51 protein-coding genes (2 of these 51 cut by a window edge) are annotated in these 57,671 nt (G+C 65.7%); 17 read left to right on the top strand and 34 right to left on the bottom strand.

Going from position 1 to position 57,671, the window contains the following annotated elements; all coding sequences use genetic code 11:
• From trpB to leuC, 10 genes are all read right to left on the bottom strand, one after another.
• Nucleotides 1–1,129, bottom strand: partial view of a tryptophan synthase subunit beta gene (gene trpB, locus THPRO_RS15805; RefSeq protein ID WP_038091476.1) — the 5' portion only. The gene continues 86 nt to the left of window position 1, outside the view; 1,129 of the gene's 1,215 nt are visible here — the first part of the coding sequence; its start codon is at nt 1,127–1,129; its stop codon lies off the left edge, out of view.
• A gap of 1 nt (nt 1,130) precedes the next feature.
• A complete protein-coding gene (locus THPRO_RS15800) occupies nt 1,131–1,757 on the bottom strand; it encodes a phosphoribosylanthranilate isomerase (protein WP_038091474.1) in 627 nt (208 codons plus the stop codon).
• Between the two features lie 56 nt (nt 1,758–1,813).
• On the bottom strand, nt 1,814–2,590 hold the full coding sequence (gene truA / locus THPRO_RS15795; RefSeq protein ID WP_038091584.1) for a tRNA pseudouridine(38-40) synthase TruA: 777 nt from the start codon (nt 2,588–2,590) through the stop codon (nt 1,814–1,816).
• A 97-nt stretch (nt 2,591–2,687) separates the two neighbouring features.
• Nucleotides 2,688–5,660: a FimV/HubP family polar landmark protein gene (locus THPRO_RS15790; protein ID WP_456236356.1), complete on the bottom strand. Its 2,973-nt coding sequence runs from the start codon at nt 5,658–5,660 to the stop codon at nt 2,688–2,690.
• Nucleotides 5,661–5,796: 136 nt separating this feature from the next.
• A complete protein-coding gene (locus THPRO_RS15785; RefSeq protein WP_038091582.1) occupies nt 5,797–6,819 on the bottom strand; it encodes an aspartate-semialdehyde dehydrogenase in 1,023 nt (340 codons plus the stop codon).
• A gap of 19 nt (nt 6,820–6,838) precedes the next feature.
• The gene (gene asd, locus THPRO_RS15780; RefSeq protein ID WP_038091469.1) at nt 6,839–7,957 is read right to left on the bottom strand and encodes an aspartate-semialdehyde dehydrogenase; all 1,119 of its coding nucleotides are present in this window, start codon (nt 7,955–7,957) and stop codon (nt 6,839–6,841) included.
• Nucleotides 7,958–7,975: 18 nt separating this feature from the next.
• Entirely contained in the window at nt 7,976–9,049 is a 1,074-nt protein-coding gene (gene leuB, locus THPRO_RS15775; protein ID WP_038091468.1) for a 3-isopropylmalate dehydrogenase, read from the bottom strand.
• Between the two features lie 41 nt (nt 9,050–9,090).
• A complete protein-coding gene (locus THPRO_RS15770; RefSeq protein WP_038091466.1) occupies nt 9,091–10,014 on the bottom strand; it encodes an EamA family transporter in 924 nt (307 codons plus the stop codon).
• Between the two features lie 29 nt (nt 10,015–10,043).
• On the bottom strand, nt 10,044–10,688 hold the full coding sequence (gene leuD / locus THPRO_RS15765) for a 3-isopropylmalate dehydratase small subunit (protein WP_038091462.1): 645 nt from the start codon (nt 10,686–10,688) through the stop codon (nt 10,044–10,046).
• Nucleotides 10,689–10,704: 16 nt separating this feature from the next.
• Nucleotides 10,705–12,108 carry a 3-isopropylmalate dehydratase large subunit gene (leuC, locus tag THPRO_RS15760; protein WP_038091458.1) on the bottom strand — a complete coding sequence of 468 codons (1,404 nt, stop codon included), beginning with the start codon at nt 12,106–12,108 and terminating at the stop codon, nt 10,705–10,707.
• A gap of 114 nt (nt 12,109–12,222) precedes the next feature.
• Here leuC and THPRO_RS15755 point away from each other — a divergent pair, with 114 nt between their 5' ends.
• Genes THPRO_RS15755 through THPRO_RS15735 form a run of 5 tightly spaced genes read left to right on the top strand, consistent with a single transcriptional unit; the run spans nt 12,223 to nt 16,541 of the window.
• On the top strand, nt 12,223–13,089 hold the full coding sequence (locus THPRO_RS15755; RefSeq protein WP_038091455.1) for a LysR family transcriptional regulator: 867 nt from the start codon (nt 12,223–12,225) through the stop codon (nt 13,087–13,089).
• 47 nt (nt 13,090–13,136) lie between these two features.
• Complete coding sequence (locus THPRO_RS15750) at nt 13,137–14,252, top strand: ABC transporter permease (RefSeq protein ID WP_038091451.1); 1,116 nt, start codon at nt 13,137–13,139, stop codon at nt 14,250–14,252.
• The gene (locus THPRO_RS15745; protein WP_038091449.1) at nt 14,249–15,010 is read left to right on the top strand and encodes an ABC transporter ATP-binding protein; all 762 of its coding nucleotides are present in this window, start codon (nt 14,249–14,251) and stop codon (nt 15,008–15,010) included. Before THPRO_RS15750 ends, THPRO_RS15745 begins: the two co-directional genes overlap by 4 nt.
• The gene (locus THPRO_RS15740; RefSeq protein ID WP_065089850.1) at nt 15,010–15,876 is read left to right on the top strand and encodes an MlaD family protein; all 867 of its coding nucleotides are present in this window, start codon (nt 15,010–15,012) and stop codon (nt 15,874–15,876) included. Before THPRO_RS15745 ends, THPRO_RS15740 begins: the two co-directional genes overlap by 1 nt.
• Nucleotides 15,873–16,541, top strand: coding sequence for an ABC-type transport auxiliary lipoprotein family protein (locus THPRO_RS15735; RefSeq protein ID WP_038091442.1), 669 nt, complete (start codon nt 15,873–15,875; stop codon nt 16,539–16,541). The genes THPRO_RS15740 and THPRO_RS15735 overlap by 4 nt, the downstream gene beginning before the upstream one ends.
• Nucleotides 16,542–16,575: 34 nt before the next feature.
• Here THPRO_RS15735 and THPRO_RS15730 read toward each other — a convergent pair whose 3' ends face one another.
• The 4 genes from THPRO_RS15730 to THPRO_RS15715 are packed head-to-tail and all read right to left on the bottom strand — an operon-like array spanning nt 16,576 to nt 21,575.
• Nucleotides 16,576–17,754, bottom strand: coding sequence for an MFS transporter (locus THPRO_RS15730; RefSeq protein ID WP_052064523.1), 1,179 nt, complete (start codon nt 17,752–17,754; stop codon nt 16,576–16,578).
• Nucleotides 17,751–18,620 (bottom strand): 23S rRNA (adenine(2030)-N(6))-methyltransferase RlmJ, encoded by an 870-nt coding sequence (locus tag THPRO_RS15725; RefSeq protein ID WP_065089849.1) that lies wholly within the window; start codon nt 18,618–18,620, stop codon nt 17,751–17,753. The genes THPRO_RS15730 and THPRO_RS15725 overlap by 4 nt, the downstream gene beginning before the upstream one ends.
• A gap of 6 nt (nt 18,621–18,626) precedes the next feature.
• The gene (aroC, locus tag THPRO_RS15720; protein WP_065089903.1) at nt 18,627–19,727 is read right to left on the bottom strand and encodes a chorismate synthase; all 1,101 of its coding nucleotides are present in this window, start codon (nt 19,725–19,727) and stop codon (nt 18,627–18,629) included.
• 54 nt (nt 19,728–19,781) lie between these two features.
• A complete protein-coding gene (locus THPRO_RS15715; RefSeq protein WP_065089902.1) occupies nt 19,782–21,575 on the bottom strand; it encodes an ABC transporter ATP-binding protein/permease in 1,794 nt (597 codons plus the stop codon).
• A gap of 153 nt (nt 21,576–21,728) precedes the next feature.
• Between THPRO_RS15715 and THPRO_RS15710 the strand changes: the two genes are divergently transcribed.
• The 3 genes from THPRO_RS15710 to THPRO_RS15700 are packed head-to-tail and all read left to right on the top strand — an operon-like array spanning nt 21,729 to nt 24,626.
• Nucleotides 21,729–22,307, top strand: coding sequence for a thioredoxin fold domain-containing protein (locus tag THPRO_RS15710; protein ID WP_038091576.1), 579 nt, complete (start codon nt 21,729–21,731; stop codon nt 22,305–22,307).
• 16 nt (nt 22,308–22,323) lie between these two features.
• Nucleotides 22,324–23,601 (top strand): nucleotide sugar dehydrogenase, encoded by a 1,278-nt coding sequence (locus THPRO_RS15705; RefSeq protein ID WP_038091440.1) that lies wholly within the window; start codon nt 22,324–22,326, stop codon nt 23,599–23,601.
• Between the two features lie 17 nt (nt 23,602–23,618).
• Entirely contained in the window at nt 23,619–24,626 is a 1,008-nt protein-coding gene (locus THPRO_RS15700; RefSeq protein WP_038091439.1) for an NAD-dependent epimerase, read from the top strand.
• Between the two features lie 36 nt (nt 24,627–24,662).
• On the opposite strand, the gene THPRO_RS15695 is transcribed toward THPRO_RS15700, so the two are convergent.
• The 6 genes from THPRO_RS15695 to THPRO_RS17085 all read right to left on the bottom strand — a co-directional run bounded on the left by THPRO_RS15695 (nt 24,663) and on the right by THPRO_RS17085 (nt 28,758).
• Nucleotides 24,663–25,130 carry an FHA domain-containing protein gene (locus tag THPRO_RS15695; protein WP_161490008.1) on the bottom strand — a complete coding sequence of 156 codons (468 nt, stop codon included), beginning with the start codon at nt 25,128–25,130 and terminating at the stop codon, nt 24,663–24,665.
• 117 nt (nt 25,131–25,247) lie between these two features.
• Entirely contained in the window at nt 25,248–26,453 is a 1,206-nt protein-coding gene (locus THPRO_RS15690; RefSeq protein ID WP_201787012.1) for a glycosyltransferase family 4 protein, read from the bottom strand.
• Between the two features lie 26 nt (nt 26,454–26,479).
• On the bottom strand, nt 26,480–26,947 hold the full coding sequence (locus THPRO_RS15685) for an Rrf2 family transcriptional regulator (RefSeq protein WP_052064520.1): 468 nt from the start codon (nt 26,945–26,947) through the stop codon (nt 26,480–26,482).
• A gap of 61 nt (nt 26,948–27,008) precedes the next feature.
• On the bottom strand, nt 27,009–28,013 hold the full coding sequence (locus tag THPRO_RS15680) for a 2Fe-2S iron-sulfur cluster-binding protein (protein ID WP_038091434.1): 1,005 nt from the start codon (nt 28,011–28,013) through the stop codon (nt 27,009–27,011).
• 18 nt (nt 28,014–28,031) lie between these two features.
• A complete protein-coding gene (locus tag THPRO_RS15675; protein ID WP_038091431.1) occupies nt 28,032–28,397 on the bottom strand; it encodes a group I truncated hemoglobin in 366 nt (121 codons plus the stop codon).
• Nucleotides 28,398–28,581: 184 nt separating this feature from the next.
• On the bottom strand, nt 28,582–28,758 hold the full coding sequence (locus THPRO_RS17085) for a hypothetical protein (RefSeq protein ID WP_161490007.1): 177 nt from the start codon (nt 28,756–28,758) through the stop codon (nt 28,582–28,584).
• A 355-nt stretch (nt 28,759–29,113) separates the two neighbouring features.
• On the opposite strand from THPRO_RS17085, the gene THPRO_RS15670 reads away from it, so the two are divergent.
• On the top strand, nt 29,114–29,491 hold the full coding sequence (locus THPRO_RS15670; RefSeq protein ID WP_038091429.1) for a DsrE family protein: 378 nt from the start codon (nt 29,114–29,116) through the stop codon (nt 29,489–29,491).
• Nucleotides 29,492–29,546: 55 nt separating this feature from the next.
• Here the strand turns inward: THPRO_RS15670 and THPRO_RS15665 are convergent, their stop codons facing one another.
• From THPRO_RS15665 to THPRO_RS15615, 12 genes are all read right to left on the bottom strand, one after another.
• Complete coding sequence (locus THPRO_RS15665; RefSeq protein WP_038091427.1) at nt 29,547–30,383, bottom strand: uroporphyrinogen-III synthase; 837 nt, start codon at nt 30,381–30,383, stop codon at nt 29,547–29,549.
• 101 nt (nt 30,384–30,484) lie between these two features.
• Nucleotides 30,485–31,318: a formate/nitrite transporter family protein gene (locus THPRO_RS15660; protein ID WP_082954700.1), complete on the bottom strand. Its 834-nt coding sequence runs from the start codon at nt 31,316–31,318 to the stop codon at nt 30,485–30,487.
• Nucleotides 31,319–31,613: 295 nt separating this feature from the next.
• Nucleotides 31,614–33,074, bottom strand: a complete 1,461-nt coding sequence (gene cysG / locus THPRO_RS15655; protein WP_082954699.1) for a siroheme synthase CysG — start codon at nt 33,072–33,074, stop codon at nt 31,614–31,616.
• A 20-nt stretch (nt 33,075–33,094) separates the two neighbouring features.
• Nucleotides 33,095–35,743: a nitrate reductase gene (locus tag THPRO_RS15650; protein WP_038091424.1), complete on the bottom strand. Its 2,649-nt coding sequence runs from the start codon at nt 35,741–35,743 to the stop codon at nt 33,095–33,097.
• Nucleotides 35,736–36,071, bottom strand: coding sequence for a nitrite reductase small subunit NirD (gene nirD, locus THPRO_RS15645; RefSeq protein ID WP_038091423.1), 336 nt, complete (start codon nt 36,069–36,071; stop codon nt 35,736–35,738). The genes THPRO_RS15650 and nirD overlap by 8 nt, the downstream gene beginning before the upstream one ends.
• A gap of 29 nt (nt 36,072–36,100) precedes the next feature.
• The gene (gene nirB, locus THPRO_RS15640; protein ID WP_038091421.1) at nt 36,101–38,548 is read right to left on the bottom strand and encodes a nitrite reductase large subunit NirB; all 2,448 of its coding nucleotides are present in this window, start codon (nt 38,546–38,548) and stop codon (nt 36,101–36,103) included.
• 16 nt (nt 38,549–38,564) lie between these two features.
• Nucleotides 38,565–39,953 (bottom strand): CmpA/NrtA family ABC transporter substrate-binding protein, encoded by a 1,389-nt coding sequence (locus THPRO_RS15635; RefSeq protein ID WP_082954721.1) that lies wholly within the window; start codon nt 39,951–39,953, stop codon nt 38,565–38,567.
• Nucleotides 39,954–40,240: 287 nt separating this feature from the next.
• Nucleotides 40,241–40,393, bottom strand: a complete 153-nt coding sequence (locus tag THPRO_RS17130) for a hypothetical protein (protein WP_169817951.1) — start codon at nt 40,391–40,393, stop codon at nt 40,241–40,243.
• A 92-nt stretch (nt 40,394–40,485) separates the two neighbouring features.
• The gene (locus THPRO_RS15630; protein ID WP_038091420.1) at nt 40,486–41,808 is read right to left on the bottom strand and encodes an MFS transporter; all 1,323 of its coding nucleotides are present in this window, start codon (nt 41,806–41,808) and stop codon (nt 40,486–40,488) included.
• Between the two features lie 461 nt (nt 41,809–42,269).
• Nucleotides 42,270–42,860, bottom strand: a complete 591-nt coding sequence (locus THPRO_RS15625) for an ANTAR domain-containing response regulator (RefSeq protein ID WP_038091416.1) — start codon at nt 42,858–42,860, stop codon at nt 42,270–42,272.
• A 137-nt stretch (nt 42,861–42,997) separates the two neighbouring features.
• Complete coding sequence (locus THPRO_RS15620) at nt 42,998–46,105, bottom strand: EAL domain-containing protein (RefSeq protein WP_065089846.1); 3,108 nt, start codon at nt 46,103–46,105, stop codon at nt 42,998–43,000.
• A gap of 77 nt (nt 46,106–46,182) precedes the next feature.
• Nucleotides 46,183–47,532 (bottom strand): glycosyltransferase family 2 protein, encoded by a 1,350-nt coding sequence (locus tag THPRO_RS15615; protein WP_065089845.1) that lies wholly within the window; start codon nt 47,530–47,532, stop codon nt 46,183–46,185.
• Nucleotides 47,533–47,908: 376 nt separating this feature from the next.
• Between THPRO_RS15615 and THPRO_RS15610 the strand changes: the two genes are divergently transcribed.
• From THPRO_RS15610 to THPRO_RS15600, 3 genes are all read left to right on the top strand, one after another.
• Nucleotides 47,909–48,478 (top strand): DUF4337 domain-containing protein, encoded by a 570-nt coding sequence (locus THPRO_RS15610; protein WP_038091412.1) that lies wholly within the window; start codon nt 47,909–47,911, stop codon nt 48,476–48,478.
• 122 nt (nt 48,479–48,600) lie between these two features.
• On the top strand, nt 48,601–49,575 hold the full coding sequence (dmeF, locus tag THPRO_RS15605; protein ID WP_038091409.1) for a CDF family Co(II)/Ni(II) efflux transporter DmeF: 975 nt from the start codon (nt 48,601–48,603) through the stop codon (nt 49,573–49,575).
• Nucleotides 49,576–49,778: 203 nt separating this feature from the next.
• Nucleotides 49,779–50,165 (top strand): BufA1 family periplasmic bufferin-type metallophore, encoded by a 387-nt coding sequence (locus tag THPRO_RS15600; RefSeq protein WP_065089844.1) that lies wholly within the window; start codon nt 49,779–49,781, stop codon nt 50,163–50,165.
• Nucleotides 50,166–50,174: 9 nt separating this feature from the next.
• Here the strand turns inward: THPRO_RS15600 and THPRO_RS15595 are convergent, their stop codons facing one another.
• Nucleotides 50,175–50,651, bottom strand: coding sequence for a glutathione peroxidase (locus THPRO_RS15595; RefSeq protein ID WP_038091406.1), 477 nt, complete (start codon nt 50,649–50,651; stop codon nt 50,175–50,177).
• A 122-nt stretch (nt 50,652–50,773) separates the two neighbouring features.
• Here THPRO_RS15595 and THPRO_RS15590 point away from each other — a divergent pair, with 122 nt between their 5' ends.
• From THPRO_RS15590 to THPRO_RS15580, 3 genes are all read left to right on the top strand, one after another.
• Nucleotides 50,774–51,640: a polysaccharide deacetylase family protein gene (locus THPRO_RS15590; RefSeq protein WP_052064515.1), complete on the top strand. Its 867-nt coding sequence runs from the start codon at nt 50,774–50,776 to the stop codon at nt 51,638–51,640.
• Between the two features lie 97 nt (nt 51,641–51,737).
• A complete protein-coding gene (locus THPRO_RS15585; RefSeq protein WP_038091401.1) occupies nt 51,738–52,511 on the top strand; it encodes an ABC transporter ATP-binding protein in 774 nt (257 codons plus the stop codon).
• Nucleotides 52,508–53,311, top strand: coding sequence for an ABC transporter permease (locus THPRO_RS15580; protein WP_038091395.1), 804 nt, complete (start codon nt 52,508–52,510; stop codon nt 53,309–53,311). Before THPRO_RS15585 ends, THPRO_RS15580 begins: the two co-directional genes overlap by 4 nt.
• A gap of 326 nt (nt 53,312–53,637) precedes the next feature.
• Here THPRO_RS15580 and THPRO_RS15575 read toward each other — a convergent pair whose 3' ends face one another.
• Complete coding sequence (locus tag THPRO_RS15575) at nt 53,638–53,856, bottom strand: hypothetical protein (protein ID WP_038091392.1); 219 nt, start codon at nt 53,854–53,856, stop codon at nt 53,638–53,640.
• A gap of 403 nt (nt 53,857–54,259) precedes the next feature.
• On the opposite strand from THPRO_RS15575, the gene THPRO_RS15570 reads away from it, so the two are divergent.
• A complete protein-coding gene (locus tag THPRO_RS15570) occupies nt 54,260–54,619 on the top strand; it encodes an ArsR/SmtB family transcription factor (protein ID WP_407922455.1) in 360 nt (119 codons plus the stop codon).
• A 239-nt stretch (nt 54,620–54,858) separates the two neighbouring features.
• Nucleotides 54,859–57,671: the 5' portion of a bifunctional diguanylate cyclase/phosphodiesterase gene (locus THPRO_RS15565; RefSeq protein WP_082954695.1), read on the top strand. The gene runs 328 nt beyond the window's last position; only the first 2,813 of its 3,141 coding nucleotides appear in the window; it begins with the start codon at nt 54,859–54,861; its stop codon lies off the right edge, out of view.

Raw genomic sequence — 57,671 nt, 5'->3', positions numbered from 1 at the left:
GTCGCATGCCGGCCGCCAGCCGCCCCGCATACGCCAGCGCATGGCTCGACTCGAGCGCCGGGATGATGCCCTCGATGCGGGTCAGTGCATGAAACGCCGTCATGGCCTCGTCGTCGTCAATGCTCACGTAGCGTGCACGCCCCATATCCCTGAGCCATGCGTGTTCGGGGCCCACCCCCGGATAATCCAATCCGGCCGATACCGAATGCGTGGCCATGATCTGGCCGTCATCATCCTCCATCAGGTACGTCCGGTTGCCGTGCAGCACACCGGGGCGGCCGGCCGAGAGCGGTGCCGCATGCTCGCCGGTGGCAAGCCCCCGCCCGCCGGCCTCGACGCCGTACATCTCGACCTCGTCGTCGCCCAGAAATGGATGGAACAGGCCGATGGCGTTGGAGCCGCCGCCGACACAGGCGACCAGCGCATCCGGCAGCGCGCCGAACTGCTCAAGGCACTGCGCGCGAGCCTCGCGCCCGATCACGGTCTGGAAGTCTCGCACCAACTGCGGATACGGGTGCGGGCCCGCCGCCGTGCCGATGATATAGAAGGTCGAATCGATATTCGTGACCCAGTCGCGCATGGCCTCGTTCATGGCATCCTTGAGGGTGCGCGATCCCGATGTGACCGGCACGACCTCGGCGCCTAGCAGCTTCATGCGGAACACATTGGGCGCCTGACGCTGAATATCCTCCGCCCCCATGTAGACTACGCATTCGAGGCCGAGGCGCGCGGCAACCGTGGCCGAGGCGACGCCATGCTGCCCGGCGCCGGTCTCGGCGATGATCCGCGACTTGCCCATGCGTTTGGCGAGCAACGCCTGACCAACGGTATTGTTGATCTTGTGCGCGCCGGTGTGATTCAGGTCTTCCCGTTTGAGGTGGATCTGCGCACCGCCCTGCTCGCGGCTCCAGCGCGCCGCATGGTAAAGCGGGCTCGGCCGACCGACATAGTGCGCAAGATCGGCGTCGAACTCGGCAATGAAATCCGGATCTCTGCGCAATCTTTCGTATGCCTGCTGCAGTTCGAGCAGGGATTCCATCAGGGTTTCCGCCACGAACCGGCCGCCATACGGACCGAAATGGCCGTTTGCGTCCGGATAAGCAGCCCAGTCCACGGTTTCCGATTGCATCTTATCGCGCGTCGACACGCCTCACCTCGCTTACAAAACGCATTATCCGGCTAGCATCCTTGACCCCGGGCGCCGATTCCACACCACTGCTGACATCCACGGCGTAAGGGCGCATGCGGACGACGGCTTCACCGACGTTTTCGGGCTTCAGGCCACCTGCCAGTATGATCGGTGCGGGCAAGGCGACCGGAGCTTGTGCCCAGTCGAAGGTGCGCCCCGTGCCCCCCGCTTCTCCCTGCCCGTGGCTGTCCAGCAGGAAACCCTGGGCATCTTCATAACGCGCCGCGTAGCTTATGGGATCGCCCTGGCCCTGCATGCCGACCGCCTTTAGATAAGGGCGTCCGCCGGCCCGGCAGACCTCTGGCGGTTCGTTGCCGTGAAACTGCAGCACATCCAGGCCAACCCTTTCGGCAATCTCTCTCACCTCGTCCACGGCGGCATCGAGAAACAGACCGACACAGGTCACGAAGGGAGGCACCCGGCCCACGATGTCTCGAGCGAGCGCGGGCGCGATATGACGCGGGCTACGCGGATAGAAGACAAAGCCGAGCGCATCGACCCCCGCTTCGCATGCCGACTGCGCATCGGCCAGCCGCGTAATGCCGCAAATCTTGATTCGTGTCCGCACGTTCGCCGTGTCGATCCTCGCCGCAAGCCCGACAGATTAGCAGAATTGCCCCGTCCTCAGAAGCGCGGCGCCCGCTGCGTCTGCGGCAGGCTGTGCTCCGGAGGGTATTCGACATGGACAAAATACAGCCCATCCGCCGGTGCCGTCACGCCCCCGCGGGTGCGATCGCGGTATTCGAGTATCTCGCGGCTCCAATCCGGCCCATGCTCGCGTTTGCCGATGCCGATCAGAACCCCGGCGATATTGCGCACCATGTGGTGGAGAAAGGCGTTGGCATGGATGTCGAGATAGATGAAATCGTCTTCGCGCGTCAGTTCGATGCGGTGCACCGTGCGCACCGGACTCTTGGCCTGGCACGCCAGTGCCCGGTAGCTCGAAAAATCGTGACGCCCCACGAGATGCGCAGCCGCTTCGCGCATCGCATCGATATCCAGCTCCGCATGCACCCAGGTCACCTTTCCGCGAAGAAGTCCCGGCCGTACCCAGCGGCTCAGGATCACATAGCGGTAACGGCGCGAAATCGCCGAAAATCGCGCATGGAAGGATTCGTCGACCTCGATCGCCCATTGCACGCTGATCGCCTCGGGCAGATTGGCATTGGCTCCGAGTACCCAGGAACGCTCGCTGCGCAGCGATGGCGTGTCGAAATGCGCAATCTGCCCGACAGCGTGCACGCCGGCATCGGTACGCCCCGCACAAACCAGGCTCACTGGCACCGCCGCCACCTTGGACAGCGCCTGTTCCAGGCAAGCCTGGACCGTGCGCGTACCGGCCTGGCGTTGCCATCCTGAAAAATCGCGGCCGTCGTATTCGATCCCCAGTGCGATGCGCATCGGTCGTCGTTCCGTTTCGTATGCCTCAAAATGCAAGAGGCCGGATCGCTGGCGACCCGGCCCCGGATGCTGCCCCGCCAGGCGGGTGCCGTTACGTTCAGCCGATCTGTTTAAGCAGGGATTCGGCCTCTTCGCGCTGTTCTGGCGAGCCCTCCGCGAGTACCTCCTGCAGGGTGCTTTGCGCGCCTTCCTCGTCACCCATATCGAGATAGGCCTTGGCGAGGTCCAGCTTGGTGGCCACCTCGTCCCCGTCCGTGATCAGCCCGCTTCCTTCCGTGGCCGGTTCGGTATCCATACCGCCCACGTCGAACTCCAGGTCTTCCAATTCACCGAAGGTATCAAGGTCATCGATGTCCGATGCCGTGGAAAGCACGCTCTCGTCGTCTGCGGGCGACTGCGCCGCCTCTGGCGTGGATAAGGCTTTCTCCGGCGGCTCTTCGATCCCGCTCATCGCATCCCCGGTCGCGATGTCGAGGTCGAAATCGAGCGCATCCAGGTCATCCTCGACGGCCGGCGCGGCCACGGCCTGCGGCTTTTCATCGCTCTCAGACAGGTCTGAAGATATGTCGAGGGTTTCGAAATCCAGATCGTCGGCGCTATCCTGATCGCCGCTCGAAGCGGGCGGTTCCGCGGGCAGTTCCAGATCGTCCATGCTGAAATCGAGCGCGTCCAGGTTGTCTAGGTCGGCATCGCCCGTCGCACCCGCTTCCACGGGAGCCAGATCGGCCTGTCCCTTTTTGGCATCATCGGCTTCGTCCACCGACACCTCGGTCAGGTCATCGCCGAGATCGTCTCCCAGATCAAGGTCGTCCAGATTGAAAACCTGATCATCCGCATCCGCACTTGGCGCATCACCTTCGGCACCCAAATCGCCGAAATCGTGAGAATCGCCGAGATCCAGGTCACCAAGATCCGACTTTACGCCGACGATATCCTCGGCACTCAATCCACCTGTATCGGTAGCGGAAAACAGGTTGTTGTCGGGACTCAGCGACTTGCCCAAAGCCGCCACGCGCTGCCATGTGGGATCGTTCTGGGCGTTCGGCAGGCTGTCGAACAACACCTGGGCTTCGCGATCGAAGGCCTCTCGGTCATTGGCGCTGTAATAGCATTCGAGCAGTTTGGAACGGTAGTTCGCATTGTCAGGTTCGTCTTCCAGTGCCTTCTGGATGACTGATTCGGCTTGCGGATAGAGGCCGTACGCAATGTACACATCCGCCTCCGCCATCGCATCGTCAGCCGGTGCCGCCTCCGCATTTTCTGCCGGCGCGTCCTCATCCATCAACGGTAGTTCACCGAGATCGTCATCCGGCTCGCTTACCGACTGTGCGGCAACGCCGTCCTCGGAATCATCGCCCGCGCCACCTGGTTCGCGATCCGCGCTCTGTTCCGCGACGGCGGCTGTCGCAGCGCCCGCGGCGACCGCGGCGACACCGCCGGCCACGACATTACTGTCGAAGCTCGGTTCTGCGCCTGCGGCGCCAATCGGCTGATCGAGGCCGCGCACCTTCGGCGTCTGCTTGGCTTTCGACGAACGGCGCACCACCAGCCACAGCAGTGCCAGCAGCAACAGCGCCAATGCTCCCGCCGCCATCAGGTAGTTGGGGTTGTTCGCCAGCATGTCGACCAGGCTCGTGCGCGTCGGCTCGACCGGCTTCGCAGGCGGTTTGGGTGCTGCCACAGGCTTCGCCGGTGCCACGGCCTCGGGATGAGCTGCGGTGGCATTATGGGGCATGGCCGTCGTGGCCGGCTTTTCCGCGGTGGTGGCAACCGGCATGGCCGGCAGCGCATGCGCGGCCGTGGCGGAAGCCGGCATCGAGAGCTTCCCACCCGTGGTGGCGGTCGGCAATGCGAGCTTCGCCGGAGCGTTGGCGGTGCCGGCGTGTCCGGCCTTTGCCTGCAGGGCTGCCAGCTCCTGATTCTTCAGCTCCAGCAGTTTCTGCTGTTTCGTAACGATCCCCTGCAAGGCATCGATGCGCGATTGCAAATCCTTGATCTGTTGCTGATTCGATACGGCCGCTTCCTTTGCAAGCGACAGCTGATGCTCCATTGCCTTCTGATCGCCGGCACCGGCCATGGCGATCTTTTCCCCACCCATGCCCGGCGATTTCGACTCGGTGCCCATGATGCGGAGATGTCCGTTACCCGCTTCCGCGGTTTTGCCCGGCATGGCGGGTTTACCGGTCGCCGACGACATATCGCCCGCCGCCTTGAGCTGCGATTCGGGTACCGTCTTGCCAGCCATTCGCATGGCATACTGATGCCACAAGGCATTCTGCTTCGACACTTCGGCGGTCGCCTCCGAGGCGGCGATCCGCGCGAGCTGCGAGGCGGGCGGAATGCGCAGGACGTAGCCGGTCTTCAGCCCGTTGATGTTGCCCTTGATGAAGGCCTGCGGATTGGCCCGCAAAATACCCACCATCATCTTGTTGATATCCGCTGCGCTGCTAGCCCCTTCCTGTCTGGCGATATTCCATAACGCGTCGCCCTTGACCACGCGATACCGTTGCGGCGCCCCAGCAGGCTGACCCGAAGCCCGCGGCTTCGCCGCCGCCATGCCGCCCGAGGACGGCCTGGGGGTCATCGGCGCGGCAGGCTTGCCGGACATCGCCTGCGCCGGGGGGGCGACCACGGCGGCAGGCATCTGCGCGCTGGCCTCGGCGCGGCCATTCATATAATCCGGCGGATTGAGCAGAATGGTGTATTCGCGCAATAAGCGGCCGCCGGACCAGTTCACCTCCAGCAGAAAATCCAGAAAGGGCTGACGCAAAGGCTGGCTCGTGGTCACCCGAATGACTGGCTTGCCATTACGGGTGCTGGCGACCTTGAACTGCAGATTCGTCAAATAGTCGGGACGCGGAATGCCGACACGGGCGAACAATGCGGGCGAGGCGAGCTTGACGCTGACACTGCTCAGATCGCCGCTGTTGACGCCCATCAGCTCGATATCGGCCTGCAGGGGTTGATTGAGGCTGGTGCGCACATCGATCGATCCGAGCCCGAGCGCCTCGGAAGTGACGGGTACCAGCAGGCACCCGATGAGGGACAAGCCCAAGGCCAGTCTACGCACGTTGATATCCCCTCGGTTATATGCTTATCGGTTCGTGCCCGGGCCGCTTACGCGCAGCGCACCCGTGCGGGGTCATTTCTGTCTGGCGAGCGCCCAAGTCTGTGTACATGCTCGAACTTCCCGCCGTAACTTTAGATTATATGTAGTCTTTTATCAAAATCTCGGCGATTTGAACACCATTGAGCGCACTGCCTTTGCGTAGATTGTCGGCTACCACCCACAGATACAAGCCGCATGCCTGGGCCTGGTCGCGCCGTATCGTGCCCACGAAAACCTCATCGCGCCCCGATGCGTGCCCGACCGCGGTCGGACGTATCGACGAAGAAAGCAGCGCCACGCCGGGTGCCTGACCGAGCAATTTCGATACAGTTACGGGCTCGATCGGCTCGCGCGTTTCGACCCATACCTGGCATGAATAGCCGAAAAATACCGGCACACGCATCACGCTCGCGTCGATCGCAATCTGTGCGTCGCCGAGTACGCGGCGAATATCCTGCGCCAGCCGGGATGCGGGAGGCGGCCCGTCTCCGGCAGCCTCTGCCAGCGTTGCCGGCACCACGTTGAAAGCCGCCTGAATCTCGTCGGGCGCCAGCTCGACCGGCTGCGCACTCAGCAAGGCCGCGGTCTGCCGCGCCAGTTTTTCCACGGCGCCACGACCAGCGGCCGATACGGGCTGACACAGCCCCAGCCGCAGTCGCACGATGCCCGCGGCGGCGTGCAGCGGCTTGAGCACCGGTATCAGTGCCGAGACAATACCCGGGCTTGCGACGACTCCGCGGCGACCGCAATCGGCCAACGCCTCCGGGTTCGCCTCGGGAACCACTAGCGGCACATCGGCTTCGTCGGCGAATTGCCCGGAAAGATCGATCGCGACGCTACCGGCCGCCACCGCCCGCGGGATACCTTCCGCTGCCACGGCCGGCGGTACCGCGAATATCGCCAGATCGACGCCGGCGAAATCGAACGCTGCCAGATCGCCTACCGGCAACGAACGGCCGCCATAGTCGACATCCTCCCCGAACGAGCGCGCGCTGGCCAGCGCATGGATCTTACCGGCCGGGAAATCGCGTTCCGCCAGCAGCGACAACACCGCCTCGCCCACCATGCCGGTGGCCCCGATCACGGCGACCGCGTAGCGCCGGGCCTGTACGGAATTCATCGTCGTATTCGCTCCCTCGTCATCCACGCGTGTCGACGAGGATGTTCAACATGCGTCGCAGCGGCTCGGCCGCGCCCCACAGCAGCTGATCGCCGCAGGTGAAGGCGCCAAGGTATTGGGGGCCCATGTTGAGCTTGCGCAGGCGCCCGACCGGCACCTCCAGGCGGCCGCTGACCGCCGCCGGGCTCAGCTCGCGCATGGAGGCCTCGCGTTCGTTGGGGATCAGGCGCACCCAGTCGTTGGCCTCGCGGATCAGGCCCTCGATATCCGACATCGGCACGTTGCCGGTCAGCTTGACGGTCAATGCCTGCGAGTGGCAGCGCATGCTGCCGATGCGTACGCAGAAACCGTCGATCGGCACGATCCGCCCGGCGCCGAGGATCTTGTTGGTCTCGGCCTGCCCCTTCCATTCCTCGCGGCTCTGGCCGTTGTCGAGCTGCTTGTCGATCCAGGGGATCAGGCTGCCGGCCAGCGGCACGCCGAAGTGCTCCGCGGGAAATGCGGAGGAGCGCATCATCGCACTCACCTTGGCGTCGATATCGAGAATCGCCGAATCGGGATCGGCGAGTTCCGCCGCCACGCCGTCGTGCAGGGCGCCCATCTGCGCGAGCAGCTCGCGCATGTTCTGCGCACCGGCACCGCTCGCCGCCTGGTAGGTCATCGCACTCATCCACTCCACGAGCCCGGCGCGGAACAACCCGCCCAGGGCCATCAGCATCAGGCTGACCGTGCAATTGCCGCCGATCCAGGTCCTGCCGCCGGCCGCGAGACGCGCATCGATCACCTCGCGGTTGACCGGATCGAGCACGATCACCGCCTCGTCGCTCATGCGCAGGGTCGACGCGGCGTCGATCCAGTGCCCCGCCCAGCCGGCCGCACGCAGCTGCGGATAGACGGCCGAAGTGTAGTCGCCGCCCTGGCAGGTGACGATCGCATCCATCTCGCCGAGACGGGCGATGTCGTGGGCATCGGCCAGGGTGCCGCCAGCGGCGAAGTCCGGCGCCGCCCCACCGGCGTTCGAGGTGCTGAAGAACCGCGACTCGATGCGTGCGAAATCGCCCTCCGCCTGCATGCGCTGCATCAGCACGGAACCGACCATCCCACGCCAGCCGACCAGTCCGACTCGTAGCTTTGCCATGTCCTACCCCCTAGCGACTCAGAGCGCGGCGACGACCGCGTCGCCCATTTCGCGCGTGGATACCGCCGGCGCACCGGCGGCGGCGAGATCGGCCGTGCGCAGACCCTGTCGGAGCACCTGCCCCACGGCGGCGTCGACGCGGTCGGCCAGCGCGGCCTCGCCCAGCGAGTGGCGCAGCAGCATGGACACCGAGAGAATGGTCGCCAGCGGATTGGCCACGCCGCGACCGGCGATATCCGGCGCCGAGCCGTGGATCGGTTCGTACATGCCCTGGCCGTCCGCGTTCAGCGAGGCCGAGGGCAGCATGCCGATCGAGCCGGTCAGCATCGAGGCGGCATCGGAGAGAATGTCGCCGAACATGTTGGTGGTCACCATCACGTCGAACTGCTTGGGCGCGCGCACCAGCTGCATCGCCGCGTTGTCGACGTACATGTGCGACAGCTCGACCTCGGGATAGTCGCGGCCCACGCGCTCGACCACCTCGCGCCACAGCTCGGACACCTCCAGCACGTTGGCCTTGTCCACCGAGCACAGGCGCTTGCCGCGCTTCATCGCGGTGTCGAAGGCTACCCGGGCGATGCGTTCGATCTCGGATTCGCTGTAGACGAGGGTGTTGAAACCCTCGCGCTGGCCGTCCTCGCGTTCGCGGATGCCGCGCGGCTCGCCGAAATAGATGCCACCGGTCAGCTCGCGCACGATCATGATGTCCAGCCCCTCGACCACCTCGCGCTTGAGCGTGGAGGCCTCGGCGAGTTCGGGATACAGCAGCGCCGGGCGCAGATTGGCGAACAGACCCATGGACTTGCGGATGCCGAGCAGACCGCGCTCCGGACGCAGCTCGCGCGGCAGCTTGTCGTACTGCGGCCCGCCGACCGCGCCGAGCAGCACCGCATCGGCCTCGCGCGCCTTGGCCAGCGTCGCCTCGGGCAGCGGGTGTCCGGCCGCATCGTAACCGGCGCCGCCGATCGGTGCCTCGTCGGTCTCCACGTCGAGCCCGTGCCGCGCCTTCAGCGCCTCGATCACCTTGACCGCCTCCGCGACGATTTCCGGGCCGATTCCGTCGCCCGGCAGCAGCAGTATTTTCCGACTCATAACCCACTCCTCAATGTCATGTTCGTTCGCTCAGTATTCGTCTAGCGCATGTCCGCCGCGGCGATCATCAGCACGCCCAGGGTCACCAGCGCCAATCCCGTCACCTCGCCTCGGCGCACGCGCTCCTTGAGATAGAAATGCCCCACCGCCAGGGTGAACAGAATCTCCACCTGGCCGAGACCGCGCACCAGGGCCACATGGGTCAACGCGAAACCCGCGAACCAGCAACCCGAACCCAGTGCCGACAGGATGCCGACCGGCGAGGCGCGCCGCCACAATCGCAAGCAGTCGCGCAGTTCGCCGGGGGTGCGCCATGCCATGTAACCGCCCTGCACCAGCGTCTGCGCCAGGTTGGTGACCAACAGCACCAGCGTCGCCTTGACCGCCACGTGGACCGATGGCCCCAGGTCTACGCTCGCGGCGCGCAGCGCCAGCGCGGTCAGCGCGAAGGCGAAGGCCGCGCCCAGGCCGCACAACGCCGCCGGCTGCAGCGATGCCCTGAGCCAGTCGCGCAGCCCGAGCTTCTGTCCGACCAGCGACAGCAACAGCACACCGGCCACGGCGAGAAAAATGCCCGCCACCGCCAGTGGCGGCAAGTGTACGCCCAGCACCACCACCGACAGGACCACCAGCTGCGCGGCTTCGGTCTTGGCATAGGCCGTGCCGACCACGAAGTTGCGCAGCCCGAAGGCCGTGATCAACAGGATCGTGCCGAAAATCTGCGCCACTCCGCCCGCCAGGCAGAGCAGCAGGAAGCGCCAGGGCACCGCCGGCAGGGTCGCCTGCAGCCACCACAGAGCCAGCACCAGCATCAGTACATCGAGCGGCAGCGCGTAGAGATAGCGCACGAAACCCGCCCCGCTGGCGGACAGCACACCGCGCAGCTTGACCTGCAGCGCGGTACGCCAAACCTGGAACACCGCCGCGGCGAGCGTGATCGGTATCCACGCGGGAATCCCCGTCAATGCGGCGGCTCAGATCAAGTCCGCGGCCGTCAGGGCGCACCGAACAGCCACGGCGCCTCCTGCCGGCGCCGCACCTCGTAGGCGCGGATGGCGTCGGCATGCTGCAGGGTCAGGCCGATGTCGTCCAGCCCTTCCAGCAGGCAGTGCTTGCGGAAGGGGTCGACCTCGAAGGCGTAGGACTGCCCGTCCGGCGTGCTCACCCTCTGCGCCTGCAGATCGATGGTGAGCGCGTAGCCGGGCGTCGCCGCCACCGCGGCGAACAGCGCATCGACTGCCGTCTCTTCGAGCACGATGGGCAGCAGCCCGCTCTTGAAGCTGTTGTTGAAGAAGATGTCGGCGAAGCTCGGGGCGATCACCGCGCGGATGCCGTAGTCGTCCAGCGCCCATACGGCGTGCTCGCGCGAGGAGCCGCAGCCGAAGTTCTTGCGCGCCAGCAGCACCGTGCCGTCGGCGTAGCGCGGATCGTTGAGCACGAACTCGGGGTTCGGCCGGCGCCCGGCGTTGTCCACGCCCGGCTCGCCCGGATCGAGGTAGCGCCAGTCGTCGAACAGGTTGGGGCCGAAGCCCGAGCGCTTGATCGACTTGAGGTACTGCTTGGGGATGATCGCGTCGGTGTCGACGTTGGCCCGATCGAGGGGGATCACCTTGCCCGTATGCCTGGTAAATGCCTGCATGCCCGATTCCTCCCGATTACAACGAACGCACGTCTACGAAATGGCCGGCGACCGCGGCGGCCGCGGCCATCGCCGGGCTCACCAGATGGGTGCGCCCGCCCTGCCCCTGCCGACCCTCGAAATTGCGGTTCGAGGTCGACGCGCAGCGCTCGCCCGGCTCCAGCCGGTCGGCGTTCATCGCCAGACACATGGAACAGCCCGGCTCGCGCCACTCGAAACCGGCGGCGAGGAACACCTGATCCAGTCCCTCCTCCTCGGCCTGACGCTTCACCAGTCCGGAGCCCGGCACCACCATCGCCAGCTTGACGTTGCCGGCCACCTTGCGGCCCTTGGCCACGGCGGCGGCAGCGCGCAGATCCTCGATGCGCGAGTTGGTGCAGGAGCCGATGAACACCTTGTCCACCGGGATGGCGTCGATCGGCGTGCCCGCCTCGAGCCCCATGTAGGCCAGCGCGCGGCGCATGCCCTCGGCCTTAACCGCATCCGGCTCGGCGGCCGGGTCCGGCACCTTGGCATCGACCGGCAGCACCATCTCCGGCGAGGTGCCCCAGGTGACCTGCGGACGGATGCCGGTCGCATCGATCACCACCTCGTGATCGAACACGGCGTCGTCGTCGCTGTGCAGCTCGCGCCAGGCGGCCACCGCAGCGTCCCACTGCGCGCCCTTGGGCGCATAGGGCCGGCCTGCGAGATAGTCGATGGTGGTCTGGTCGACCGCCACCATGCCGGCACGGGCGCCGCCCTCGATCGCCATGTTGCACAGCGTCATGCGGCCTTCCATGGACAGCGCGCGCACCGCCGAGCCGGCGAACTCGATGGCGTAGCCGGTGCCGCCGGCGGTGCCGATCTCGCCGATCACCGCCAGCGTGATGTCCTTGGCCGTCACGCCCGGGCCGACCTCGCCCTCGACGCGCACGCGCATGTTGCGCGACTTCTTCTGGATCAGGCACTGCGTGGCCAGCACGTGCTCGACCTCGGAGGTGCCGATACCGTGCGCCAGCGCGCCGAAGGCGCCGTGCGTGGAGGTGTGCGAGTCGCCGCAAACCACGGTCATGCCCGGCAGCGTCGCGCCCTGCTCCGGCCCGATCACGTGCACGATGCCCTGGCGCGGATCGTCCATGCGGAATTCGGTGATGCGGTAGGTCCGGCAGTTCTCGTCCAGGGTGTCGACCTGCTGGCGCGAGACCGGGTCCGCGATACCCAGGGCGCGGTCCGTGGTCGGCACGTTGTGGTCCGGCACCGCCAGGATGCTGTCGATGCGCCACGGCTCGCGACCGGCCAGACGCAGGCCCTCGAAGGCCTGCGGGCTGGTCACCTCGTGCACCAGATGCCGGTCGATGTAGAGCAGCGCGGTGCCGTCGTCCTCGGTGCGCACCACGTGCGCGTCCCACAATTTGTCGTAGAGCGTTTTTCCTGCCATGTCCCGGGACCTCCTCCACTGTGTCGGGCGAGACTAAACCCGCTCGCGCTATAACTCAAATGGCAATATGTCATGTGTTACATTCCTGACTGGAATACATGAACGGAACCCGCCATGGACGTCAACGCCCTGCAGGCCTTCACCGCCGTCGCCGAACTCAGCTCCTTTTCCGAGGCCGCCGCGCGGCTGCATCTCACCCAGCCGGCGGTGAGCAAGCGCATCCGCCAGCTCGAAGGCGAACTGGGCCGGCGCCTGTTCGACCGCGTGGCCCGCCGCGTCCAGCTGACCGAGGCCGGCCGCGCCCTGCTACCGGGCGCGCGTCGCATCCTGCTGGAGCTGGACGAAAGCCGGCGCAGGCTCGCCAACCTGTCGGGCCACGTGGCCGGCACGCTGAGCATCGGCACCTCCCACCACATCGGCCTGCACCGCCTGCCCGCGCTGCTGCGCGGCTACACCCGCCGCTATCCCGAGGTCGATCTCGACCTGCGCTTTCTGGATTCGGAGGCCGGCTGCGCCGCAGTCGAACACGGCGACCTGGAGCTGGCGCTGGTCACGCTGCCCCCGGAAACCCCGCCGCAACTGGTATCGACCCCGGTGTGGGACGATCCGCTGACCCTCGTCGCCGCCGTCGACCACCCGCTGGCCGCGATCCACGGCCCCGTGGCCCTGGCGCAGCTCGCCGAGTACCCCGCAATCCTGCCCGCCATCGGCACCTATACGCGCGGCGTGATCGAGCGCGCCCTTGCCACACACGGACTCAAACCCAAGGTGCGGCTGGACACGAACTACCTCGAAACCATTCGCAGCATGGTCTCGATCGGCCTCGGCTGGAGCGCCCTGCCCGAAATCCTGGTGGACGACAGCATCAAGGCCCTGTCCACCGACGGGTTAAGGCTCCGACGCACCCTGGGTTTCGTGCGTCATCGCGAACGCACGCTGTCTAACGCCGCGGCCGCCCTGATCGACTCGGCACGCACCTAAACACGCCGCCCGTTGCCGACGGGCGCGAAATCGGACAAAGTCGCGCCATGCTCCCATCGCCCGCCAGTCTGCATATCGATTCGGAAGCCGTCAGGCTGAGCGGTCACTGGACCACCGCGGGCCTGTCGGGCAACGCCGGCCGCGTCGATCCGGCCAGGCTACCCGCCGACGCCCCCGCGATCCTCGACCTGTCTCAGCTCGACGGGCTCGACACCACCGGCGCCTGGCTGATCCGCCGTGCCCTGCTCGATCGTGCGGCACAGGGCAAGCCGATACAGCTGCACGGCGCCTCGGCCGAGGCCGCCACGCTGCTCGGCCTGCTCGCCACAGGTGCCGATCCACGCAGCCGGCAGACGCAACGGCGCGGCGAAGGCTGGCTGACCTACGTGGGGCGCTGCACTCTCAGCATGCTGGGCACCGGCTACGAGTTCCTCGGCTTCGTCGGCGAAGGCACGCTGACCGCCCTGCGCGCCCTGCCTCACCCACGCCGGCTGCGCCCCCGGCAAATCCTGCTCACCCTGGAACAGGCCGGCGTTCAGGCGCTGCCCATCGTCGGTCTGCTGTCCTTCCTCATCGGAGTGGTGATCGGTTACCAGAGCGCGACCTTCCTCGCCCAGTACGGCGCCAACCTCTATATCGCCGACCTCGTCGGCATCAGCATGTTGCGCGAGCTGGCGCCGCTGCTGACCGCGATCATCATCGCCGGACGGACCGGCGCCGCCTTTACCGCGGAAATCGGCACCATGCGCGTCACCGAGGAAATCGACGCACTGCGCGCCATGGGCATCCGTCCGCTGGAAATGCTGGTCGTACCCAAAGTCGTCGGGCTTGCCATCGCCCTGCCCCTGCTCACCGTGTTCGCCGACATGGTCGGGGTGCTCGGCGGCATGCTCGTGGGCGAGTTCGTGCTCGACGTCAGCCCCGACAGCTTCGTGGAACGCCTGCACCAGAGCGTCAGCCTGACCAGTTTCCTGATCGGCGTCGGCAAGGCCCCGGTGTTCGCCCTGGTGATCGCCGGTGTCGGCTGCTATCAGGGTTTCAAGGTCAGCGGCAGCGCCGAAAGCGTCGGTCGGCACACCACGCGCAGCGTGGTGCAGTCGATCTTCATGGTGATCGTGCTCGACGCCGTGTTCTCGGTCATTTTCAACCGGCTCTCGCTATGAGCGGCGAACCCGTGCTGCGCCTTGCCGGTATCGAATCGCGCTACGGCGAACGCGTGATCCATGCCGGCATCGATCTGGAGGTCCGGCGCGGCGAGATTCTCGCCCTGGTCGGCGGTTCCGGGGCAGGCAAGACCACGCTGCTGCGCGAAATGATCCTGCTGCGCAGCCCCGAGGGCGGCGAGATCGAACTGTTCGGCCAGCGCTTCGGCGCCGGCCGCACACTGTCCGCGCGCGAGGAAACCGGCCTGCGCCAGCGGATGGGGGTATTATTCCAGTCCGGCGCGCTGTTCGGCGGGCTCAACGTGCTGGAAAACGTCGCCCTGCCCCTGAGCGAACACACCCATCTGCCGACCTCGCTGATCCGTCAACTCGCCATGCTCAAGATCGAACTGACTGGACTGCCGCCCGAGGCCGCCAGCCTGTACCCCAGCGAACTCAGTGGCGGCATGCGCAAGCGTGCGGCATTGGCGCGCGCACTCGCGCTCGACCCCGAGCTGCTGTTCCTCGACGAACCCGGTTCCGGCCTGGACCCGGTCAGCGCACGCGCGATCGATCACCTCGTGGGCCGTCTGCGCGACGCCCTGGCGCTCACCGTGATACTGGTCACGCACGACCTCACCTCGGTGGACCTCATCGCGGACCGCGTCGCCTTGCTGGGCGAGGGACGATTGCTCGCCGTCGACACGCCTGCCGCCCTGCGCGAGCATCCAGACCCCAACGTGCGGGCATTCTTCAGTCAAACGGAGGCCCTGGCCTGATGGAATCGCGCGTCAATTACGCCCTGGTCGGCCTTTTCGTCATCGTGCTGGGCGCCGGTCTGGTTGCCCTGCTGCTGTGGTTCGCCGCCGGCGGCCCCGGCCGACACGACTACGACCGTTATCTCGTCTACACCACCGAGTCGGTCTGGGCCCTGCCGCAGGACGCGGCGGTGCGCTACCACGGCGTGCGCGTCGGTCACGTGAGCCAGATCGGCCTCGATCCCGCAAATCCCTCGCGCGTGCGCCTGCTGCTCGATATCTCACGCGGCACGCCGATCCGCCAGGATACCCGCGCCAGCCTGCAGCTCCAGGGGATCACGGGTTCGGCCTTCGTCAGCCTGACCGGGGGGTCGCCCGGTTCGCCGCCGTTGCAGCGCACCGACGACGCGCCCTACCCGGTAATCAAGACCTCGCCTTCGCTGATGCAGCGTCTCGACGTGATCGTGAATCAGGTCGGTACCAGCCTGACCCAGACCAGCGAACGCCTGGCGCGACTGTTGAGCGACCGCAACATCGCACATGTCGGCCAGACACTCGCCAACATCGACGCCCTCAGCGCCCGCCTGAACGCGCACAGCGGCAAGCTCGCCGACGCCATCGACCAGTTCGACGCGCTCATGCGACAGACGCGGGCGAGCACCGCTCAGCTGCCCGGACTGATGCAGCATCTCAATCAGCTCACGTCCGAAATCAGCCGCAGCGCCCGCGCCATGCAGCGCACGCTGCCCCAGGCAGACGAAGCTTTGCGGCAGTTCGGCGCCACGGTGCGCAGTTATCGCCAACTCAGCGAAGAGCTACAGCAAGATCCCAGCATCCTGCTGTATGGCCCGTCGCGGCCTCGGCCGGGCCCTGGAGAACACCCATGAATTCGCGCAAGGTAGCCACGGCCATGCTGGCATCAGGACTGTTCATCGGTCTCGCCGGCTGCTCCCTGATGCCCAACCGGGGAAGTGTCCAGCCCACCTCCACCTACCGCATCGACCCGCAGGAATCGGCCGTCGAGCCGCTCACACTCCCGGCCGTCTGCCCCGACCTGCGCGTGGTCACGCCGACCGCGGCCCCGGGTTTCGGCGGTACGGCCATGCGCTACAGCACCGCGCCCTTTCAGATCGCCGATTTCGCCTACCACCGCTGGACCGCACCGCCGGCCGCCATGCTCGGCCCGGTGCTGGTCGAACGGCTGCGCGCTGATGGCCTGTTCGGTCATGTCCTCGACGCCGGTTCGGGCGGCGATGCGCCGCTGCAGCTGGAAACGCGCCTGATCGACCTGACCCAGGTCTTCGTCGGCCAGCAAAGCCACATCCGATTGACCGTCGGCAGCACCCTCATCGACACCGCGAACAATCGAACCCTCGCCACCCGTCGCTTCGCGATCGAAGTCGCCTCGGCGCCCAACCCGGTGGCTGGCGTTGGCGCCACCAACCAGGCCATCGAACAATGGCTGGACAAAGAATCGGCATGGCTGAGGCAACTCTCTCGGAGCGGCCTCTGCAGCGGCATTCATGGCCTGCAGCCGACTCGCGAGCCATGATGACCGGGCGGCGGTCGGTCTAAGCCCACGCCGCCTAGGCCCGTTGGGGGCTGCGCAGTCCCCAGTACCCGATCGCGGCGCCGAGCAGCGCGAAGCCCGCACCAACCAGATAGGTGTCCGCCGGCCCCAGTCCGCTCCAGGCGTATCCGCTCACCAGGCTGCCGAAGGCCCCGCCGAGACCGAAGCTCACGCTGGAATACAGGGCCTGCCCGCGCCCCTGCAGTCGACCCGGGAAGTGCTTGTGGATCAAGGAAATGGCTGCGGCATGATAGATGCCGTAGCTGGCCGCATGCAGGGTCTGCCCGAACACCAGCAGCGGCAGATCCTGCACCCAGCCGGCGATCAGCACCCAGCGCACGGCCGTGATCAGGGTGGCGAACAACAGCAGCCGGCGGGCACCGAAAAACGGCAGCAGTCGGTGCATGAGCAAAAAGATGCCGACCTCCGCGAGCACCCCCAGGGACCAGAGCACGCCGGTCAACGCGGAGCCGTAGCCGTTCTCGCGCAGATAGAGCGTAAAGAAGCTGTAGTACGGACCGTGGCTTGCCTGCATCAGAAAGCACACCGCGAGCAACGCCAGCACCGCCGGCTGGCGGATCACCTGACGCAGCGAGCGATCCGTTTCGATACCGGGCAGCGTTTCCGTGGCCGGCACGCTGAGACTGGTCAGCCAGAGCGCGGCAAGCAGACCGACCAGGATAGCGGGTAGCCAGGCAACGCTCAGCCAGCCGAACAGCCAGCCCAGACACAGCGCGCTCGCGATGAAGCCGATGGAACCCCACAGGCGCACCAGGCTGTAGAAGTGCTCGCCGCGCTGGCGCAGGTGGGTCAGGGTCAAGGCTTCGAACTGCGGCAGGGCGGCGTTCCAGAAGAAGCTGAACGCCGTGACCACCAGCGCCAGCCAGACCGCACCCCGGCCCAGGGCCAGGACGGCCAGCGACAGCGTGGCCAGCAACGATGCCAAGCGGATCACGCCCAGGCGGCGCCCGCTGCGGTCGGCCAGCCACCCCCACAGGTAAGGCGCGAAGACCTTGGTGGCCATCGGCAGCGCCATCAGCGCACCGATGGCCACCGGCCCGTAACCCAGACCCTTGAGGTAGACGCTCCAGTACGGCACGAAGGCGCCGGTCACGGTGAAGTAGACGAAATAGAAACCCGAGAGACGCCAGTAGGGTGTGCCCTCGCCGCGACCGGCGGCCGGCACGGCGCTCATGGGTCGGTCGCAGCGGGCAGCCCGCCCCGCTCGTCCACCAGTACGCGTATCGAAACCTCGCCCTGACTGCCCGCCATGCATTCGGCCACCCGCGGCAGCGCCTCGCGCAGCGTCGCTTCCAGTCCCCAGGGTGGGTTGATCAGCAACATGCCGCTGCCGTAGAGGCCGAAGTCGGCACCGGGCGGCTCGACGCGCAGCTCGGCGACGAGGACGTCGGGAATGCCGAGTTCGCGTACCGAAGCGAGCCAGGGTGCGGCCGGCTTGCGCGGCACCAGCGGATACCACACGGCCACCATCCCCTGGCGGAAACGCTGATGGATCATGCGCAGCGCCGCGTTCAGACGCTCATACTCGCCCGCCGTTTCGTAGCTCGGATCGATGAGCACCAGTCCGCGGCGCTCCGACGGCGGCAACAGCGCCTTGAGCGAGGCGTAGCCGTCGCCCGCGCGCAGCTGCACGCCGCGGCGGCGGCCCAGGCATTCGCTCAGATGCTCGTAGGCCGTGCCATGTGCCTCGGCCGCGACCAGGCGATCGCCGGGACGCAAACGTTCGGCCACCAGCAGCGGCGAACCCGGGTAGCGGCGCAATGCGCCGGCAGGGTTGTGAACGGCCACCGCGTCGAGGTAGACGTCGACGGCCGGATGCAGGCCCCGCGCCTCCCACAGGCGGCCGATGCCGCCTGCATGCTCGGCCAGCTTCGCGGATTCGGGGGCGTCGAGCGCGTAGACACCGTCGCCGGCGTGGGTATCGATGACGCAGAAAGGCTTGTCCTTGCGCCGCAGCGCATCGAGGAGCTCGATCAGGACGAGATGCTTGAGAACGTCGGCATGGTTGCCGGCGTGAAAACCGTGGCGATAGGCGAGCATGCGGCCTCAGACGGGCCGGGCCGGGATGTCCGCCAGGCTGGTGCGCACGTCGGCGTTCTGGCCGCGGTGCCGCATCAGGTGGTCCATGAGCACGATGGCCAGCATAGCCTCGGCGATCGGGGTGGCACGGATGCCCACGCAGGGATCGTGGCGACCGTGGGTGACGATCTCGACCGGCTCGCCTGCGAGGTTCACCGTGCGCGCCGGCAGGCGCAGGCTGGAAGTGGGCTTGAGCGCCAGGCTGACCTCGATGTCCTGGCCGCTCGAAATGCCGCCGAGGATGCCGCCCGCATTATTGCCGACGAAACCCGCCGGCGTGATCTCGTCGCGGTGCTCGCTGCCCTTCTGCTCGACGCAGGCAAAGCCCGCGCCGATCTCCACGCCCTTGACCGCATTGATGCTCATCATCGCGTGTGCGATATCCGCATCGAGCCGGTCGAACACCGGTTCGCCCCAACCCGGCGGCACGCCGCGGGCGACCACGTTGACGCGCGCGCCAATCGAATCGCCGGACTTGCGCAGGTCGTCCATATAGGCCTCGAGCTCGGGCACCCTGTCCGCGTCGGGGAAGAAGAAGGGGTTCGCCTCCACCGCGTCCCAGTCGAAACGCTGCGGCTTGAGCGGGCCGAGCTGGGCAAGATAGCCGTGGATGGCCACGCCGGCCTGCTCGTGCAGATATTTCTTGGCGATGGCGCCGGCCGCGACCCGCATCGCCGTCTCGCGGGCCGAGGAACGGCCGCCGCCGCGGTAGTCGCGCAGGCCGAATTTCTTGTAGTAGGTGTAGTCGGCGTGTCCGGGGCGGAAACGGTCGAGGATGTTGCCGTAATCCTTGGAACGCTGATCCACGTTCTCGATCATCAGCGCGATCGGCGTGCCGGTGGTCACGCCCTCGAACACCCCGGACAGGATGCGCACCTGATCGGGTTCTCGGCGCTGGGTGGTATGCCGGGTCTTGCCGGGTCGGCGGCGTTCCAGATCGGCCTGCAGATCGTCCTCGGAGAGCGTCATCCCCGGCGGGCAACCGTCGACGATGCAGCCGATAGCCGGACCATGGCTTTCGCCAAAGCTGGTGACGGTAAATGCCTGTCCGATGCGGTTGCCTGCCATGGCGCGCATTGTAGCAGATGCGTGGCGAATTCAGCCTCCGCCGCACGGCATCCGTCAGGTCGCGTAATGGGGTTCAGGTCCTTCCGCTGTCTCGATCGCGCAATCCTCCCAGCGCCCCTCTGGCAACAGGTGCAGCCGGCGCGTATGGAAGGCGAACAGCGTGCTGCGATGCCCCACGCTGACCACCGCCGTAGACGGGAGCACCTCGGTCAACAGACCGTACAGCGCCAATTCGGAGGGTTCGTCCAGCGCCGAGGTGGCCTCGTCGAGAAACACATAGGCCGGACGCTGCAGCAGCACGCGCGCGAAGGCCACCCGCTGCTGCTCGCCGAGCGACAGCACATGCGACCAAGGCTGCACTTCGCCCAGATGCGGGATCAGGCCGGGCAGATCGACCAGTTCCAGCGCGCGCACCAGATCGGCGTCGGGCGTCTTTACGCTGCCGGAAGGATACAGCAGCGCTTCGCGCAGACTGCCCAGCGGCAGATAGGGTTTCTGCGGCAGAAACAGGCTGCGTCCGCCATCCGGCAACGCAATCCTTCCCTCGCCGAAGGGCCAGATACCGGCGATTGCGCGCAGCAAGGTGCTCTTGCCGATCCCCGAACGGCCCGTCACCAGCACGCGCTCGCCCGGCGATACCCGCAGGTTCAGGCCGCTGACGATAGTACTGCCGGAAGGCAGCCTCAGGTTCAGATCCGACACCTCGAGCACATCCCCGCCGCGCCGCTCGACATGGCTCTCGGCCTGTTGCATGGCCTCGACCTCGTCCATGAAGCCCAGAAAGCCTCTCAGTCGATCGGTGACCGCGTGCCACTGCGCCAGACTGTCGTAGCTCGTGGCCAGATAGGCGAAGGAGCTCTGCACGTTGCCGAAGGCCGAGCTGATCTGCATCAGGAAGCCCAGCGGCACGGCCTTGGCGAAATAGGCGGACGCCGCCACGAGAAAGGGCAGGATGATCGCGAACTGGTTGAAGTAGGTGGTGAACCAGTTGAAGCGCTTCTGCATCAGGATCAGGCGCTTGTAGTTGCCGAACACATGGTCGAATCGATGATCGAACTGGGCCCGCTCCTTGGCCTCGCCGCCATAGAGGGCGACGCCCTCGCTGTTCTCGCGCAGACGCACCAGGCTGAAGCGGAAATCGGCCTGCAGACGCTGCTGGTGGTAGTTGAGGCGGATCAGCGGGTTGCCGATCTTGGCGGCAGCCCAGGTCCAGGCGGCCGCGTACAGCAACGCCACCCAGACCAGGAAACCGGGCACATGATGTTCTGCCCCGCCCCAGGGCACAATCACCTTGGCCGACAGCACCCACAGCAGACCGATGAAGGCCGTCAGGTTGGCGATCGAACTGAGCAACCCAGTGGCCAGACTGCTGGTGTACTGGGCGAAAGCGGACAGGTCGTCGGCGATGCGCTGGTCAGGATTGTCCTGTCCGCGTTTGAATACCTCCATGTGGTAGTAGGTGCGCGCATCCAGATAGCGGGTCAGGAAGGTGCCGGTGAGCCAGCGCCGCCAACGCAGGTCGAGCAACTGCGAAAGATAGGTCTGGTAGACGTTGAGCGCGATGGCGATGATCGCCAGCACCGCGAATTCCCCCATCAATCTCCAGTAGGCGCCGCTGTTATAGGTCTGCAGGGCGTTGTAGAAGGTGTTGTACCAGTTGGTAATGCGCAGATTGATGTACACCAGGCCGATGGTGGTGACGAGGATCAGCACCAACAGCAGGACCGCCGAACGACGCTCCTCCGACTGGGTAAAATACGGCTTGGCCAGACGCCAGACATCGGCGAAAAAACGGCGGTCGAAACGCTGGCGTGAACCGAGGCCCGCATCGGCGGAATATTGGGACATGGCGTCGAATCCTTCCTGTAAGATCGGGGGCGCTGCCTGCGACGGATTGTACCGAAGCGGCCGCCGCTCTGCCGCCCCGCGGATGGCGAGCGCTTGGCGGCTATGATATACAAGCCCGCCCATCAACCGCGCAACCCGCGCCCCGGAGCCCGCATGTCCATGCCCTTGAGTCACAAACTCCCACGCATTTTTGCCGCTCTGCTGCTGCTGGCCGGCTTCGCGGCCGGGACCGCGCAGGCAGCTGAAAACCCCGCCGTGGCGCTGCTCCACGACATGCACAAGGCCGTGAAGATCACCGAGGGCAAGGGCTCCAAGACGCTGTACGTCTTCTTCGACCCGAACTGTCCCTTCTGCCACAAGCTGTTCGAGGAGCTGCGTCCCTACGTGAAGCAGAACGAGGTGACGATACATTGGATCCCGGTGGGCATCCTGACCAGTACCAGCCCCGGCAAGGCCGCGGCCATCCTGCAAGCCAAGGACCGTCTCAAGGCCTTCTATCAGAGCGAGCATGACTGGAACTTCGGGGACACGCCCGGTGGCGGCATCACGCCGCTCAAAAACCCCAGCCCCGCCACCCGCCGGGCGCTAGAGACCAACAATGGCCTGCTGGCCGATCATGGCCTCAACGGCGTGCCGGTCACGCTGTTCGCCACGACCGACGGCTCCGCCTTCTATTTCGAAGGCACGCCACCCGCCGACAAGCTGGCGGAAATCATGCAATACGTAAAATAGAGACGGGAGAATCGCCGTGTTCGATCTGAACTCCGCGCGCATCGGCATCATCGGACTGGGCTATGTGGGGTTGCCGCTGGCCGTCGAGTTCGGGCGTCGCTACCCCACCGTGGGACTTGACATCAAGGCGGCCCGCATCGACGAACTGCGCCGCGGCCACGATAGCACTCGCGAGGTCGAGGCGGCCGATCTGGTCGCCAGCACCCTGCTGAGCTTCACCTGCACGCCAGCCGATCTGCGCGACTGCAACGTCTATGTCGTCACGGTGCCCACGCCGGTGGACCGGCACAAACGCCCCGATCTGTCGCCGCTCGAATCGGCCAGCCGCACGGTAGGGAACCTCCTCAAGCCCGGTGACGTGGTGATCTACGAATCCACCGTCTACCCCGGCGCCACGGAGGAAGTCTGTGTACCCATTCTCGAAGCCTGCTCGGGTCTGCGCTTCAACAGCGACTTCTTCGCCGGCTACAGCCCGGAGCGCATCAATCCGGGCGATCGCGAGCACCGCGTCACCGGCATCCGCAAGGTCACCTCGGGTTCCACTCCAGAAGCCGCGGCCTTCGTCGACGCCCTCTATGCCAGCATCATCACCGCAGGCACCCACTGCGCCGCGAGCATTCGCGTGGCCGAGGCCGCCAAGGTGATCGAGAACACCCAGCGCGACGTCAACATCGCCCTGATCAACGAGCTGGCGATGCTGTTCAACCGTCTCGGCATCGATACCCAGGACGTGCTCGCGGCCGCCGGCACCAAATGGAACTTCCTGCCCTTCCGACCCGGCCTCGTCGGCGGACACTGCATCGGCGTCGACCCCTACTATCTGACGCACAAGGCGCAGGAGGTCGGGCATCACCCGGCCATGATCCTGGCCGGGCGGCGCATCAACGACGGCATGGGAGCCTATGTGGCGGAGCGTGTGCTCAAGCTGATGACCCAGCGCAAACTGCATGTGGTGGGCGCGCGCATCCTGGTGCTGGGTCTGACCTTCAAGGAAAACTGCCCGGATCTGCGCAACACGCGCGTCATCGACGTGATCGAGGCCTTCCGCGAGTTTCACGCGCTGGTGGACGTCTACGATCCCTGGGTCGATGCCGAGGAATCGCTGCATGAATACGGCATCCGGCCCATCGAAGCCCCGCAGCAGGGTGCCTACGACGCCGTGATACTGGCGGTTTCCCACGACCAGTTCGTCGAACAGGGCGTCGAGCGCATCCGCGCCTACGGACACGCGGACGCCATCCTGTTCGACGTCAAATCCGTGCTGCCGGCCAACCGGGTCGACGGACGCCTATAACAACACCGGGGAAAACCATGCGCGTACTCATTACCGGATCGGCCGGCTTCATCGGCTCCGCACTCGCCGCCCGCCTGCTCGAACGCGGCGACGAGGTCGTCGGCGTCGACAACCTCAACGACTACTACGACGTCCGTCTCAAGGAGGCGCGGCTGGCGCGCATCCGCGATCATGCAAGCTACGTCGATGAACGGGTCGACATCGCGGACCGGGCGGCCATCGCCGACGTGTTCGCGCGTCACCGACCGGAACGCGTGGTCAATCTGGCGGCCCAGGCCGGCGTGCGCTATTCGCTGATCAATCCCCACGCCTACGTCGACACCAACCTGGTCGGCTTCGTGAACATCCTGGAAGGCTGCCGGCACAACGGCGTCGAGCATCTGGTGTACGCCTCGTCCAGTTCGGTCTACGGCGCCAACACCACCATGCCCTTCTCGGTGCACGACAACGTCGACCACCCGGTCAGTCTCTACGCCGCGAGCAAGAAGGCCAACGAGCTGATGGCTCACACCTACAGCCATCTCTACGGTCTGCCGACGACGGGGCTGCGTTTCTTCACCGTGTACGGCCCCTGGGGCCGGCCGGACATGGCGTTGTTCCTGTTCACTCGCAAGATCCTCGCCGGCGAACCGATCGACGTCTTCAACTACGGCCACCATCGACGCGACTTCACCTATATCGACGACATCGTCGAAGGCGTGATCCGCACCCTGGACCATGTCGCCACCCCCAACCCCGACTGGTCGGGCGACGCACCCGACTCGGCCACCAGCCGTGCGCCCTATCGGCTCTACAACATCGGCAACAACCAGCCAGTGGAACTGATGCACTATATCGAGGTGCTGGAGGACTGCCTCGGGCGCAAGGCGGAAAAAAACCTGCTGCCGCTGCAGCCCGGCGACGTACCGGACACCTACGCCGACGTCGACCAGCTGGTCAGGGATGTGGATTATCGGCCGCAGACGCCCGTCGAAGTGGGTATCCGCCGGTTCGTCGACTGGTACCGCGAATACCACCGGGTTTGAGGGGGCGTGGCGTGCGCGCGGTTTGAGCCCGCACGCTCACGAGATGTCGAAATGCAGGAGGTCGTTGCCCGGCGCGTCGGTGGCACGACCGAGGCGGATGGTGCCTTTCCCTACGAGGCGGTATTCGCCGGCCTGCACGTGTATGTCCGCTGCGGCACCTTGCAGACGCACGTAACTGCCGTTGCGGCTGGTATCGACCAGCAGATAGCCACCGCCCAACGCCAAGATGACGCCATGATGGCGCGACACGACGGGCTGGTTGATCACGAGGTCGTTGCCGCTGTGGCGCCCTACCCGGAGCTGGCCGTTGCGCAAGGCAAACTCGCGCTCGCGGAAGCGCAGGCGTAGCACCGGCTGTGCGCTGCGCGCCTGAACGCTGCTGAGACGACGTTCGACCACGCGGCGCCGATTGCGCACGACCGTGCGACCCTCGCTGTCTCTGAAGGGGTAATGCACCTCTCGGCCCCAATGCCGCCGCTCATGGTCGCGCCTGTTCTCACCCACAACGCTGTCCTCGTGGTCTCGCCGGACGCAACACGTCCCGCGCATTGTCACCTATAACATTTTCATATTTAGCATACCCGCCAGCGCACGCCCCCTACATCGTGGGCGCCGGCACGCTCATCGATCCGGCGAATCCTTTTCCTGGCCGGTTGTTGCGAGGATTCGCCGGTAAAGCGCCAGCAATTGCGCGGACATCCGCTCCGGCTGCCATTGCTCGACCAGCGCGCGCGAGATCGGCAGCAGTTTCGCTCGCAGCTCGGCATCCATGAGGCGGCGCATGCGCGTGGCCAGCGCCTCCGCATCCAGCGCGCCGCAGACAAATCCGTTCTCGCCGTCCCGGATGATATCGACCGCTCCGCAACTGTCGCTGACCACGACCGGCAGACCGCACGCGAGCGCTTCCAGCACCACGTTCGGAAACGGGTCGTACAGCGTCGGCAGCACAAAGGCGTCGGCCATGCCGTAATAAGGCGCCGCGTCGTCCTGGGGACCGGTGAAAAACACGCGCGACGCCAATCCAAGCCGTTTTGCCAGTCGACGGAAGCGCGCGGCCGATCGGTCCTTGCCCACGACGACCAGACAGCAATGGGTAGGCAGCGCGGCCAATGCGCGGATGGCCGTTTCAAGCCCCTTGCGAGCGAAACCGGAGCCCACGAACAAGTACACCATTGCCGCATCGGGCACACCGAGCCGCGTGCGCGTGGCCTGCCTGAAGCGGGTACGCAGCATGGGGCTGAAGCGTTCCAGATCGACGGCGTTGTAGATCACCTCGATACGCGACTCGGGCACGCCGAAACACTGCACGATTTCGTCGCGCACCATCGACGAGTTGCAGATGACCGCCTTGAGCCGCGGACTCGCGAACAGCCGCCTCTCAGCGCGCAGGACGTAGTGATGATAGGGGCTCAACCATTGCCCCAGACGCGCACGCCAACCGCCGCCGGCCGCGCGCCGTTGCAGCCACATCCGATGTACGCCGTCGCCGGCGCGGTAGATGTCGCAGCAGGCAATACGCTCGTGCGACTGCACAAGGTCGAAGCCGCGGGCCTCGACCACGCGACAGGCGGCGCGCGCGAACGACCAATCGCGCCACACGCGCCCCCAATGAAAGGGATTGACCCCGATCGCCTCGACGCCTGGCTGGTGCTGCCAGTGGCGGGTGATCACCGACAGTCTGGCGCCGCGGGCAACCAGGGCTTCCAATGCGCCCGCAACGAAACGCTCGGCGCCGCCGAAACGTGTATAGCGTTGACGAATCAAGGCAATGCGGGGCGCAACCGGCGTGCTCATCGGCACACCCGCGGCTTCGTTGACGGGGGACACGCACGATACACGGACGGCATCCGCCCTCAGGCCCGGTCGCGCGCGGGGATCTTGATCACCCGGGTGCTCCCCGCCCCCTCGAACCGCCGGCGCAGGGCATCGCCGTTCGCCACCAGATCCGCCAGCGTCACGTCGTCCAGCACCTCGAAAAAGGCGGACTTGGCCTGTGCCAGCGTACCGACCAGCGCGCAGATGCCGAGAATCGAGCAGGCCGGACTCTCGCAATCGATCAGGGTGGTGCCGGGCTCGGTGTCGCGCACCACCGCACCGATACCGATCTCGGCCGGCGGGCGGGCAAGACGCATGCCGCCGCCCTTGCCGCGCAAGGTCGTGATGTAGCCCAGGCGGGCGAGGCGATTGACGATCTTGGCAAGGTGGCTGCGCGCGATGTGCAGCCGCGTGGTCAGCTCGTCGATGGTGACCAGCCGGTCCTGCATCGCCCCCAGGTACATGAGCACGCGCAGCGAGAAATCGGTGTGTTGAGTCAGGTGCATGGCCAGCCGCCGTTAAACTTGACCTGCCAGTATAACGCTCCGACCGGCCAGCCGCTCGCCGCTAGGCCGGCGCGGGCACGGCCGCGGGTAGAAAGGCGTCGGCGTAGATATCGGCCAGCGAGGCGCCCGCCAGATAGGCGCGCTTGCGCATGCGCGTCACCAAAGTCGGATCGCCGCAGAAATAGCTGCGCCAGCCCTTGAGATCGCCATGCCGTCCCAGAGCGACGGCATCGACACCGCCCACCTCAACCTCGCCAACGGCCGACGCGGCGGGCATGCCGGATTCTTCCAGTACGCAGGGCGTGTAATGCAGATTGGTATACTGCTCGGCCATCGCACGCATGCGCTCGACCAGGTACAGCCCGTCTATCGTACGCGCACCATGATAAAGGTGTATTGGCCCCGTATGCCCGGCCGCCAGGGCATCGCAGACAATTCCGTATAACGGCGCCAGCCCCGTGCCCGTGCCGATCAATAGCATCGGTTGATCGCGCTGTCCCGGCACGTAGAAGCAGTTCCCGTGCGGCCCCTGCACGCGCAAGCGGCCGGAAGCGCCACCGCCGGCCATCAGCCATCCGCTCATCGCACCGTCCGGGATGTGGCGCACATGCAGTTCCAGCAGGTCGCCGGCGTTCGCGCAGCCGGCCAGCGAGTAGCTGCGCCTGAGGCCGTCTTCGCGGACCAGGTTGACGAACTGGCCGCGGCGGTATTCGAACGCGGCTTCAGGCCTGAGGGTGACCCGCATCACGCTGGGACTCAGCATCTCGATACCGTCCAGCCGCACCGCGGTTTCGCCCAGGGCATCGTCATCGGCCAGCGCCACCTCCATGTCCGATTCCGGCCGTGCGCAACAGGCAAGGAAGTAGCCCTGACTGCGCAACGTATCCTTCAACCCGGCCTGGGCCGCGGGCGGGACATCGCCCGCCCGCGCCCGCATCAGACAGCTCTGACAGACGCCGCTACGGCAGGCATTGGGCACCTCGACACCCGCGCGCTCCAGCGTCTCCAGGACGCTCTCGCCCGACAACGCCGCATAACTCCGTCCTGCATAGCGAATTTCCGTCATGGCCGTCTTTCCGTCCGATCAGCGGTTGAGCACGTCGCTGCGCGTGGACTCCGCGATGGCGGCCACCTGCGCGATCAGCTCATCGGGTACGTTCAACTCCCGCAGCGACTCGCCCAGCAGCTCGATGATCACGTCGACGTGCGTGTCGTCGAGTCCGCGCGCGACGAGATGCTTGTGTCCCTCGCGCATGTCGCGCCCCGTGTAGTTGTGCGGACCGCCGAAGGCCATGGTCAGAAAGGCCTTCTGCTTGGCTGCCTGACCTTCCATGTCGGTGTCGTCGAAAAAGCCGTTGACGCGATCGTCCGCCAGTACCTTGCGGTAGAAGATATCGACTGCCGCATCGACCGCCTTGTCACCGCCCAGCTGTTCGTACAGATTGTTCATCTTGATGCGCTCCTCAGGGTTGCCACCGTCAAAAGGTATACGGACGATACATGTTTTAAAGCAAGGAAAGCAACAACATCCCGTTAGAGATATCCAATGACGCTATAAGTCGATTGTTGGGGGGGGTCCGACACCTGCATGCCGGACCCGGGATCGCGCCGTCTGCGCCGGCTGTCCCAGCGGCTCAGTTCTGCCCGCTACGCACGCCCACGAAGCCGAGCCAGGTCAGAAACGCCAGAATGATGGTGAGCATGCCGGTACCGACGGCACCCGTCGTCACGCCGGTCGAAATCAACAGACCCGTGGCGATCGCCAGGCCGAGGATCGTCAGCAAAAGGATTAGCGTACTTACGAGGGACATCGATCAACTCTCCTTGCAGGTGGACGAAAAAATCCCGGCAAGCACAGCACCGGGCCGGCCGTCTTGGCGGCCTGTTACATGGAAGGGCACGCCACGCGGATGTGCGGGTGCCGTGATATGGACACTCTATCCTCGGATAAGTTCGCTGCGCGTAAGACCAATGGAACAAATGCCCCTGGCATTTGCCTATATTGATATATGCTGAACTATTGCCGGACCGAATGCGCCTCCCGTCCCGGGATCCGGGCGCCGCGCATGGCTTTATGCGTGCGGGAAGAGACGCGCGTCCGGCGCCCGCCACCCTCCGCGTAGCATTACGCGGCCTTCCGACCCTGATAACACAGGAGGCACGACAATGGCTGACTCAGAAGCAGCAGACCTTGTAATCATTCTGATTACCGGCCCCGAAAACCCCAAAAGACTGCCCTCGGCTTTCTTTCTGGCTTCCACGGCTGCCGCGATGGAGCAGAACGTCATCATGTACTTCACCGGACCGGCCACCGAACTGCTGAAAAAGGGCATGGCCGAATCCATCCATCCGCTGGAGGGCGGCAACAGCATTGCCGACTTCATGAAGCTGGCCGAAGACAACGGCGTTCGCATCATCGGCTGCGCCCAGTCGCTCGATCTCAACGGCATGACGGTGGAAGATTTGGCGAAGTCTCTGCCGCTGCTCACGCCGAGCCAGGCCTTGCCGGCATTGGGCGAAGCCGGACGCGTGCTGACCTGGTGATCCCGAACAGGACCGCCGCGGGCACCGGGCCGCGGCGGTCAACCCGCCGCCGGCGTCAGGCAGCGGCAAAACGCGTTGCGATGGCATCGACCAGCGGGCGCATGAAATACCGTTCTTCGGGTACCACGTCGACGTGGACACCGCGACTCGACAGCAGATCGGCGACCACCGGCCCCACCGCCGCGATCAGCATGCCCGACAGGGCCGCACGCAACGACACCTCGCGCCCGTGCTCTCCCGCAAGATCCAGCAGCCGTCGCACCTGGGGCTGGCTGGTGAAGGCAATCGCATCCACCCGCCCTTCGGACAGGGTATCGATCAACTCCAGCACCCGCACGTCGTCCATTTCGCTGGCATAGATATAAGGCGCCACCGGCATGGGCTCCAGACCCTTTGCGCGCAAAGCCTGCTGCAGCGGCAGATTGGGCTCGCTGCCGTAAAGCTGCACGGCCACCCGGTCGGTCTCGAACGAGAGCGTCTGCAAGGTTTCGATCACGCCGCTCGTGGTGGGTTTGGCGCTGATCACATCGCTGGCCAGACCGACCTGCCGCAGCGCGCGCCCCGGCTTGGGACCGCGCGCGATCTTGCGTACCTGACCCAGCCTAGCCTCGAAGGCCGGGCGGACATAGTGACGTTCGGCCGCGGCCAGCAAGCGGGTAACGCCCTCCCCGGTCAACAGGATCAGGTCGCGCACCTGCTCGTCGTGAACGAAATGATCGAGCCAGGCCGCCACGGACGCCTGATCCGGCGTATCCAGAATCGATACCAGCGGACACCGGATGACCTGCGCGCCGCGCCGCTCCAGAAGCCCGGCCAGCACATCCAGCTGGCGGGTTTCGGGCAATGCGATGCAGCGGCCTTCGAACCCACTCAATGAACCCGATTCAACCATTCGCACATACCTCGATAGGTCGTGACCGCAACCGGCGCAATCGACTCGCTCCGCCGCCGCAGACCATGCCACGGACGGAGCGAGTGCGCGCCGGCCCCGGCCTACAGCTCCAGCACCCGCTTGGGTGCAGGCTTGTAGTGGGTGATGAACATGATCAGGCCGACGAACAGCAGACCGCCGACCAGATTACCCAGCGCCGTCGGGATTTCGTTCCACAACAGGTAGTCCATGAAGGTGAAATCGCCGCCCATGATCAGCGCGAAGGGAAACAGGAACATGTTGACCACCGAATGTTCGAAACCCATGTAGAAAAACAGCATGATGGGCATCCACATCGCGAAAATCTTGCCAATGGCGGAGGTCGACAGCATGGCCGCGGCGACACCGGTGGACACCATCCAGTTGCACAGGATGCCGCGAATGAAAATGGTGAACCAGCCAGGCAGGCCGTGCTCCTCGTAACCCAGTGTCCTTGCCATGCCGATATGCGCCACCTTTTCAGCGATCAGGCCGCCGTTGACGGTATAACCGTAGGTCAGGATGAACGACATCATGAAGGCCACGGTGATCGCCCCGGCGAAATTGCCGATGAAGACCAGCCCCCAGTTCCTCAGCACCTGAGCGGCGGTCACGCCGGGTCGTCGATCCAGCAATGCCAGCGGCACCAGCATGAACACGCCCGTCAGCAGATCGAAACCCAGCAGGTAGATCAGGATGAACCCCACCGGGAACAGGATTGCACCAGTCAACGGCGAGCCCGTCTTGATTGCGATCGTGATCGCGAACACGGCAGCCAGCGCCAGGATGGCTCCGGCCATGAAGGCTCGGATCAGCGTATCGCGCGTCGACAGACAGACCTTGGCTTCGCCGGCATCGACCATCAGCTTGGCCAGATCATTGGGTTTTACGTAATCGGCAGTCATTTGATTCGGCATGTGATATTCCCCACCTTCCGCAGATTGGATTTTCGAACAAACGGTCAGCGCCCCTTTCACGGGCATCGTTGCAGCGTCATTCAGCGCGCCGCACTCGGGCCCTCCGCGCCCCGGTCCGCGCATACGCGAAACATTCCATCCCTGGCCCTGCGAGACCGACGTCGCCGGCAGCCCTACCGGTTCCGTCGTCTCGCCCCAGCCGCTTCCTCTCGGCCTCGAAATTCCGGGCATCCGCACGCGCCTGCGACCATGGCGCCAGGCGCGCGCAATCCGCCCGCGTTCGCGCACAGCGCGATCAGGCCACCTCGCTGCGCGGCAAATCATCGATCGTCTTGCAGGGCGGGCCGTCGAAAATGCTCTGGCCCGGCATCGTGCCCTCGTACCATCCGAGCCGCTCGCGCAAGGCCACCACCTCGCCCACGATCACCAGACTGGGGGATCCGGCAGCGGCCGCCAGCTCGGGCAAGGTGGTCAAATCGCCCGCATGTACCTGCTGTCCGGGTGTGGTGCCCTGCTCCACCAGCGCAGCCGGCGTATCCGCCGCCATGCCGTTTTCCATCAGGCGCCTGCAGATTTCGGGCAGGTTGGCGAGCCCCATGTAGAACACGAGCGTCTGGCGCGGCGCGGCCAGACCGGCCCAGTCGAGATCCAGCCGGTCGTCTCGCGTGTGACCGGTCACGAAACGCACGCTGGTCGCGCAATCGCGATGGGTCAGCGGAATGCCCGCGTATGCGGCGCAGCCGCTGGCGGCGGTCACCCCGGGCACCACCTGGAAGGGGATGCGCGCGGCCGCCAGTCGTTCGATCTCCTCGCCGCCACGTCCGAAAATGAACGGATCGCCGCCCTTGAGACGCAATACGCGCTTGCCCTCGCCGGCCAGGCGCACCAGCAGATCGCTGATCGCCTCCTGCGGTAGGGCGTGGTCGCTTGCGCGTTTGCCGACGAAGATCCGCTCCGCCTCGCGGCGCGCGAGCGAGAGAATTTCGGGGCCGACCAGACGGTCGTAGACGATGACATCGGCGCGCTGCAACAGTCGCAGGGCCTTGAGGGTGAGCAGCTCTGGATCGCCGGGACCGGCACCGACCAGCCAGACTTCGCCGCCGGGTCCGCCGGCCGCGTCCTGCTCCGCAGCCGCGAGCGCATCCGCGAGACTCGCCCGGGCCGCGGCTTCGTCGCCCGCCAGCATGTGGGCGGCGGTCCGGCCTTCGAGGGCATCCTCCCAGAAGCGGCGCCGGGCGTGAGGTGACGCCAGCCGGCGCTTGACCTCGCCCCGCCAACTGCCGAGCAAGCCGGCGAGCCGTCCCCAGGCATGCGGCACCAGCGTTTCCAGGCGCGTCTTGAGGTGCCGTGCGAGCACCGGTGCATTACCGCCGCTGGAAACCGCGATGGTCACCGGCGCGCGATCGATCACCGCCGGCAGAATGAAGCTGCATAGCGCAGGCTGATCGGCCACGTTGACCGGCAGGTTGCGACTGCGTGCGGCCGCGTAGACCCTGCGGTTCACGCCCGCATCGTCGGTGGCCGCGATCACCAGCATGCGACCGGCCAGATGACGGGCGGCGAAACGTTCGGCCTGCCAGCGCACGCGACCCGCGCTGACCTGTTCGGCAAGCTCTGGGCAGGCCTCGGGAGCGACCACGGTCACCTTGGCGCCGGCCTCCAGCAGCAGCCCGGCCTTGCGCACGGCAACGGGACCACCGCCGACCACCAGGCAGTCGTGTCCCTGCACGTCCATGAATATCGGCAAATGTCTCATTTGAACGCCTCCTTTTCGCCTCAGGCGCTGCGCCGCGCCTGGGCCAGAATCTCGCGCAGCTCCGGCACGCAAGAGCCGCAGTTGGTGCCGGCCTGCAGCGCCGCACCGATGGCCTCCACGCTGGTCAGGCCCTGTTCGCCGATGGCCTCCACCAGGGTATTGAGCCCGACGTTGAAGCAGGCGCACACCTGCCGCCCGACGACGCGCATGCCGGTCACCGGACGTCCGGCGAGCAGGCTCATGCGTGCCATGTCGTCGAGAAAGTCCTCGGCGAACATCTGCCCCAGCCAGCTGCGTTCCGGCAGCCCGGCCGGGGCCACGAAGAACACCAGCTCCAGGCGGCCGTCGCGCAGGCGGGCGCAGCGATAGCGCCCGGCCGCCGGATCGGCGTATTCCATCCACTCGCCGGGGCCGAGCAGGTGCGCCTGCACCCACTGCCCCCAGTCGCCGGGCGAGGATTCGCCGGCCAGCTCGTAACGGTGAAATCCCCGGCTGGGGATGTGTACCCGGTAATCGCCCAACGGCGCCGACAGGGGCTCGCGGGTCAACAGGAAGCCTTCCCAGACCGGGCGGAACGGTGCCACGCGCACCGGCGCATGCTTGAATTCGGGCTGCCCCGAAATCGGATCGGTGATCGCCGCGGTCAGGGCATTGGCGCGCGCGTTGCGGGCATAGGCCTCGTTCCAATGCATCGGCACAAAGACCGCACCCGGACGCTGCGCGGCATCCAGCCGGACACGCGCCAGCAGGGAACCCTGCGGGCTTGTCACCTGCGCCAGCGCGCCGTCGCTCAGATGCCACAGATCGGCATCCAGCGGATGGATCTGCACGAAGGGTTCGGGCAGGTGCGTTGTCAGCCTCGGCGTGCGCGCGGTGCGCGTCATGGTGTGCCATTGGTCGCGGATGCGTCCCGTGTTCATCACCAGCGGGTACTCGTCGCCGGCAACCACCACTGGTGCGCGCGGCGTCACCGGCATCAGCCGCGCACGGCCGTCCGCGGTAGGGAAGCAGCCATCGGCGAACAGTCTTGCGCCCCCCTGCGGGTGCGCCGCGTTGACCGGCCACTGCAACGGCGCCAGCACGTCGTAGTGTGCGTCGTCGATGTCCTTGAGCGCTCCGATATCGAACACGCGCCGGCCTTCGTTCTCGAAGCCCGAAAGTGCCGCATGTTCGCGGAAAATGTCCGCCGGCGAGCGATAGGGAAAGACGTCGCCGTAACCCATCCGCCGCGCGACCTCGGTCACGATCCACCAGTCCGGCCGCGCATCGCCGGGCGGCGGCATGAAGGCGCGCATGCGCGAGATGCGACGTTCGGAATTGGTCACCGTCCCGTCCTTCTCGCCCCAGGTGGCGGCCGGCAGCAGCACGTCGGCACAGGCGACCGTGTCGCTGCCGCGCACGCAATCGCTGACGATGACGTGCTCGCAAGCCTGCAGCGCGGCACGCACGCGGTCCGCGTCGGGCATGCTCACCACCGGATTGGTGGCCATGATCCAAACCGCCTTGACGCGCCCGTCGGCCACGGCCTCGAACAGATCGACGGCTTTGAGCCCCGGCGTATCCGCCACCGTGGGCACGCCCCAGAACCGCGCCACGCGTTCGCGCGCCTCGTCGTCCTCGATGTCCATGTGCGCGGCGAGCTGGTTGGCCAGTCCGCCCACCTCGCGTCCGCCCATCGCATTGGGCTGGCCGGTGAGCGAGAACGGCCCCATGCCAGGGCGCCCGATTCGGCCGGTGGCCAGATGGCAGTTGATCAGCGCGGCCCCCTTATCGACGCCGCTGCTGGATTGGTTGAGTCCCTGCGACCATAGGGTCACGGTTTTTTCGGTGCGCAGGAACAGACGGAAGAATTCGGCCACCTGCGCGGCCGGCAACTCGCAGGCCGCGGCCACCGCGGGAATCGAGGGCGCGGCCCCGCGCGCGGCCTCCAGCGCAGCCTCGAAGCCCTGCGTATGGGTCTCGACGAAACCCTGGTCGAGCCCGCCTTCGCGCGCGAGGTAACTGAGCAGACCATTGAACAGCCAAGCGTCGGTACCCGGACGCAAGGCCAGATGCAGGTCGGCGATGTCGCAGGTGGCCGTGCGCCGCGGATCGACGACCACCACGCGCAGCGCGGGCCGACGCTGCTTCTCGGCCACGATGCGCTGGTACAGCACGGGATGGGTCCAGGCCGCGTTGGAGCCGGCCAGCACCAGCAGGTCGGCCTCCTCGATGTCCCGATAGCTGCAGGGCACCGCGTCCTCGCCCAGCGCGCGCTTGTAGGCAGCGACGGCGGAAGACATGCACAGCCGCGAGTTGGTGTCGATGTTGGCCGCGCCGAGGCAGCCCTTCATCAGCTTGTTGACGACGTAATAGTCTTCGGTGAGCAGCTGGCCCGAGACATAGAACGCCACCGCCTGCGGACCGTGCGCGTCGATGACGCTGCGCAGGCGGCAGGCGACCTCGTCCAGCGCCGCGTCCCAGGCGACCGGCACGCCGCCGATCTCCGGCTGCAGCAGGCGGTCAGATTCGCCCAGGGTCTCGCCGAGGGCGGCCCCCTTGGAGCACACACGGCCGAGGTTGGCCGGATGCGTGGGGTCCGGCTTCACCTCCACCGTGACCCCGGGACGCACCTTGAGGCCACAGCCCACGCCGCAATAGGGACAGACGGTGGCGATCGCCTCAGCCATGGGCGGCTTCCGCGGCGGTTTCCAGCTCCAGCAGAATGCGCCCGTTCTCCACGCGCACGGGATAGCAGGCCGTGCTGCCGCTGTCCGGCGCCACGGCCTCGCCGCGATCGAGTTCGATCACCCAGTTGTGCAGCGGGCAGGTCACGCGATGGCCGTGCACGATGCCCTCGGACAACGGCCCGTTGCGGTGCGGGCAGCGGTTATGCAGCGCGAATACCGCGTCGTCGGCGGCCCGGAATACCGCGATTTCATCTTCGCCGTGGGCCACGACCCGCGCACCCAGGCGCGGGACGTCGGACAGCGCGGCGATGTCGATCCATTGTTTCATCGGTTCACTCCGTCGTTGTGAGGCGGCCGTCAGGCGCTGATGCGGTTGAGCGGGCGGTATTCGCCGGCGTCCGCGCCCTCGGCACGTTCCAGCCAGGGATCGTGCTGCGCATAGGCCTGCGACTCCGCGAAGCGCTTCGCCAGCGCCTTGCGGCCGACCTCGTCCTCGACCACCTTCTGTTTCACCAGGCTCAGGCCGACGCGTTCGATCCAGGGCGCGGTGCGCTCGAGATAGCGCGCGGTCTCGCGGTAGTACTGGACGAAGGCGGCGGCGTATTCGAGCACCTCGGCCTCGCTGCCGACCTTGCACAGGAAATCCGTAGCCCGCACCTTGACGCCACCGTTGCCGCCGACGTGGAGTTCGTAACCCGAATCCACGCACACCACGCCCAGATCCTTGATCGTGGCCTCGGCGCAGTTGCGCGGGCAGCCCGACACGCCGATCTTGAATTTGTGCGGCGTCCAGGTACCCCAGGTCAGTTTTTCGAGCTGGATGCCAAGCCCGGTGGAATCCTGGGTGCCGAAACGGCACCATTCGGAGCCGACGCAGGTCTTGACCGTACGCAGGGCCTTGCCGTAGGCATGGCCGGAAACGAAGCCGGCGCGCGACAGATCGCCCCACATGGCCGGCAGGTCACCCTTCTTGACACCGAGCAGGTCGATACGCTGCCCGCCGGTGATCTTGACGGTCGGCACCTGGTATTTTTCCGCCACCTCGGCGATGGCACGCAGCTCGGCGGGCGTGGTCACGCCGCCCCAGATGCGCGGCACCACCGAATAGGTGCCGTCCTTCTGGATGTTGGCGTGCACGCGCTCGTTGATGAAGCGCGCGCGGCCGTCGTCCTCGTACTCACCGGGCCAGTTCATCAGCAGGTAGTAGTTGAGCGCGGGACGGCAGACGTGGCAGCCGTCCGGAGTCGACCATTCCATGGCCTCGAACACCGCCGGCAGGGTCTTGAGCTCGCGCGTGCGGATGGCCTCTCGCACCTCGTCATGGGTGTGTTCGGTACAGGGGCAAAGGGATTTTTTCGACGGCGTCTGCGAATAGTCGCCGCCCAGCGTGTTGGCGAGCAGGGATTCCACGAGACCGGTGCATGAGCCGCAGGAATTGCTCGCCTTGGTGTGCGCCCGCACGTCTTCCAGGGTGAACAGCTTCTTGCTGGTGATGGCCTGCACGATCTCGCCCTTGCAGACGCCGTTGCAGCCGCAGATCTCGGCATTGTCGGGCAGCGCCGCGATCCGCGAGGCCTCGTCGCCGTGACCGGCATCGCCGATATGGGCCTGGCCGAACAGCAGGTGCTCGCGCAGGTCCGTGATGTCGGCTTCGTCGCGCATCAGCTGGAAGTACCAGGCGCCGTCGAGCGTGTCGCCATACATCACTGCACCCTTGATGCGGTTGTCGCGGATCACGAGCTTCTTGTAGACGCCGCGCGCGGCGTCCTGCAGCACCATTTCCTCGCTGTGTTCGTCGCCGTTGAAATCGCCGGCGGAGAACAGGTCGATGCCGGTGACCTTGAGCTTGGTCGAGGTCATCGAACCGCCGTACTTGGCGATGCCGTATTCGGCCAGATGATTGGCGCACACCTTGGCCTGCTCGAACAGTGGCGCGACCAGGCCATAAACGCTGCCGCGATGCTGCACGCACTCGCCGACCGCGTAGATGCTCGGATCGAAGGTCTGCAGAGTGTCGTTGACCAGGATGCCGCGTTCGCAATAGAGCCCCGACTGCTGCGCCAGCTCGATGTTCGGCCGGATGCCCACCGCCATCACCACGAGATCGGCCGGCAGCTCGCTGCCGTCCTGGAAACGCACGCCGGTGACGCGATCGTCACCGAGCACCTCGGTGGTCTGCGCCTGCAGGCGGAACTGCATGCCGCGCTCCTGCAGCGAACGCATCAGCAGATCCGCGGCGACCTGATCGAGCTGGCGCTCCATGAGCGTGCCGAGCAGGTGCACGACCGTGACCTCCATGCCCTGCTTCATCAGGCCGTTGGCGGCCTCGAGGCCGAGCAGTCCGCCGCCGATCACCACCGCGCGACGGCCCGTGCGCGAGGAGGCCAGCATGGTGTCGACGTCGTGGATGTCGCGGAAGGCGATCACACCCTGCTTGTCGTGGCCGGGCACCGGAATGATAAAGGGCTTGGAGCCCGTCGCGAGGATCAGGCGGTCATAGGGCGCCTCGGTGCCGTCGTCGGTGATCGCGCAGCGGCGCACGCGATCGATGCGCGTCACCCGCTTGCCCTTGTGCAGAGTAATGCCGTTGTCGGCATACCAGGCGTCGTCGTTGAGGATGATGTCGTCGACCGTTTTCTCGCCGGCCAGCACCGGCGACAGCATGATGCGATTGTAATTGCCGTAGGGTTCGTCGCCGAACACGGTGATGTCGTACATGTCCGGCGCGAGCTTGAGCAGCTCCTCGAGGGTCCGCACCCCCGCCATGCCATTGCCCACCAATACCAGTTTCTGCCTGCCAGTCATTGCGTGATCTCCCAAATCAGGATGTGCCGTCGCCAGCCTTGCCGAGCGCATGGGCGGCAGACGACGGACGCGATTGGTTCATGTGACGAAGGGTTTCCAGCGTGACCCTGGGCGCGGCGACCGCGAACGACTCGAGGTACCCCACGGGGTCGTGAGGGTCGAAGCGCCCGCCGTCGAAAAAGACGTCGGCGCCCATGGACAGCGGCTCCGGCATCGCCTGTGCGAGCTGCCAGTCGCCTGCGTGCAGGCCCTCGGGCTTGTAGTCGATCCTGGGATAGGTCCAGCCCAGGGCTTCGGCGGCCTCGCGGTAATACTCCGGGCGATACGCGGCCGCGGCCACGGCGGCCATGTCGTGCGCCGTATCGACCTGCCCCCAGCGATAGAGCTGGGTGATGAACCACAGAGCGTGCGAACGCCAGGGGAACATCGCGGCATGACGCTGAAAAACGTTGAAATCCGGATGCGCCACCGCTGGCGTACCGGGGTCGTAGACCAACTGCTCGCCCAACGGCAGGCGGAGCGACGCCTCCTTGACGCCGATGTATTCCGAACGCGCCAGCAGCCGGGCCGCCTGCTCCCGATGCGCGGGATCGTCCAGCCACTGCCCGGCGCGCATCAGGGCGCGCACCAGTGCACGCAGGGTGAGCGGATGACGCTCCGCCCATTCCTGGGTGACGCCCAGCACCTTTTCCGGCTTGTGCCGCCAGAGCTGGTCGCTGGTCATCAGGATATGGCCATGCCCGCCCTGCACCGCCACGCTGTTCCAGGGCTCGCCGACGCAGAAACCGTCGATTTCGCCGGCCCGCAGGCGGGCCACCATCTGCGGGGGCGGGATCACCACGATCCGCACGTCGCGGTCCGGATCGATCCCCGCGGCGGCAAGCCAGTAACGCAGCTCGTAATTGTGGCTGGAGACGGGATACACCACCGCAAAGGTCAACGGCGGCCGCCCGGCCTGGCGGTCGGCATCGATCAGCGCGCACAGACTGTCCGCCGTGCACGGGCGCCGTGCCAGCGCCGCCTCGTCCTGCTCGCGCAGGCGGGCGAACAGACGCCGCGACACCGTGATCGCGTTGCCCGACAGCCCCAGGCTCAGGGCCGCGATCAACGGACGCCTGACCGCGGTGATGCCGAGCTGGCTCGCCACCGGCATGCCCGCCAGCATCTGCGCGCCGTCGAGCGCGCCCATCATGACCTTGTCGCGGATATTCGCCCAGGAAGGCTCGCGCGACAGCGTCACGTCCAGGTGCTCGTCGGCGAACAGGCCCAATTCGCGCGCGACCACCAGCGGCGCGCAGTCGGTCAGCGGCACGAAGCCCAGGGTCAACTCGCGCTGTTCCAGCTCGTCTCCCGGCCGCTTGCCGAGACTCAGCCTGGTACGTCCGCCTGCGCTGCTATCCACCATGCCAAACCGCTCCATTCCGGCCAAAAAAAAGGCGCCGCTCCGCTTCATGCCACGCATGAACGTCACGACGCCTTTGTCGAAATTCGATCGATTTCACCGATCCGGGTCGGTAGCCCGCCATTGGGCGCCATCCCGGTCTTTTCGTGCTGTCGGTGTGAGCCAAGCACATCGCGTGCCAAGCTCCCGACATCCATTTGCCTGGGCTGCACACGCCCACACCCGCCATTCGCGCACCTGTTTGGTGCAACAGCCGGGCGTCGGCACCATTCCGGCGCCCGGCTGTTCCTTCAGTGCTTGCCCGGGAAGCCGCCCAGACCGTTGAAGGCCATATAGAGCGAGTACACGCTGACCGCGATGGCGATGAACATTTCCAGGAAAATGAAGGCCACGCCGTATTTGTACCAAGGTTCGTGTGGCGTCTGCTGTTCGTTGTTTTGCATGAGTGATCTCCAATCGATGGAAGGCATGGGTTCGCTGTCGGCAAGGAGGTGGCGGCGCGCCGGAGCATGATCCCGCTCCGGCACGCGCGGCCTCAGGCCTTGTCAGCCACCGGTTTCGGACGGCCGAGCAGGCCGTCGCCGATCCCGTGATCCTCGGGGTGATGCTCGTAGCGCGCCGCCCAGAAGTAGAACAGGGTGAACGGGATGAACATGAACAGCGCGATATAGAGGTAACCCATGTGGATATTCGCGGTGTGGGCGAATACCAGTGGGTAGACGATGCCGCCTGCGGTCGAAACGCCGCCGATGAAGCCCGCGGCGACGCCGGGGCGATTCGGGAACAGCAGCGGCACGAGTGCAAAGGTACCGCCGGTACCGAAGCTCACGAACACGCCGAAGGCGACCAGCACCATCACCGACAGGGGCAGCGAATTCATCAGGCCTGCGACCGTCAGCGCCACCATGGACAACGTGATCAGCAGCAGCGAGATGGCCAGCCAGTGCAGCCGCGGCGCATAGGGCAGCGTGCGCGCGATCATCGGCAGCGGCGTCCAGCCACGGCGCTGGAACAGGTCGGACATGAACCCCGAAAATGGCCGGAACAGCGATGCGGTGAAGGACTGCACCGCCGCAAAGGTGCCGGCCGCGATCTGCACGCCGGCGATACTCGTGAAGCCCAGCGCCAGCAGCGCCTCGTGGAAGCCGCGCGTGAAGTAACCCGGCAACCAGGCGTTCATCGCGATTTCGAGGCCGAAGGACATGGCGTAGGCCAGCATCAGGGCAATGGCGATGTAGCGGGTCCAGACGTAGACCGTGCCGCGCAGATCAGCGGACTGGCGCGCGGTGGCGCGCACCTTGTCATGCTTGGCGGCCTCGCCGCGCAGCAGATACCACGCCGCAATCACCAGCGCGATCACGCCCAGCCACAAAAAGGCCGCCTGATAGTCGAGCCCGAAGATACGCGGCAGCAGCAGCGCGCCAACGCCGGCGCCGACGTTGCCGGTACCGGCATACAAGCCCTCGGCGGTACCGATTTCGCCCGGCTCGAACCACTGGGCCACATGCTGGATGCCGACCACGAAGGACACGCCCGCGATGGCCACGATCACCCGCTCGATGAACAGGATGTCGTAGTCCGTGGTGTAGGCCGAGGCGATCGAGACGAGTCCGCAGACGGCCAGAATGAAGGCGAAGGTGCGCGGCGCACCGAAGCGGTCCGCCGCCCAACCGGCGATGATGCGGCCGATGGGTGCCATCCAGATGGCCGAGCTGGCGAGCAGTCCGAGTGCGGCCAGGCTGAGGTTATAGTGGTTCGCGATACTCGGGCTGAAAGCCGCCGTCGAGAACCACATCAGGAAACACCAGAAAAATCCCACCGTCGCGATGACGAGTTGTTCCACCTTGTGCGTTTTCATCAATCCTCCAGAGCGTTCAAGTCGGTTCGGCGCATGCCTTGGTCCCAGGGGGCATCCGAGCGATGGCCATGTCTGATCAACCTGTTGACCGGACGGGCAGCCTGGTGGCGCCAGCCTCGCGCCACGCATCGATACATTTCCGCCTCCCGCATCACGGCCTCCAACGGTCTTCCCGGCACAAAAAAAACGGCGGCCCACGACCGCAGTTGCGATCAGGGTGACGCCGTTGTCTTTGGTTTAAGAGTCCGCGTTGACTCTTGGAAGCAAGCGGCCCTTCATTGGCCCGATCATGCTCGATGGTGGGATAAGCAATACCCGTACCAGAGACGGGAAAAACCGCTTTACAGGGCCATACCACGGGATCAAGGGCGGTTTTTCGCCCGCATTGACGTCTCCGTGGAAACGCCGGATAAGCTCGAAAATGGTGCTGCGCGCACTATGCGCGCCCCGATGTGGTGCGTTCAGCCAAGCAATTCGGCGGCGGCGAGCAGCATCCGCGCGACGTCGCCGAGCTTCTGGTTGCGGTCCATGGCAAGCTTGCGCAGGGCGGCGTAGGCATCCTCTTCGGACAGACCCTTCTGGCGCATCAGCACCCCCTTGGCCTTGTCGATATCTCGCCGATCGGCCAGTTTGTTGCGCGTCAGCTCAAGCTCGTTGCGCAGGGCCTGGAACTCGCGAAAACGGGCGATGGCCACCTCCATGATCGGCTTGAGGCGGCTGGGGCTGAGGCCGTCGACGATGTACGCGCTGACGCCGGCACGCACCGCTTCCTCGATAGTCGCACCGTCGCTCTGGCTGGCGAACATCACCACCGGGCGCGGAATTTCGCGATTGATCAGGCGCATGGACTCGAGGGTATCGCGGTCGGGGATGTCCATATCCACGAAGACAACGTCCGGCTGCAGTTCCTGCACCCGTCGGAAGACGTCGTCACCATCGCCCAGGCGGGCCACAACCTCGCAACCCTGATCTTTGAGCGCCTGCTCCAGGATGGCCGCGCGCCCTGCCGACTTGTCGAACAGCATCACGCGCAAGCGACCATTTTGCTTCATGCCAGAGCCCCTCCAAGGAAAAACCGGTCCACGATAAACGTGCATGCCGAGCGCGACTCAGGGGGCCATCGGCGCATCGTCACGCCGGCATTATGGCGTTATGCAAGCAATGATCGGACCAGCTGCCCGACCGCCGCTCAGGAAGCGTGATTGAAGTCCATTTGCCCGATCACCTGGTCGAGTGCGTGCACGAACCGCTCCCAGGTCTGCGGCATACGCTCCTCGGGCGAGGCATGCCTGGCCAGGCAGTCCTGCGCCGAAGCATGCAGCTGCTCGTGGGCCGCACGCAGCACGCTCAGCGAAACGCCAGGCTGCCGAGCCGCCTCTTCGATCCAGGCCGTCAACGGGCAATCCCTGTGATCCCAGGCATCCAGAAGGCGGGTGAAATGATCGTACGCGTCGGCGCTACCGAGAGGCGCTGGTCGCTGCAGCAGGCGCTTGAGACCGGCGTGACGCGGCAATGCCTGCAAAAGCGGCAGGTGCGACATGGCCGGACGCCAGCGAGGAATGCTCAGGAATCGGGTTTCGCGGCCGAAACGCGAGGTCCAGGCCAGCCAAGCCGCCTCGTCCATCGGGCGGGCGAACAAATACCCTTGTGCGAGACGCCCGCCCAGGCGCCGCCAGAGACGTGCGGTCCGTTCGACTTCGATGCCTTCGGCCACGACCTGCGCACCGCGCAGGTCGGCCAGCTCGAGAGCCGCGTAGCCTACCGCAAAGGCCTCGGTATCCGTCTCCATGTCCTGTACGAACTGCAGGTCCAGCTTGATCTCGTCCAGGGGCAGATGGCGCACGTACTGCAGCGAAGCGTATCCGCTGCCGAAATCGTCCAGCGCCACCCGCAATCCGCGCGCGCGGACGTCGGCGAGCACGTCCGCGCTGGCATCGAGATCGGTCAGCGCCGCGGTTTCGGTCAGCTCCAGCGTCAGCGCATGCGACGCCTCGGGATAGCGCGTCAGCACTTCGTCCAGATCGTCGATGAAGGCGCCATGCAGCAGATGTCGTGCGCAGATGTTCACCGACAGCCGCAAGCCGCGCTCGTCGGCGTGCCAGCGCGCGATCGCACGCGCGGCTTCGAGCAGTGCGTGGCGGCCGAGCGCGCGCGCCAGTCGCGCATCGCCTTCGATCGTGGGCATGAAGATCGCCGGGCTCCAGGCCCCGGTCTCCGGGTCCATCCAGCGCGCCAGCGCCTCGGCACCGACTACCTGCCCCGTTTCGAGGTCGATCTGCGGCTGATAGTGAAACAGGATATGTCGGTCCGCTATCGCCTCCGGCAGACGATGGTGAATCAGGTAACGCTGCCGCGAGGCCACTTCCAGACCGCGATCGAACAGGTGCCAGCGGTGACGGCCTGCCGCCTTGGCGGCATACAGGGCTTCGTCCGCATGGCGCAGCAGGTCGGCGGCCTCGCCGTCGTCGAGGGGGTAGAGCGTCAGTCCCAGGCTGGCCTCCGTCGACAGCTCGCGCACCTCGGCCGACAGCATCACCGGTTGCCGGATGGTCGACAGGATCCGTTTGGCGATGGCCTCGATCTCCGCCACGCCGGTCACGCCTTCGAGCAGAATGCCGAACTCGTCGCCGCCCAGCCGGGCGACCATGTCGCCCTGCCTCAGCGCCTTGGGCAGCAGCGCGGCGAGATGTTGGAGCAATTCGTCGCCGACTGTGTGCCCCAGCACGTCGTTGATGCTCTTGAAATCGTCAAGATCGAGTATGCCGATCGCGATCAGGCGCTCGCTGCGCTGCACTCTTGCCAGCGCCCGCTCGAGATTGTCCATGAAGTAGGTGCGGTTGGGCAGGCCGGTCAAAGGGTCGTGCTGGCTCAAGCGCGTGATCTCGGCCACCCTTGCGTACTGGCCCAGCCCCAGTTCGATGTCGCGCGCCAGCTGCTCGAGCAGATCGACGATGTCAGGGCTGAAAAAGCCGCGTCGAGTGGAATACGCCGCCAGCACGCCGCGGGTACTGCCATCACCGCCGAACGGCACCGCGACCGAGCTGCGCAGGCCGTAACGGCTGGCGCGCGCGGACCAGATGCCGAACCGCGGATCCTCGCGCAAGTCCGCCGCCGTAACGGTGATGCCGGCACGCAGCGCGCGGCCGGCCGGCCCCAGTCCTTCCGGATGGTCCGCCTCCGACGCCAGCGACAGGCCATCGACATAGGCCCGCGCGGGCCCGGCCGCGGCGATCACATCGATGCGGCCGTCGCGCTCCAGACCGACCCAGGCGACCGGGAGTTCCGTGCGGTCCACCAGGAGCGTACACACGCTCTGATAGAGCACGCCGGGCTGCGGCAGCATCATCAGGCTCTGATTGATATCCTTGAGCGCCCCGTAGTACTGCCGCAAACGACCTTCCGAACGCGCCAGCCGCAACGAGCGCAGTGCCACGAGCGCGATAATGGACGTCAGCAGCAACAGCAACGCGGCACTGACGCCGGCACCGCCCTGCCTGAACCAGGCGTGCCAGACCACGCGCGCGCTCAGGGATGTCACCACCACCGCTGGCCAACCGGCCACCCGCACCCAGGCATGCTGGATGCCATCGTGGACATACGTCCCCCTCGCCGTCGATGCCGCGCTTTGCAGCGCGCCTTCGAAACCGGGAATCGGCGCACCGAACCAGCTCAGGCGCGGCTTCGCCTGCTCGTCTCGATGACGGAGCCAGGCCAGCGAGGTCGTCGCGTTAAGCGGATCGATGGTCAGGCGTCGCGCCTGTTCGAGTGTGGGGGGTGGCCAAGGCAGCCAGCCGAAAAGATCGATCAGAGGTTCACCGCCGGCGTCGCGCAGCCGCAGACAGGCGGCGATCAGCGGCCGCCCCCGCAGGCGTCGCTCGCTCGGGCTCAAGGCCATGCGATTGCCGCGACTGTCGCGACACAGGCCCTCTGCCAGACGGACCAACGAAGCGCGGCCTTCCAACGACAGGCGCGGCTCGCCACCGAGCAGGCGCTCGGGGTTCGGTGCCAGGATGTACATCGGCAGGGATGCGTCGTCGTGCTCGGAACGATAGAGGCGCAACGTCCGGTTCAGCGCGCCGAGATCGTCATTGGCGACGAGACTGAAGCCCAGCGCGCGGTAGTCGGCGCTCCAGCGCATCAACGCATCCGCCACCAGCTCGGCCTGCAGCCGGGTCCGGCGTTCGAGGTCATGACGGATATGGCGACGGGTGGCCTGCCAGGAACTGACGCCGTATCCCACCACCACGACGACCAGCAGCAACAGCAGTCCCGCCTGCGGGAGGACTCTTTGGCGCACAAAAGTAATTCTTATTGGATAAACGACAAGTGCACCATTAATACGCTGGCTGAGTCAACTATACCCCCTAGCCCTCGTCAACGGGTCATCCAGGATTTGGCGCGCAGGGTCAGCGCCGCGTAAGGCAGAATCCACCACAGGGCCAAGGCGCTGTAGTAGCTGTAGGCCACGCCGAACAGCACGTTCCACGAACGCTCGCTGCGCAGGTAGTACAGCGCGTACAGGGTGCTGAACAGGGTGCTGCCGAGCAGCAGCGAACCGAGCGCCGCGGGTTCGTCCATCACCATCAGACCGGCCAGCCCCGTGCCCAGATAACGCAGCGGGAAACGCACGTCGGTGATCACGCGATCGAACACGGTCAACAGGCGCGCGACCGGCGGGCGCCGCCACACGATTCCGGCGAGCCGGATCTCCTCGCGGATGAAGCTGCGGTCCCAGCGCAGGAACATCTTGCACAGCCGCCGATACGTGGTCGGCACCATGGTGCGCACCACCGCGGTGTTCTGGTAAAGCGTGTCGTAACCCCGCGCCAGCAGGTAATTGGTCATGGCGCGATCCTCGCCGTAGGTGCAGGCGGCGCCCCAGAAGGTCTGATTCATCCACGCATCCAGCACCTCGCGCACCGCGGAGGTGCGGTAGGCTGCCAGCGCGCCGGGGCAGCAGTACACCGTGCGATAGCCCGACTGGGCCGCACGCAGATAATCGAAGGACAGGATATAGGCCACCTGCAGCATGCGCGGGATCGTGCCTTCGTGGCGATTGTGCACCACCACCTTGCCGGCCACCGCGCCGACCCGCTCGTCGGCGAACGGCGCGACCAGCGCCAGCAGCGTGCCGGCATCGATCACGCTGTCGGAATCGATGGTCACGACCACCTCGCCGCGCGCGCGGCGGAACCCTTCGAGCAGCGCGGCGCGCTTGCCGCGGTTTTCTGGGAAACGGACGGTCGTGACCACCCCGGGATGGCGCGCAGCGGCCTGCTCGATGTAGTCCCAGGTATCGTCGCGGCTACCGTCGTCTACCACCAGTATCTCCAGCAGTTCGGCGGGATAATGCGCGCGCGCCACCGAGTCGATCGATTGCTCCACCATCGCCCCTTCGTTGTAGGCGGGGATGATCACGGTCAACGCCGGCGCCGCCTCCAGCGCGGCGGACGGCACTGGGCGGTAGTGAAACCAGAGCAGGGTTTTGAGCAGCAGCAGCACCAGCTCCAGGCCCGCCCACACCAACAGTGCGTAGGCCAGCGGCTGCAGCCACTCGTGGTAGGCCAGACTACGCGCCATCGGGTGCATGAGCGTGTACGCGATACCTGCCAGCAAGGCCAGCACCAGTCCCGCCAGCAGAAATTCCTGCAAGCGGCGACGCTGGGCCGGATCAGCGGCGGGAAACAGCGGTTCGGGCAATTCGGGGGTGGGCATCAGAGACATGGGGTGCCTCCGCGCGGGGGCAGACGGATGGACGGACGCGACGATGCACGCACGAGGGACTGCCGGCAAGGACCTTGCAGACGGATAATTCAGTGCGATCGGAAGCGACCATTCACCACGCGAGCCTCCCGCTCGGTGAAGGGAATCAGGGGAAACCGATACCTTGCGCCTGGCGGCGGCCGCTTTGCTGCGGCAGAGGCGAAGACCGCGCCGTGGGATGGGGCGAACGCATCTTAATCCCGCCAACGGTGGCCCGCAATAGGCTTCCGAAATCGAAAAAATACATGGCGACGGGGCTCCCCGCCGGGCATGCGCGCGCATACCATAGCCATCGCCCAATCTCATTTCTCCACTGCGTCAGGAGCGCACGGCCCCCATGCCCAGCGAAGGCTTCCACGTCCACGGCGCGCACGAACACGCGCTTGAGCATCACGCCCAGCACGAAGGTCCCGGACTGGCCCAGTACGTGGCCATTTTCACGGCCATTCTCGCCACCCTCGGCGCGATGGTCAGCTACCACGTCAGCGCCACGCAGAACGAGGCGATGATGCTCAAGAACGAGGCCGTGCTCGAATCGACGCAGGCCTCCGACCAGTGGAGCTTCTATCAGGCCAAGAGCACCAAGGGCCATCTGATGTCGCTCGCCGCCGACCTGGCCACCGGCGGCAAGCGCGCCTACTACCTCGACCAGGCCGCCCGCTACGAATCCCAGAAAGCGCAGATCAAGGCACAGGCCGAGGCGCTCGACGCAAAGTCTCACCGGAGCGACGCGCACAGTCAGACGCTGATGCGCCCATTGCACCGGTCCGAACTGTCGCTCAGCCTGATCCAGATCGCCATTTCTCTGGCCTCCATCACCGCCCTCACGCGCAAACGCTGGCTGTTTTACCTCGCCGGCACGGCTGCGGCGGGCGGGCTGGGATTCGCCGCCCTGTCGATCCTGTGACCCCGGCACCGAGCACTGATCGCGAAGGGCGCGCGGCGGCCGATTGACGCGCCACGATTCGTCCGGATAATCGATGCGTTTCGCCCATCGCCCACCCCTTGGGCGCGCGCCCGGAGCCCCTCATGCACACACATGCGCAAACGCTGCAGGCAATGCGGCACCCACACAACTTCGGCCTGCCTCGCTCGCAGGCATCCGAACGCCGCACCTATACCGTCATTGCGATCACCCTGATCACCATGGTGGTCGAGCTGATCGCAGGCTATCTCACGCATTCGATGGCGCTGACCGCCGACGGCTGGCACATGGGTTCGCATGCCGCCGCGCTCGGCATTGCCGCCTTCGCCTATGTCTTCGCGCGCCGCCACGCCGACAACCCGCGCTTCAGCTTCGGCACCGGCAAGGTCAACTCCCTGGCCGGATTCACCAGCGCTGTGACCCTGGCCATCGTCGCACTGCTGATGGTGCTCGAATCCGTCGATCGCCTGTTCAACCCGGTCGACGTGGTGCTCAACGAGGCCATCTGGGTGGCCGTGATCGGCTTCGTGGTCAATCTGGCCAGCGCGCTGGTGCTCGACGACCATCATGATCACGCTCATGGGCATGCCCACGAGCATCACGAGCATCACGAACATCACGAACATCACGACGGCCAGCACGACCACAATCTCCGTGCCGCCTATCTGCATGTCGCCGCGGACGCCATCACTTCTTTGCTGGCGATCGTGGCCCTGCTGTCGGCCAAATACTTCGGCTGGATGTGGATGGACCCGCTGATGGGCATCGTCGGCTCGATCCTGATCGCGCGCTGGTCCTATGGTTTGATGCGCGATGCCGGCGCGGTGCTGCTCGACGCAGAAGACACGCGCCCGCTGCAGACCCGGGTGCAGCAACGCATCGAGGCCGATGCCGACAACCGGGTGTCGGATCTGCACATCTGGCGCGTTGGCCCCGGCACCCACGCCTGCATACTCTCCGTGGTCACCCATGCCCCACGGCCGGCCACGCACTACAAGTCGCTGCTCGCCGGCCTGCCTGGACTCGGGCACGTCACCGTCGAGGTGCTGAGTTGCCCCGGCCGGGCCTGCAACGCCTGAGCGCAGGCAAAAAAAAACCCCGCACATCCCTGTGCGGGGTTTTGCAAGGAGGAAAGTATCGAATTTCCACCGTCGAGTGGCCAGTCACGTCGACGGCGGGGTCATTATGGTGCAGACAGATGACAACGCGATGGCAACAGACCGGAACTGTACACCTGGGCAACGGTCTATCTGCTCATCCACGCCAACCCTGAGGAAATGCCATGAAGGACATGCAGCACGCCGTTCGCCTCGCCTTGGGCACACTGGTGGCGGCTGCACCGCTGCTCGCTCCAGTCGCCGCGCATGCCGCCGCGCCCAAGATGGTCAAATGCTTCGGCGTGAACGCCGCCCATAAAAATGCCTGCAAGACCGCGACCGGCTCCTGCGCCGGCACCGATGCCAAGGCGCGAGACCCCAACGCCTTCATACTGGTGCCCCAGGGCGTTTGCGGCATGATCGCCGGCGGCACCACACACCCGACGCCGATTGCCCTCAAGCGCGAAGAAGCCTTTCGCACGAAACTGAAGGCCATGGCGCCGGCACAGCGCAAGGAAACCCTGGACATGCTGCGCAAAAAGATCCATGCGCTGATGGTGAATAGCGGCTGACGCAGGCCCTCAGCCCAGCAGCCTCCGGATCGCGCGTTCGAGCCTCGCCGGCGCAGTCTGCGGCGCATAGCGCCGATACACGCGGCCCTCGCGATCGATCAGGAACTTGGTGAAATTCCAGCGCACGGGTCCGCCCAGCCAGCCTGGCGCGGCGGCGGTCAAGCATCGGAACAACGGGTGAGCTTCCTCGCCGTTCACCGTCGTCTTGGCGAACATCGGGAAGCTCACGGCATAGCGCGACGCGCAGAAATCGGCGATCGCCGCCTCGTCGCCGGGTTCCTGTTGGCCGAACTGGTCGCAGGGAAAACCAAGCACGCTCAGGCCGCGCGCGACATGGCGTCGGTACAAGGCCTCCAACGCCGCATACTGGGGCGTGAACGCGCAGCGGCTGGCGACGTTGACGACCAGCAGCACCCGTCCACGGTAATCCGCCAGCGTGCACGCGCGACCGTCAATCGTCCTCAGGGCAATTTCGTAAAGGTCCATCGCGCATCTCCGGGCTACCCGTGCCGATGGTAACCGAAACGGCGCCATGCGACGCCGGTTCCGCACTCGACAGCCGCGCCGCACACGGGCAACATCCAAGCGCACCCTCTCAAGACGACGACATGAGCAGCCCGATCATCCCCTTGCCCGCCAGCCGCCCTCTCCAGCATCTGGTCGCGGCACATCGCATCTTCCTCGCCCTCCAGAGCGCAAACTGGGGTGCCGTTGCACTGGGCCTCCTGAGCTGGCGGGAGGGTGGCATCGTCCTGATCCTGAATCTGCTGGCGATGATCGGCCTGGTGCTGTGCCCGCGCTGCCGTTTGCTGGGTCCCAACGTGGCACAGCTGCCGGCCGAAGCTGCAGCCACCGGCGCGGTGGCGCTGACCTTCGATGACGGACCGGATCCTGCCGTCACCCCTCACGTGCTCGATATCCTCGACCGCTATGGCGCCAGGGCCAGCTTCTTCTGCGTGGGCGAGCGGGCCTTGCGCCATCCCGAGTTGATCCATGAAATCCTGCGGCGCGGGCATACTATCGAAAACCATAGCCATCGCCACGCGGCAGGATTTGCGGGCTTTGGCGCCGCCGCGCTGCTCGCCGACATCCTGGCCGCGCAGCAGGCGCTGAGCGATATCGGCGGCCGCGCACCGCGTTATTTCCGTGCGCCCATGGGTTTTCGCAGTCCGTTGCTCGCCGAGGCGCTGCGTCGCCTTGATCTGACCCATGTTGCCTGGACCCGCCGCGGCTACGATCGACTGCTGCGCGACCCTCGCCGGATCGTGCGGCGGCTGACTCGCAATCTCGCAGTAGGCGATATCCTGCTCCTGCACGACAGCGACGGCCGTATCGGCGGCGCACCCGTGGTGCTCGAGGCGCTCCCTCTTCTGCTGGAACAGCTGGCCGCACAAGGCCTGCATGCGATCGCGCTGCCGGATGGTCTGGCCGAGGCCGCGGCGGAGCCGATACAACAACCCCACTGGCATCGCTGACCGAACGCTCCGTCCGACGTTCCCGCCCCACCTGTTTCATGGCATGCTTGATCGACGCGTGCGCCACTTGGCACCACCGCACAGGAAATCCCGTCTTTTGAACCGACCCGCCGAAACCGACGCTCGACCACCCGCGCTTGCCGTCCACGCGCTACGCAAGCAGTATGGCGATCTGGTGGCCGTAGCCGGCATCGGACTTGAGGTCCGGCATGACGAAATCGTGGGGCTTCTCGGCCCCAATGGCGCCGGCAAGACCACCACCATCAATATGCTCCTCGGCATTCTCGAACCCAGCGACGGTCGCATCCAGATCGAGGGCATCGATCTCCTCGCTCGCCGCCGAGAAGCCCTGTCCCTCACCAATTTCGCCGCCATCTACGCGCCCATGCCGGGCAACATGACGGTTTACGAGAACCTGAAAATATTCGGCATGCTCTACGGCGTGCGCGGCCTAGGCGCCCGGATCGAAACGCTGCTGGACGAATTCGATCTCATGCCCTATCGCAACCGCAAATGCGGCGTGCTCTCCTCCGGCGAACAGACGCGCGTCGCACTCGCCAAGGCCATGCTCAACGAGCCGCCGCTGCTCCTGCTCGACGAGCCGACCGCTTCGCTGGACCCCGCCAGTGCCCACGACATCCGGGCGCGCCTGCGCGCGTATGCGGGACGCCGCCACTGCGGCGTCCTGTGGACCTCTCACAACATGTCCGAAGTGGCCGAGGTCTGCGACCGCGTGCTGTTTCTGTCGCGAGGACGCATCCTGCTCGAAGGCGATCCGCGGGCCTTGCCGCGCGCGCATGGACGCGAGACCCTCGAAGACCTGTTCATCCACATCGCCCGAGAACCCCTGGCCTACGGGGCTGGCTCATGAGTCCGCAACGCATCGCCGCCATCGCCCTGCGCCAGTTCTACATCATGCGCGGCAGCCCCGCGCGCATCCTGCCGATTTTCATCTGGGTCGGCGTGGACATGGTGCTCTGGGGCTTCTTCACCCGCTATCTCAACCACGTCACGGACAGTGGGCTGGACTTCGTGCCGCGTCTGCTGGGTGCCGTGCTGCTGTGGGATTTCTTCATCCGGGTCATGATCGGCATGACCTCGGCCTTTTTCGAAGACGTCTGGGCGCGCAACTTCCTCAATCTGTTCACCTCGCCGCTGAGCATTCCCGAATACGTCGGCGGGCTGGTGCTGACCAGCATCGCCACCAGCGCCCTTGGACTGATGCTGATGATGCTCATGGCCAGCGCGATCTTCGGCCTGTCGTTCCTGACCTACGGCCTGTTGCTGATTCCCTTTCTGCTCATCCTGTTTCTGTTCGGCATCGCGCTCGGCATCTTCTGCAGCGCTTTGGTCATGCGGCTGGGCCCCGCCACCGAATGGCTGATCTGGCCGATACCGGCCGTGATCTCGCCCTTCGCGGGCGTTTTCTATCCGCTGAGCACGCTGCCGGAATGGATGCAGTTCATCGGGCGCACCCTGCCGCCGTCGTACGTCTTCGATGGCATACGCGCGCTGTCGGCCGGCCAGCACTTCCCGCTTGCCGCCCTGATGGGCAGTCTGGCGCTGACGCTGGGCTATATCGCAATCGCGATCGCCTATTTCCTGCATGTTTACCGGCATGCGGTGCGTAGCGGTCTGCTGGCCCGTTACCATGCGGAAAGCGTCAACTAGGGCCTGTTCACACGATGCGGTGGGGTGCTGCCGGAGCCGGTTTTCGTGGCTCGCGAGACGCAAAAAGCGGCCCGGCCCTGCGGGTTGCGACTGGAAAACCGCCACTCTGTGTTGCTCGTCGCTGATTTGGAATCACCAAACCGCGCTACTCGCGCCTTGATTGGCGATTTTTCAGTCACAACAGCGCCCCACCGCATCGTGTGAACAGGCCCCTGGAACATCACGGACTCGCGGGCAACAGGCGGCCGCGCCTGAGCAGTTGACTGGCTCTCACGGGATTGCGCCGCCGGCCTGGCCCGCCGCGCCCGGCGGACCAGGCCGGTGGATCAACTCAGGTCGTCCTCGATCCGCCTGATCCTCGCCTCTTCTTCCCTGCGGCTATGTCGGTAAAACCAAAACAACGCCACCAGAAAACAGGTCCAGGGCACAAGAATGTCGGCGCCCATCCACCACCAAGCGGGCAGATCGATCGTGTGCGGGATGATGAAGTGCAGTGCGGGGATATGCAGGTGTGGCAGCGCGTGACTGTGCGCGGGTATATTCATCTACAGCTCTCCTCTGGATCGATTCGTTCAACATTGCGTCTTCCGAACATCCATCAGTGCTGACCCCACACGCGCCGAAAAGCCCATCCAAAGACAAAATTATATCTACAAATCAAATAATTACATACCCCCCCTTGGGGTCAATCACAGGGGCGCCGCAGTGCCACGTTTGGCCAGCGCCCATGGATATTCGGTGTTTATTCACACATAAAAATCATGGTTTAATATTGACGCAGATCAATGTCCTCGCATTCAATCCTTCTTTGGTAGCATGAGAATTCGACGCGCAAGCCGACGGCGCAATGTGATACTTTTACGCACGAAAATACTTGTTCATATAAGTCCGGCAGCCCGTTGCGGTGGTGACGACGGCGAGAGGCCGGACCGGCACAGGAAGGATGCCATGTCTCAAGCTATATCCATGATGGCCCGTCACGCGCTACCGCGAACACCACTGCTCGCCGATAGCCCCGAAGATCTGGAACAGGCCGCCCGCATACTCAAGTCGATGGCACATCCCATGCGTCTGAAATTGATATGCGCACTGGGCGACGAGGAATTCAGCGTCAAGGAGCTGCTCGATCGCGTCGGCACCACGCCGACCAACATCTCGCAGCATCTCGGCATCCTGCTGAGCGGCGGCCTGGTGACGCGCCGGCGCCGCGGAAACCGGCATTTCTATCGCATCGGCCACAACCACACTCTGGAACTGATCCAGCACATACGCGATATCTTCTGCCCGGAAACCAGGCGACGCCACTGAACCGCCAGCCACACGCCTACGGCTGAAGGCGGTACGGACGCCAGAGTCCCCTGCATCGGCGTAGTGACGCCGTCGCGCTACGACGAGCGCCCCCACAACCCCGCATCGGACGCCACCCGAGCTGCGTCACCCGGATGTAGACCGCCTCACGGCCCTTGCACTTCGCTCCAAAACCATCAAACTGGGCGGGTATCACTAAAATAACCATTGGTGTTACCAACGACTCTCAGGGGCCCCAGGTGAGCGACGACACGGCCATATCGCTGGACGAAACCGCATCGCCCGCACGCATACGGCGCCTGACCCAGGTCTACAAGGCACTCAGCGAGATCAACCAGGCCATCGTGCGCATGAGCGAGGAGGCCGAACTATTCCCGCTCGTCTGTCGTGTCGCGGTCGAGTTCGGTGGCGCCCGTATGGCCTGGATCGGCGTAGGTGACCCGGTGACCGGTCGACTGGTACCCGTGCAACGCCATGGGCACGGCATCGAGTACCTGCAACACATCAAGATCGCAATCAGCGATCAGGAAGCGGAGGGACAAGGTCCCTCCGCGACGGCCTTCAGGGAAGGTCGCCCCGTCATCGTCAATCATTTCACCACCCATCCCACAACCAAGCCCTGGCACGAACAGGGCATCCGCTTCGGCTGGAACAGCAGTGGGTCATTCCCGATCCCGCGAGGCGGCGCCGCCTTCGCCGAACTCGTTGTCTACCACACCGACGAGGATTTTTTCGACGACGAAGCCGTTGCCCTTTTCGACGAAATGGCTCGCGACATCAGTTTTGCGCTGGACAATTTCGACCGCGTGGCGCAGCACGAGTCGGCAGTCGAAGCACTCAAAAGCAGCGAACGCCACTTCCGCGCCTATTTCGAACGCTCCATGGTCGGCATGGCGGCCACATTGCCGGACCGTGGCTGGCTGGAAGTCAATGACGCGCTGTGCAACATACTCGGCTATAGCCGCGAGGAATTGTCCGGCCGGACGTGGGCATCCCTCACACATCCGGAGGATCTCCAGCAAAACGAATCCCTGTTCGCCCGCCTGCAACATGGCGAGATCGACGAATACACCATGGAAAAGCGCTACCTGCGCAAGGACGGCGGCATCGTCCACACCCATCTTGCCGCACGCGCGGTGCGTAACGACGATGGCAGCCTCGCCTATGTCGTGTCGCTGATTGAAAACATCACTCCCCGCAAGCAAGCCGAGGCACGCGACCGGATCCGCGAGCAGGCACTCGAACGCGTCGCCAAGGGCGTGTCTTTGAACGAACTGATGGAGGCGCTGATCCGCGACGTCGAGGCCGGCAACCCTGGCATGAAGTGTTCGATCCTGCTGCTTGACGATGACGGCGAAACCCTGCAGACCGGGGCCGCGCCCAGCCTGCCTGCGTTCTACAACGAGGCGGTCAACGGCCTGCGCATAGGCCCCGGCATCGGCTCCTGCGGCGCCGCCGCCTATAGCGGTGTGCGCGTCGTGGCCGAAGACATCGCCACGCACCCGAACTGGAACGGCGATTTCAGGCAGATTGCCGCGCGTGCGGGGCTTGCCGCCTGCTGGTCGGAACCCATTCGCTCGGCAGGCGGCGAAGTGCTCGGCACCTTCGCGATCTACCATCAGCGCCCGTGCGCGCCCGGCATGCACGAGATCGCCGTCATCGAGAGCGCCGCCAACCTGATGGGCATCGCCATCGATCGCCGGCGCGCCGAGGAGGAACGGCATCTCGCATCGCTGATCTACCGGAGCAGCAGCGAGGCCATGCTGGTCACGGATGGGGACAACCGCATCGTCGCCATCAACCCCGCCTTCACCGAAATCACCGGTTACGAACTCGCGGACATCCACGGCCAGAACCCGAGAATCCTGCGCTCCGGCCGGCACGACGACGAATTCTACCGGCTGATGTGGCAGGCCATCGCGAGCGAGGGCATGTGGCAAGGCGAAATCTGGAATCGCCGCAAGAACGGCGAAATCTTTCCTGCCTGGCTGACCATCAATACGGTACGCGCGGACAGCGGCGAAGTACTGCGCTACGTCGCCCTAGGCTCCGACATCAGCGACAAGGTGCGTTCAGACGAATTGATCTGGCGCCAGGCCAACTTCGATTTCCTCACGGAATTGCCCAACCGCTACATGCTGCACGACCGCCTCGAACAGGAGATTCGCAACGCCCATCGAGAACGCTCCAAACTCGCGTTGCTGTTCATCGATCTCGATCGGTTCAAGGAGGTCAACGACACGCTCGGGCACCCGGTCGGGGATCTGTTGCTCATCGAGGCAGCCGAGCGCATCAGCGCATGCGTACGCGAATCCGATACCGTCGCACGTCTGGGCGGCGACGAATTCACCGTCATTCTCGGTCATATCGCAGAGACCCGCGATGCCGAACGCATCGCCCAGCACATACTCGCAGCCCTGTCCGTGCCCTTTACCTTCGGCCGGGACTCCGCCTACGTCACCGCGAGTATCGGCATCACGCTCTACCCCGAGGATTCGACCGATCTCGAGCAGCTGCTGCGCAACGCCGACCAGGCCATGTACGCGGCCAAGAGCGCGGGCCGCAATCGCCTGAGCTATTTCACCCAGGCGCTGCAGGAATCGGCCCAGCATCGCCTGCGGCTGATCAACGACCTGCGCGGCGCGTTGTCCGAGATGCAGCTCGAACTGCACTTCCAGCCCATCATTTCTCTGGCCGACAGGCGCGTGGTCAAGGCCGAGGCCCTGCTCCGCTGGCGGCACCCCGAAAGGGGCATGATTCGCCCCGACGAATTCATCCCACTGGCCGAGGAGACCGGCCTGATCATCGAGATTGGCGACTGGGTGTTCCGTGAATCCGCGCGCTGGGCGCAGCGCTGGACGCAGGATGCGCATCGAAAGCTGCAGATTTCGGTCAACATGTCGCCGCTGCAGTTCCAGAGCGAAAACCTGATTATCGACGACTGGCTGAACCATCTGCGCAAGCTCGGCGTCGCCGAGAGCGCCATCAGCATCGAAATCACCGAAGGTCTGCTGCTCAACGCCCATCCGGAAGTCATCGACAGGCTGCTCGG

The sequence above is a fragment of the Acidihalobacter prosperus genome, assembly GCF_000754095.2.
GTDB lineage: Bacteria > Pseudomonadota > Gammaproteobacteria > DSM-5130 > Acidihalobacteraceae > Acidihalobacter > Acidihalobacter prosperus.
The sequence above is the reverse complement of the archived record's forward strand: the minus strand, read 5'-3'. Positions and strand labels throughout refer to the sequence as shown.

What these genes read in the sequence shown, in the direction of transcription:
- THPRO_RS15575 (WP_038091392.1), bottom strand. Translation starts at nt 53,856, where the DNA reads ATGAATATACCCGCGCACAGTCACGCGCTGCCACACCTGCATATCCCC.
- THPRO_RS15685 (WP_052064520.1), bottom strand. Translation starts at nt 26,947, where the DNA reads ATGCACCTGACTCAACACACCGATTTCTCGCTGCGCGTGCTCATGTAC.
- nirD (WP_038091423.1), bottom strand. Translation starts at nt 36,071, where the DNA reads ATGAAACAATGGATCGACATCGCCGCGCTGTCCGACGTCCCGCGCCTG.
- THPRO_RS15745 (WP_038091449.1), top strand. Translation starts at nt 14,249, where the DNA reads ATGAGCGGCGAACCCGTGCTGCGCCTTGCCGGTATCGAATCGCGCTAC.
- cysG (WP_082954699.1), bottom strand. Translation starts at nt 33,074, where the DNA reads ATGAGACATTTGCCGATATTCATGGACGTGCAGGGACACGACTGCCTG.
- THPRO_RS15715 (WP_065089902.1), bottom strand. Translation starts at nt 21,575, where the DNA reads ATGTCCCAATATTCCGCCGATGCGGGCCTCGGTTCACGCCAGCGTTTC.
- THPRO_RS15700 (WP_038091439.1), top strand. Translation starts at nt 23,619, where the DNA reads ATGCGCGTACTCATTACCGGATCGGCCGGCTTCATCGGCTCCGCACTC.
- THPRO_RS15570 (WP_407922455.1), top strand. Translation starts at nt 54,260, where the DNA reads ATGTCTCAAGCTATATCCATGATGGCCCGTCACGCGCTACCGCGAACA.
- leuC (WP_038091458.1), bottom strand. Translation starts at nt 12,108, where the DNA reads ATGGCAGGAAAAACGCTCTACGACAAATTGTGGGACGCGCACGTGGTG.
- THPRO_RS15660 (WP_082954700.1), bottom strand. Translation starts at nt 31,318, where the DNA reads ATGCCGAATCAAATGACTGCCGATTACGTAAAACCCAATGATCTGGCC.
- THPRO_RS15590 (WP_052064515.1), top strand. Translation starts at nt 50,774, where the DNA reads ATGAGCAGCCCGATCATCCCCTTGCCCGCCAGCCGCCCTCTCCAGCAT.
- THPRO_RS15755 (WP_038091455.1), top strand. Translation starts at nt 12,223, where the DNA reads ATGGACGTCAACGCCCTGCAGGCCTTCACCGCCGTCGCCGAACTCAGC.
- THPRO_RS15665 (WP_038091427.1), bottom strand. Translation starts at nt 30,383, where the DNA reads ATGGTTGAATCGGGTTCATTGAGTGGGTTCGAAGGCCGCTGCATCGCA.
- THPRO_RS15675 (WP_038091431.1), bottom strand. Translation starts at nt 28,397, where the DNA reads ATGAACAATCTGTACGAACAGCTGGGCGGTGACAAGGCGGTCGATGCG.
- THPRO_RS17085 (WP_161490007.1), bottom strand. Translation starts at nt 28,758, where the DNA reads ATGTCCCTCGTAAGTACGCTAATCCTTTTGCTGACGATCCTCGGCCTG.
- THPRO_RS15730 (WP_052064523.1), bottom strand. Translation starts at nt 17,754, where the DNA reads ATGAGCGCCGTGCCGGCCGCCGGTCGCGGCGAGGGCACACCCTACTGG.
- leuB (WP_038091468.1), bottom strand. Translation starts at nt 9,049, where the DNA reads ATGAGTCGGAAAATACTGCTGCTGCCGGGCGACGGAATCGGCCCGGAA.
- truA (WP_038091584.1), bottom strand. Translation starts at nt 2,590, where the DNA reads ATGCGCATCGCACTGGGGATCGAATACGACGGCCGCGATTTTTCAGGA.
- asd (WP_038091469.1), bottom strand. Translation starts at nt 7,957, where the DNA reads ATGGCAAAGCTACGAGTCGGACTGGTCGGCTGGCGTGGGATGGTCGGT.
- leuD (WP_038091462.1), bottom strand. Translation starts at nt 10,688, where the DNA reads ATGCAGGCATTTACCAGGCATACGGGCAAGGTGATCCCCCTCGATCGG.
- THPRO_RS15740 (WP_065089850.1), top strand. Translation starts at nt 15,010, where the DNA reads ATGGAATCGCGCGTCAATTACGCCCTGGTCGGCCTTTTCGTCATCGTG.
- THPRO_RS15615 (WP_065089845.1), bottom strand. Translation starts at nt 47,532, where the DNA reads ATGTCTCTGATGCCCACCCCCGAATTGCCCGAACCGCTGTTTCCCGCC.
- THPRO_RS15710 (WP_038091576.1), top strand. Translation starts at nt 21,729, where the DNA reads ATGTCCATGCCCTTGAGTCACAAACTCCCACGCATTTTTGCCGCTCTG.
- THPRO_RS15650 (WP_038091424.1), bottom strand. Translation starts at nt 35,743, where the DNA reads ATGGCTGAGGCGATCGCCACCGTCTGTCCCTATTGCGGCGTGGGCTGT.
- THPRO_RS15670 (WP_038091429.1), top strand. Translation starts at nt 29,114, where the DNA reads ATGGCTGACTCAGAAGCAGCAGACCTTGTAATCATTCTGATTACCGGC.
- THPRO_RS15630 (WP_038091420.1), bottom strand. Translation starts at nt 41,808, where the DNA reads ATGAAAACGCACAAGGTGGAACAACTCGTCATCGCGACGGTGGGATTT.
- THPRO_RS15750 (WP_038091451.1), top strand. Translation starts at nt 13,137, where the DNA reads ATGCTCCCATCGCCCGCCAGTCTGCATATCGATTCGGAAGCCGTCAGG.
- THPRO_RS15635 (WP_082954721.1), bottom strand. Translation starts at nt 39,953, where the DNA reads ATGGTGGATAGCAGCGCAGGCGGACGTACCAGGCTGAGTCTCGGCAAG.
- THPRO_RS15580 (WP_038091395.1), top strand. Translation starts at nt 52,508, where the DNA reads ATGAGTCCGCAACGCATCGCCGCCATCGCCCTGCGCCAGTTCTACATC.
- THPRO_RS15725 (WP_065089849.1), bottom strand. Translation starts at nt 18,620, where the DNA reads ATGCTCGCCTATCGCCACGGTTTTCACGCCGGCAACCATGCCGACGTT.
- THPRO_RS15680 (WP_038091434.1), bottom strand. Translation starts at nt 28,013, where the DNA reads ATGACGGAAATTCGCTATGCAGGACGGAGTTATGCGGCGTTGTCGGGC.
- THPRO_RS15600 (WP_065089844.1), top strand. Translation starts at nt 49,779, where the DNA reads ATGAAGGACATGCAGCACGCCGTTCGCCTCGCCTTGGGCACACTGGTG.
- THPRO_RS15735 (WP_038091442.1), top strand. Translation starts at nt 15,873, where the DNA reads ATGAATTCGCGCAAGGTAGCCACGGCCATGCTGGCATCAGGACTGTTC.
- dmeF (WP_038091409.1), top strand. Translation starts at nt 48,601, where the DNA reads ATGCACACACATGCGCAAACGCTGCAGGCAATGCGGCACCCACACAAC.
- THPRO_RS17130 (WP_169817951.1), bottom strand. Translation starts at nt 40,393, where the DNA reads ATGCAAAACAACGAACAGCAGACGCCACACGAACCTTGGTACAAATAC.
- nirB (WP_038091421.1), bottom strand. Translation starts at nt 38,548, where the DNA reads ATGACTGGCAGGCAGAAACTGGTATTGGTGGGCAATGGCATGGCGGGG.
- THPRO_RS15625 (WP_038091416.1), bottom strand. Translation starts at nt 42,860, where the DNA reads ATGAAGCAAAATGGTCGCTTGCGCGTGATGCTGTTCGACAAGTCGGCA.
- aroC (WP_065089903.1), bottom strand. Translation starts at nt 19,727, where the DNA reads ATGGCAGGCAACCGCATCGGACAGGCATTTACCGTCACCAGCTTTGGC.
- THPRO_RS15610 (WP_038091412.1), top strand. Translation starts at nt 47,909, where the DNA reads ATGCCCAGCGAAGGCTTCCACGTCCACGGCGCGCACGAACACGCGCTT.
- THPRO_RS15785 (WP_038091582.1), bottom strand. Translation starts at nt 6,819, where the DNA reads ATGAATTCCGTACAGGCCCGGCGCTACGCGGTCGCCGTGATCGGGGCC.
- THPRO_RS15595 (WP_038091406.1), bottom strand. Translation starts at nt 50,651, where the DNA reads ATGGACCTTTACGAAATTGCCCTGAGGACGATTGACGGTCGCGCGTGC.